The sequence below is a fragment of the Paenibacillus sp. JMULE4 genome (genome assembly GCF_013337105.1).
GTDB lineage: Bacteria > Bacillota > Bacilli > Paenibacillales > NBRC-103111 > Paenibacillus_G > Paenibacillus_G naphthalenovorans.
Window position 1 is genome coordinate 227,159 of record NZ_SGWF01000013.1, and the last position, 42,036, is coordinate 269,194.

The 42,036-nt window shown below is 51.7% G+C and carries 36 protein-coding genes and 1 pseudogene (1 of these 37 running past the window's edge); 9 read left to right on the forward strand and 28 right to left on the reverse strand.

All coding sequences use genetic code 11. From position 1 onward, the window contains the following. The 13 genes and pseudogenes from EXW96_RS12685 to EXW96_RS12745 all read right to left on the reverse strand — a co-directional run. Positions 1 to 100, reverse strand: partial view of an efflux RND transporter periplasmic adaptor subunit gene (locus EXW96_RS12685; protein WP_174350677.1) — the 5' end (the start) only. 1,154 nt of this gene lie to the left of the window's left edge; 100 of the gene's 1,254 nt are visible here — the first part of the coding sequence; the start codon lies at positions 98 to 100; the stop codon falls past the left edge of the window. Positions 101 to 151: 51 nt separating this feature from the next. Beyond that, a complete protein-coding gene (locus EXW96_RS12690) occupies positions 152 to 3,259 on the reverse strand; it encodes an efflux RND transporter permease subunit (RefSeq protein WP_062407745.1) in 3,108 nt (1,035 codons plus the stop codon). 84 nt (positions 3,260 to 3,343) lie between these two features. Further along, on the reverse strand, positions 3,344 to 3,853 hold the full coding sequence (locus EXW96_RS12695) for a GbsR/MarR family transcriptional regulator (RefSeq protein WP_074729684.1): 510 nt from the start codon (positions 3,851 to 3,853) through the stop codon (positions 3,344 to 3,346). A 223-nt stretch (positions 3,854 to 4,076) separates the two neighbouring features. Further along, entirely contained in the window at positions 4,077 to 6,245 is a 2,169-nt protein-coding gene (locus EXW96_RS12700) for a hypothetical protein (protein ID WP_174350678.1), read from the reverse strand. Positions 6,246 to 6,292: 47 nt separating this feature from the next. After that, a complete protein-coding gene (locus EXW96_RS12705; protein WP_174350679.1) occupies positions 6,293 to 7,765 on the reverse strand; it encodes an ABC transporter substrate-binding protein in 1,473 nt (490 codons plus the stop codon). Positions 7,766 to 7,803: 38 nt separating this feature from the next. Then, positions 7,804 to 8,694, reverse strand: a complete 891-nt coding sequence (locus EXW96_RS12710; RefSeq protein WP_074729681.1) for an ABC transporter ATP-binding protein — start codon at positions 8,692 to 8,694, stop codon at positions 7,804 to 7,806. Between the two features lie 4 nt (positions 8,695 to 8,698). Further along, positions 8,699 to 11,634 (reverse strand): annotated as a pseudogene (locus EXW96_RS12715) (ABC transporter permease). Then, positions 11,634 to 12,734: an efflux RND transporter periplasmic adaptor subunit gene (locus tag EXW96_RS12720; RefSeq protein WP_375256450.1), complete on the reverse strand. Its 1,101-nt coding sequence runs from the start codon at positions 12,732 to 12,734 to the stop codon at positions 11,634 to 11,636. Before EXW96_RS12720 ends, EXW96_RS12715 begins: the two are co-directional and overlap by 1 nt. Then, positions 12,694 to 13,548, reverse strand: a complete 855-nt coding sequence (locus tag EXW96_RS12725) for an ABC transporter ATP-binding protein (protein WP_254611366.1) — start codon at positions 13,546 to 13,548, stop codon at positions 12,694 to 12,696. Before EXW96_RS12725 ends, EXW96_RS12720 begins: the two co-directional genes overlap by 41 nt. A gap of 279 nt (positions 13,549 to 13,827) precedes the next feature. Continuing rightward, positions 13,828 to 14,508: a DnaD domain-containing protein gene (locus EXW96_RS12730; RefSeq protein ID WP_062407733.1), complete on the reverse strand. Its 681-nt coding sequence runs from the start codon at positions 14,506 to 14,508 to the stop codon at positions 13,828 to 13,830. 21 nt (positions 14,509 to 14,529) lie between these two features. Further along, a complete protein-coding gene (gene asnS / locus EXW96_RS12735; protein WP_137670521.1) occupies positions 14,530 to 15,828 on the reverse strand; it encodes an asparagine--tRNA ligase in 1,299 nt (432 codons plus the stop codon). 73 nt (positions 15,829 to 15,901) lie between these two features. After that, entirely contained in the window at positions 15,902 to 17,116 is a 1,215-nt protein-coding gene (locus tag EXW96_RS12740) for an acetate/propionate family kinase (RefSeq protein WP_174350680.1), read from the reverse strand. Further along, positions 17,113 to 17,985 (reverse strand): 3-hydroxyacyl-CoA dehydrogenase family protein, encoded by an 873-nt coding sequence (locus EXW96_RS12745; RefSeq protein ID WP_174350681.1) that lies wholly within the window; start codon positions 17,983 to 17,985, stop codon positions 17,113 to 17,115. Before EXW96_RS12745 ends, EXW96_RS12740 begins: the two co-directional genes overlap by 4 nt. 134 nt (positions 17,986 to 18,119) lie before the next feature. On the opposite strand from EXW96_RS12745, the gene EXW96_RS12750 reads away from it, so the two are divergent. Beyond that, on the forward strand, positions 18,120 to 18,338 hold the full coding sequence (locus EXW96_RS12750) for a hypothetical protein (protein WP_174350682.1): 219 nt from the start codon (positions 18,120 to 18,122) through the stop codon (positions 18,336 to 18,338). 39 nt (positions 18,339 to 18,377) lie between these two features. Here the strand turns inward: EXW96_RS12750 and leuD are convergent, their stop codons facing one another. Together leuD and leuC are read right to left on the reverse strand one after the other, a co-directional pair. After that, on the reverse strand, positions 18,378 to 18,971 hold the full coding sequence (gene leuD, locus EXW96_RS12755; protein WP_062407728.1) for a 3-isopropylmalate dehydratase small subunit: 594 nt from the start codon (positions 18,969 to 18,971) through the stop codon (positions 18,378 to 18,380). 32 nt (positions 18,972 to 19,003) lie between these two features. Then, positions 19,004 to 20,422: a 3-isopropylmalate dehydratase large subunit gene (leuC, locus tag EXW96_RS12760; RefSeq protein ID WP_062407726.1), complete on the reverse strand. Its 1,419-nt coding sequence runs from the start codon at positions 20,420 to 20,422 to the stop codon at positions 19,004 to 19,006. Between the two features lie 132 nt (positions 20,423 to 20,554). On the opposite strand from leuC, the gene EXW96_RS12765 reads away from it, so the two are divergent. Continuing rightward, positions 20,555 to 21,487 carry a LysR family transcriptional regulator gene (locus tag EXW96_RS12765; RefSeq protein ID WP_062407725.1) on the forward strand — a complete coding sequence of 311 codons (933 nt, stop codon included), beginning with the start codon at positions 20,555 to 20,557 and terminating at the stop codon, positions 21,485 to 21,487. A gap of 100 nt (positions 21,488 to 21,587) precedes the next feature. Here the strand turns inward: EXW96_RS12765 and EXW96_RS12770 are convergent, their stop codons facing one another. The 9 genes from EXW96_RS12770 to EXW96_RS12810 all read right to left on the reverse strand — a co-directional run bounded on the left by EXW96_RS12770 (position 21,588) and on the right by EXW96_RS12810 (position 31,204). After that, positions 21,588 to 22,970 (reverse strand): MFS transporter, encoded by a 1,383-nt coding sequence (locus tag EXW96_RS12770; protein WP_174350683.1) that lies wholly within the window; start codon positions 22,968 to 22,970, stop codon positions 21,588 to 21,590. A gap of 85 nt (positions 22,971 to 23,055) precedes the next feature. Continuing rightward, complete coding sequence (locus tag EXW96_RS12775) at positions 23,056 to 23,427, reverse strand: Rieske (2Fe-2S) protein (RefSeq protein WP_054818095.1); 372 nt, start codon at positions 23,425 to 23,427, stop codon at positions 23,056 to 23,058. Continuing rightward, positions 23,427 to 24,557, reverse strand: coding sequence for an amidohydrolase family protein (locus tag EXW96_RS12780; RefSeq protein WP_062407721.1), 1,131 nt, complete (start codon positions 24,555 to 24,557; stop codon positions 23,427 to 23,429). Before EXW96_RS12780 ends, EXW96_RS12775 begins: the two co-directional genes overlap by 1 nt. Before the next feature lie 73 nt (positions 24,558 to 24,630). Further along, the gene (locus EXW96_RS12785) at positions 24,631 to 24,981 is read right to left on the reverse strand and encodes a Rieske (2Fe-2S) protein (protein ID WP_054818094.1); all 351 of its coding nucleotides are present in this window, start codon (positions 24,979 to 24,981) and stop codon (positions 24,631 to 24,633) included. Beyond that, positions 24,978 to 26,099, reverse strand: coding sequence for an amidohydrolase family protein (locus EXW96_RS12790; RefSeq protein WP_062407719.1), 1,122 nt, complete (start codon positions 26,097 to 26,099; stop codon positions 24,978 to 24,980). Before EXW96_RS12790 ends, EXW96_RS12785 begins: the two co-directional genes overlap by 4 nt. 61 nt (positions 26,100 to 26,160) lie before the next feature. Next, a complete protein-coding gene (locus tag EXW96_RS12795) occupies positions 26,161 to 27,603 on the reverse strand; it encodes an aldehyde dehydrogenase family protein (protein ID WP_062407717.1) in 1,443 nt (480 codons plus the stop codon). 25 nt (positions 27,604 to 27,628) lie between these two features. After that, entirely contained in the window at positions 27,629 to 28,801 is a 1,173-nt protein-coding gene (locus EXW96_RS12800; protein WP_074729679.1) for an iron-containing alcohol dehydrogenase, read from the reverse strand. Between the two features lie 66 nt (positions 28,802 to 28,867). After that, complete coding sequence (locus EXW96_RS12805; RefSeq protein WP_171005930.1) at positions 28,868 to 30,172, reverse strand: MFS transporter; 1,305 nt, start codon at positions 30,170 to 30,172, stop codon at positions 28,868 to 28,870. 249 nt (positions 30,173 to 30,421) lie between these two features. Then, positions 30,422 to 31,204, reverse strand: a complete 783-nt coding sequence (locus tag EXW96_RS12810) for an IclR family transcriptional regulator (RefSeq protein ID WP_054818089.1) — start codon at positions 31,202 to 31,204, stop codon at positions 30,422 to 30,424. 508 nt (positions 31,205 to 31,712) lie between these two features. On the opposite strand from EXW96_RS12810, the gene EXW96_RS12815 reads away from it, so the two are divergent. The 7 genes from EXW96_RS12815 to mtnB all read left to right on the forward strand — a co-directional run bounded on the left by EXW96_RS12815 (position 31,713) and on the right by mtnB (position 39,204). Next, positions 31,713 to 32,918, forward strand: a complete 1,206-nt coding sequence (locus tag EXW96_RS12815; RefSeq protein ID WP_074729678.1) for a pyridoxal phosphate-dependent aminotransferase — start codon at positions 31,713 to 31,715, stop codon at positions 32,916 to 32,918. 339 nt (positions 32,919 to 33,257) lie between these two features. After that, positions 33,258 to 34,370 (forward strand): glutamate 5-kinase, encoded by a 1,113-nt coding sequence (proB, locus tag EXW96_RS12820; RefSeq protein WP_074729677.1) that lies wholly within the window; start codon positions 33,258 to 33,260, stop codon positions 34,368 to 34,370. Between the two features lie 55 nt (positions 34,371 to 34,425). After that, positions 34,426 to 35,691, forward strand: a complete 1,266-nt coding sequence (locus tag EXW96_RS12825) for a glutamate-5-semialdehyde dehydrogenase (RefSeq protein ID WP_171005936.1) — start codon at positions 34,426 to 34,428, stop codon at positions 35,689 to 35,691. A gap of 50 nt (positions 35,692 to 35,741) precedes the next feature. Continuing rightward, complete coding sequence (gene proC / locus EXW96_RS12830; protein WP_174350684.1) at positions 35,742 to 36,611, forward strand: pyrroline-5-carboxylate reductase; 870 nt, start codon at positions 35,742 to 35,744, stop codon at positions 36,609 to 36,611. 15 nt (positions 36,612 to 36,626) lie between these two features. After that, entirely contained in the window at positions 36,627 to 37,904 is a 1,278-nt protein-coding gene (locus EXW96_RS12835) for a 2,3-diketo-5-methylthiopentyl-1-phosphate enolase (RefSeq protein ID WP_174350685.1), read from the forward strand. After that, positions 37,901 to 38,563, forward strand: a complete 663-nt coding sequence (locus EXW96_RS12840) for a 2-hydroxy-3-keto-5-methylthiopentenyl-1-phosphate phosphatase (RefSeq protein WP_174350686.1) — start codon at positions 37,901 to 37,903, stop codon at positions 38,561 to 38,563. The genes EXW96_RS12835 and EXW96_RS12840 overlap by 4 nt, the downstream gene beginning before the upstream one ends. Next, positions 38,560 to 39,204 carry a methylthioribulose 1-phosphate dehydratase gene (gene mtnB, locus EXW96_RS12845; RefSeq protein WP_062407704.1) on the forward strand — a complete coding sequence of 215 codons (645 nt, stop codon included), beginning with the start codon at positions 38,560 to 38,562 and terminating at the stop codon, positions 39,202 to 39,204. The genes EXW96_RS12840 and mtnB overlap by 4 nt, the downstream gene beginning before the upstream one ends. Before the next feature lie 368 nt (positions 39,205 to 39,572). Here mtnB and EXW96_RS12850 read toward each other — a convergent pair whose 3' ends face one another. The 4 genes from EXW96_RS12850 to EXW96_RS12865 form a co-directional block, all read right to left on the reverse strand. Continuing rightward, the gene (locus tag EXW96_RS12850; RefSeq protein WP_054820364.1) at positions 39,573 to 40,079 is read right to left on the reverse strand and encodes a hypothetical protein; all 507 of its coding nucleotides are present in this window, start codon (positions 40,077 to 40,079) and stop codon (positions 39,573 to 39,575) included. A gap of 46 nt (positions 40,080 to 40,125) precedes the next feature. Further along, the gene (locus tag EXW96_RS12855; protein ID WP_254611176.1) at positions 40,126 to 40,995 is read right to left on the reverse strand and encodes a transposase; all 870 of its coding nucleotides are present in this window, start codon (positions 40,993 to 40,995) and stop codon (positions 40,126 to 40,128) included. 275 nt (positions 40,996 to 41,270) lie between these two features. Continuing rightward, entirely contained in the window at positions 41,271 to 41,780 is a 510-nt protein-coding gene (locus EXW96_RS12860; RefSeq protein ID WP_174350687.1) for a hypothetical protein, read from the reverse strand. 31 nt (positions 41,781 to 41,811) lie between these two features. Beyond that, positions 41,812 to 42,036 (reverse strand): fumarylacetoacetate hydrolase family protein (locus EXW96_RS12865; RefSeq protein ID WP_174350688.1); only part of this gene is annotated, 225 nt, incomplete at its 5' end.

Genomic DNA, 42,036 nt, shown 5'->3' on the forward strand with positions numbered 1-42,036 from the left:
GGGGCTGAGAAGAACAACCCGTAAGGAGAGCCGCGCTGATGACAACAGCCCCCGCTATTTTGGTGCTATGTTTGACTGTATGATTCCATGTCCGATTCATTTGTGCCGATTCTCCTTTTCCTTTATCTATCGATACCGATCGCAGGTTGAATTAAGGTGCGACGGATTCTGTCTTCATAGCGACAGCCTGTTTCTTGTTCCGCCTGAACAATCTGCTTACTCGCTGCTTGGCTCCATCCACCAACTCATACATGACAGGCACCACAACCAGAGTCAGGATGGTAGAAGTCGTCAGACCTCCAATCACGACAACGGACAACCCTTTGGAAATAAGCCCTCCCTCAGCTGCTCCAAAGGCCATAGGCAGCATGGCGGTTATCGTAGCTCCGGCAGTCATAATAATCGGGCGAAAACGGCTTACTCCTCCTTCTATCAATGAATCGCGAATGGAATGCCCCGCCTCTACATTTTGCTGAACGCGGTCGACCAATACGATGGCATTCGTAACCACCACCCCGATCAGCATAAGAAATCCGATCAAAGATGTGATATTGATCGTTTCTCCGGTTAGCAAAAGCGCTATAAATCCGCCAATAGCGGCAAGCGGAAGCGAGAACAGGATAACGAATGGCGCGCTTGCGTTCCCAAAGGCGATAACCATGATCAGATAAACGATGCCGATGGCCGCGGCCATGGCAACAACCATATCACTAATCGTTTTTTGGATGTCGTCGCTAACCCCCTGAACTTCGGTCCGTACGCCGTTGGGAAGCTCAATGGTTCGCAGCGCCGCACTCACTTTATTGCTGACGCCGCCTTTGTCCTTGCTTTCGATCGAAGCCGTGATTCTTACATATTGTTCCTGATTTTCACGGGTAATGTTGGCCGGTGAATCGATTTGACGGACTTGAGCCACTTCATTCAAATAGACCGTAGAACCTCTCGGCGTCTTAATCTGGAGTTGGCCAATTTTATCCACCGAGTCTTTGAAATCGTCATCGAGCATGATCTTCGTATTAAATACGGTGTTGTCGAATCTGAGGTCACCGATACTGTCTTTGGACAGCCAGCTTCGGATATTCTCCAGAATTTGCCCGGAAGACAAGTCGTACAAACGCGCTTTGTTTTGATCGACCCTGATCTCCAGCTCCGTTTTTTTATCGCTTAAGCTGTCCTCGATCTCCGTCAGCTCCGGAAATTCGCGCATTTTTTCTTTGACTAATTCGGCTCCGATCATCAGTTGATCCAGATCGTCGCCTTTCAGCATGTAAATAAAATCCGATCCTGTTTGTGCGCCGCCCGATTCCGTCAAATTACCGGTAACCTCGGAGCCTTGCGGCATCATCTCTGCAATCTTGACCTTCATTTCTTCCAAAAGCTGTTTCGTATCGGAAGCTTCGGATGCTTTGGCCATAATCGAGGTTTTATAAGCGATCCGTTCCTCCCCGTAGTCAAAACCGACCATGGTGTTCACATAGGTAAAGGCCGGCTCATTGTTCGGATCCTTGGCGGCCAGAAGCATATTCTCCACTTCCTTAGCCTTTAAATCCATCGTTTCAAAGGACGTCCCGCGCGGCATCTCCATGGAAAACTGCACTTCTTTTGCCGTACTGCTTTCCGGTATAAACTCATATCCCATGAATGGAACCGTTCCGCCAATGGTCAGGATAAACAAAAGAAAGGAAGCAAAAACGGTTTTCTTTGGATTATCAAGGGTCCAGGAAAGAACCTTTTTATATCGGGTCATAAACTTTCCGTTGTTCGGTTCCTCATGGTGTTTAAGCTTCTGGTGGTTCAGTACCAGCAGTTTGGCCAGCATGGGAATGACGGTCAAAGCGACAACCAGCGAAGACAGAAGCGCCACCGCTATCGTAATGGCAAACGGTCTGAACACTTCACCTACGATCCCGCCTACAAAAGCAACCGGAACAAAAACGCCGGCTGTCGCTAAAGTCGACGAGGTGATGGCGGAAGCCACCTGGGATGTCGCATGCTTGATGACCGATTCGTTGCGTTCATGCGTCTTTACCAGTTCACTGTAAATATTCTCGATAACGACGATGCTGTCGTCCACTACCCGGCCTATGGCTATAGTCAGCCCACCCAGGGTCATGATGTTCAAGGTAATATCCAAAGGCACCATAACGAGCAGCGTAATTAAAATGGATAATGGGATAGAGACCAAAACAATGATCGTCATACGAATATTTTTTAAAAACAGCAGGATCATGAGCGAGGCAAACAGAGCACCCAGAACCGCTTTCTCCAACATGCCGTTGATCGACTTTTTGACTTCGTTGGCCTGGTTCATGATCGGGGTGAATTTCACATTAGGAAATTCCTTCTCCCAATTGGCGATCAGACCTTCGACTTTGCTGACAAATTCAACGGTATTCGCGTCTTTCGCTTTATAGAGCGTCAAGCCGATCGAAGGCTCGCCGTTCAATCTGGACAAGAATGTCGACTCGGAAATGGCTTCGACTTTAGCAATGTCCTTCAGCAGTACCGTATTGCCGTCCGTCGTATTGATTTTCATATTTTCAAGAGCATAGATGGAGTTCAAATCGCTTCGGACGCGCACCATTTGCGTATTGCCGTTAATATCAACGGAACCGGCGGGGCTTGTCGTAAGGGCGGCACGGATGCTTTGCGATACCTGAGCCGGGGTCAAGCCGTAGTTAATGAGCGCATTCATATTCAATTTCATATTCAGGGTAGCTTCCTGATTCCCCACGGCGTCCAGCCGGTCGATCCCGTCAAGTGTGCTCAAGGTAGGATCGATGATATCGTTGTAAATCCGATCGAGATCAGACTGATTTACCCCGTTCTGACCGCTCATCGCCAGAAAGTAGACCGGGATCGAGCTAAAGCCGAATTTGGCCACCTTGGGTTCGGAAGCGCCTTGAGGAAGGCTGACATTGGAAAGCATGCCTTCGATATCCCGCTTGGCTTCATCAGGATCCCGCCCGTTTTCCAGCTCGACTTGAATGGTCGAAAAATTGTCAGCGGAGGTCGAAGTAATTTTTTTGAGTCCTTCCAAACCGACGATCGCCTTCTCCAAAGGCTTGGTCACATCCTCCATCACGTCTCTGGGAGGTGCGACATACGTCGTGCTGACAAAAACCATGGGCAGCGAGATATCCGGCATTGTTTCCTGATTAATGGTTACAGCGGCATATCCGCCCCCGACGAACAACATCGCGCAAATGATGATGACGGCTGCGACGTTCTTCATGGAAAAACTCGATAAATGATTCATCTCTCTACTCCTCCATTACGATTGCTGACTACTTAGACGAGTTTTTTTCTGTATCCCCTTCAATAATACACCTGTTATTTCACATTATAGCTGCTCCCTTATCCGAATCCATTCTTCCTCAATGCCTTCGAGCCGCGACATGACCAGCCGATACATCGCCGCGCTCTCAATAAAACGGCGTTTGGTTACTTGAAAAGAAGCTTGCTCTTCCTCCGTCACATTATCGATTTGGGATAAAATCGTAAGCGACTCATCCACCTGCTTTGTGATGGACTCCACTTTATGCCGCATCGTGCGCAGCGTGATCGTACTAAAATCTTCAGCGATGTAATAGTAATCCTTGCGGTCGTTGCCGGTAGGTATTTTCTGGCACATACAGTGCTTCTCCAAAGCGCGGACCTGGACGCTGACAGCTGCCTTCGTCACTCCGAGCTCATCGGCCATTTCCTGCAGACTCAAAGGCTCAGGAGCGAAAAGCAGCAGCGCGAAAATTCTCCCGACCAAGGGACTGAAACCGTCCGTCTCAAAGGAAAGAGACAGATGATTGCTTGCGGCCTGCTTTAGTTCAGCAAAGCTTTGCGGCTTAGAATTCATGATAATCTCCTCGGTTATCTATGTAATTATCGTTAAGAATGTTGTTAACGATATAAATATAATAAACATAAGGTATCCTGCAAAACCTGTCAATGCTTCCAAAGCAAAATTAACCAAACGTTCATAATCACCCTGTGTCTTCATATAAAACCGTCCCCGCATTGCAATGATCGGCTGTGTCAGGGACGGCTTAAAGCTTTTTAATACAGATATATAGGAAGATCTATTTTATCGTTTCAAACCATAGGACCTGCTTCGAGGCGAGCAGCTTCTTCTGACCCTTAAAGGAATCGTAGATATTGAGTTTGTAACCCTTCAGAAATTGAACCTGATATATGATTTCGCTGTCCTGCTTCGTTATCTCTACATTCAAATGCTTACCGAGCTGCAGCCTGTCTGCCGCTCCGCTCGAGGAATCTCCTTCAGCCGCTTCTTCAAAAGCAAACTCCTTGGTGAAATTGAGTTTATCCTCGTCGTCTTTGATCTCAATGATTAACTTTCGGCCTTCCATGTTCGAGACGAGCAGCAAATCCTTGGACATCTCATAATCGAACTTCAGCTTCAGCCCCGTCTGATCGATTTGCGGCTTGATATTGCTGAGCGACAGCTTATAAGGAGCCAGATCGATGTCTTTGAAATGATCCTGAACCGTCTGGTTTTCCTGAGGGAGCCAGAAGGCCGCCGCATTCACGTAGGCATCCGGCTTTTTGCCGATTTCCGTAAGCTGATCCTCTGTGACCGCATCACCGATCATCACATGCGTTCCGGTGATCGGGAATGTTTTGGGAACGTTGCTGGACAGCATCAAAAGCGCCGTGCCTCCCGGATTGACCTTGCTCTTGATCTCCGTCACGGCTGCGGGATATACGGTTCCGTCCACCGTTTTGATATGGGCGACCAGCTGGGCGATATCCGTGAAACGCTTCTCCAGATTTTTCACTTCAAGCATCACCGCAAAGGTATTCGCCGTATCTCCGATGTACGTTTTGATTTCCCGAACCTTATAGCTTGCGCTTCTTCCCACGCTTGTCACATGATGAGCTTCGCCTATGTTGTTATACGTTACGTTCATCAGCTCCGCACGATGTACGAATTCCAGCAAATCGTCCGTCTGCGCCGCTCCTCCGTTTTGGGCATCATCGGCAGCGGTCTTTTCCTGAAGTACCAGCTTCACCTCACCGAATTCGTAGGTATACGGAATTTTGCCGATAAACTGGAACTGCGCCGATGCGCCCGGAGCCAAACCTATCACTTTATCCGTCCTGATCAGCTTCGCCTCCACCTTCACCGCGCCGTCGAGCATAAAGTATCCCGCCATGTCCGGGATCGGCAGCGATTCCGGACCGTTGTTGGAGAGCGTGAATCCGGCGGTCAAAATGTCCTGATCCTCCCAAGGCAAACGCTGCACGGTATTCAGCCGGGCCGTATAGGTTCCCTTTTTGTTCGAAAAGTGATATTCTTTGCCCGTGTCTACACTGTCCGCCTCCGATACCGGAGGCAGCGCAAAATACGCAATCGGCAGGTTCAGCTTCACATCGGCCGCATGCTGAATGATCACCAGCTGCCAGTTCTCCGGCTTCACGGAAACAGGTACGGAGCCGGACAGTTCAATCTCCTTGTCCACCTGCGGATTAATCGTGAGATCCTTGATTCCTTTGGCCTCCAAAGGATACATATATCCTTCGCTTGTGCGAAGCAAATACTGATACCCGGGAACCACCGCGCTTCGGGCGCCAATGTTTTCCATATTCATCACAATCGTGGGCGTATAGTTTTTTTCGTTTTTGCTCAGCAGCACTTTCTTGATGGATGTCTTGACCGGATTGCCGGCAATCTGGATCGTATGAGCCCCGCCTGCTGCCGTTACGATGCTGTAGTTTGCCGGAACGGCCACTTCGCCGATTTTGCGTTCGAAGTTGGTCTGTGAGAAATCCCATTTGATGAATTCAAAAATAAGGTCTTTTAGCCCGGTCGTTTCATTGACGCTGGCATAGAAGCTGATGTCCTGGCTGGACTTTGGTGTGATCCGGTTTTTGTCTTTATCCTGCGGCAGTACACGAACCGAGATTTGATTGCCGGTCTTCGTCTTCAGCCGGACCCAATAATCGATAAACAACAGGTCGCTGGACCCTCCGTTGTTGACCGTAACGGTAAACGTTACCGTATTGCCGCCTTGCTCGGGCAGCATAGTCACATTCTTCAACTCAAAAAAATTGCCGCCCCCGATGTCAACCTTGCCCAGCACCGGTGCGCTTCCAATGGAGATCACGGCGTCGCTGCCGGGAGGAGGCGTACCGCCGTCCGCCGCAAAGGCGGGAACGGCGGAGCTGAGCATAAGTGCGGCTGCCAGAAGAAGTATGCATGATTTCGTTCGCTTGGATTTCCGGTTCATCTTCTGCTAACCTCCTTGTTCCATTTCCTTTCGTTAGTCAAGCGGGGTTAACCCAACGTTCTTGGTTCTGGCATACCCGGTTCGCCGTTCGGATTCTCTTTGAGTTTTTGAATCATGGCGTCCCCTTCGGTCTGCCACTGCTTCAATGCTTCACGGACCTGAAGCTTGCCTTCCATCACTTGTTGAAGCTTCTGATAGCCTATGCTCTGCACCTCATACAATCTCGGATTTTTGAGATAAAGCTTTGTGTCTTCGAACGGTACCGGCATTAATGAAGTGAATGCTTGTTGATTGTAGTCCAACCCGTCCTTTGTCTTGATATATTTTTGCCGGGATACGATATTATGCGAGCTGCCGGCCTTCAACCGTGCCCATTCCTCACCGTTAATAAACTTCAGGAACTTCCATGCTTCCTCGGGATCCTGCGCTTTGGCGTTGATCGACATAATTCCATCCATCCCGATAAATCCGCCTGTATCCGGCGCTTCCGGATGAACGGGCAGCGTGACGACATCCCATTCGAACGGAGAAAAGCCTTGAATCCGATCCGCATTCTTCATCACATCGATGATGCGGTCAAGCTCGCCATAGTTAATGATCGCCATCGCTACGCGTCCCGAAAGGAAATCGTCATGCTGGAACGGATTATAGTTTTCATTCGGACCTATGCTCCCGTTCATTTTGGACATATCCAGCGGACCGGGAACAAGCTTTTCCGTGTGGATTTGCAGCATCGTTTTCCATGCGTTCTCCCATTGGTCCGAATCGACCGTCATTTTCTCACCATTGTCGTCAAACATTCTCAGCCGTAAAGGCGCCGTGTAAAGCTGCGTCGCATACGACATGTCCCCGCCCATATTGTAAGTCGAAAATGAGAATCCGTACTTCCGGTTCTCCCCTTCTCCCTTGGCCAACCGGCGGGCCAAATCAAACGTTTGCTCCCAGGTCATTTTATCCGTCGGATACTGCACTCCCGCTTCGTCGAACAACCTTTTGTTATAGATGACGGCAGAAGAATTGAATGTCGGCGCCAACGCATAGATTTTACCTTCACCGACCTTTTTGATGCCCTCGATCACCGCCGGGACGATATCGCTGATATCGAATTTGTCCTTTGTAATCAAAGGATCAAGCTGCGTCAGCAAGTTATTGCTGATCAAGTCAGGCAGCTGCTCATACTGGGTCATGACGATATCCGGCGGATTGTCGCCCTGCATCAATTCCTTCAGCTTCTCCAGCGGATCCTGGGGCTTTTCGTTGGGATCCGGTCGGCCATACATGTAGCGGTCGTCCATGGCCGAGATGATTTCAATCTTCACATTCGGATTGGCAAATTCATAAAGCTCGGTAAACCGCTGGCGAAAATATTCATCGTTCGCGCTATAGCCCATCGTCGTGGCGATGCGCAGTGTGCGCTCCGTGTTGTCCGATGTGTTCGGACTCGTACAAGCTGCAAGTACAGGTGTCATCATACCGACGCTGACCGACAGCGCCGCCGTTCTTTTGATCCATTTGTTCATTTTTGAAAACCCTCCGATTTTATGGTTTTAAATGTACTTTAATGCAGCTTTACAGCGGTCTCATCCAATGATTTGGGCGTTTTGATGATAATCTTCTCCCCGTCAAATTCCATGGACGCCTTGCTTTCGATTCCCAGCGCCTGCAAATACGCTCTCGGTATTTGCAGCCGTCCGGCCCGGTCCAGCACCACGTATTCCTCGTGAACATCGTGAATCGTCCCGCCGCCTGCGGCAGCTTGATCCAGGTTCGGATTCCGCTTGATGAACTCGGTGCTCGTCATTCCGTCACGGATCGCAACCACGCGGTCCACCTTGCCGGCCAGCGCCATATCATGCGTTACGAGCACAATGGTAACGCCCATCTCCGTATTGAAGCGGCGGAAGATGTCCATGATCATATCCGACGTCTTCGTATCGACGGAGCCCGTCGGCTCGTCGGCAAGGAGCAGGGACGGCCGGTTAGCCAGCGCTATGGCGATCGCCACGCGCTGCTGCTCGCCTCCGGAGAGCTGCTGCAGCTTGTTGTTCAGCCTATCCTTGAGACCGACCCATTCCAGAAGCTGTGCAGCGTAATGCCGGTCATATTTCCCGCTCAGCATCATCGGCATCTCCACATTCTCAAGCGCCGTCAAATACGGCACCAGATTACGGGCATTGTTCTGCCAGATGAATCCAACGGTATTGCGCTTATATTGGACCAGCTCTTCATCCGTAATTTTGAGCAGGTTCCATTCTCCCACGCGAACTTGCCCGGCTGAAGGACGGTCAAGGCCGCCCAAGATGTTCAGAAGCGTAGATTTGCCGCTCCCGCTGTTGCCGATAATCGCCATCATTTCGCCTTGGTCTACCGAAATATTAAGCCCCTGCAGCGCAACGACTTCAATTTCGTCGCTCTTATATATTTTGACGAGACCTTCGCAATGAATCACTACATCATTTCTCCTCTCCCAGCTTCACGGCCTGATGGACACGCAAGCGCCTGATATGAAGGAACAGCAGGCCCGCACCGGTCAGCATCATGACGGCTACGACGACATAGAGCTGATCGGTATCTCTGGCATCGAATACCACACGAAACGGAGGCACCTGCATTTTGACATTCTCTGCCGTCTGGAGGAAAGGCAGGAACAGGTAGCTCGTCAATTTACCGATGCTTAAGCCCAGAACAATCGCCAAGCCTGCGGTAAACGTCTGCTCAAGCAGCAGCATGCCTGTCAATTGACGTTTCGATAATCCCATCGCCCGCAATACGCCGAACTGGACCACCCGGCTGGACAAATTGAAAAACCAGTACAAGATGTAGCCAATCAGTGAAACGAGCACCGAGACGAGGAAGCCAAGGCTCAAAATACCGAATACCCCTCCGCGTGCCGGATGCCTTTTTTGAGAGATCAGCTCGTTGCGGACGTCCTTGACGCTGGCGATGTCGACTTTCTTTTCCCTGAGCGTTTCGATCAACGGCGTGACCTTGGCTCCGTCTTTCATCTTCAGCCAAACCTCATAAGGCGTTACCGGAGCCTGATCATAAATGTACTCCAGATTGGCGATCATAAACGGCGTCTGCTCCGGATATTGACTCGGCCAGTAAGGGACGGCGGCAACGACGACGAATTCCACCGGTTGGCCGGATATCGTAATATTCATTAAATCGCCCGGCTTGATCTGATGCTTCTCGGCAAACGTTGTCGGAATAATGACCGCTTGCTCGTATTGTCCGAGCAGATTCAAGTAATGGTTGGGATGCACAGAAAACAAATCTTTACGGAACCAGGCCACCTCCGCAAAATCGACGTTATCGATTCCCATCAGCATGCCCTGGCCGAGCGATTTGCCGGAAACGACAACGTTGCTTTTTGCCAGCAGGACACGTGCCGCATGCTCCACGCCTTCCAGCTGGCGGAACACCTCAAACGGCGGTTCGATATAGCGCATTGTCGGCGGAGGTCCTCCCGTGCCGCCTCCGGGACCGCCCGGTTGTCCGGGACTGCCCGGGCCTTGACCCGGATTCGAACCCCCGGGGCTTTGCGGGTTACCTCCCGCGCTGCCTCCGGGATTGCCTTGGCCTTGACCTTGACCGTTTCCCGGATTCGGGGCTTGAGGTGGCGTTTCGGCGACAGCCTGCCAATCCGCTTTCATCACCACATCTGTCCCGTAGGCATACAAAATCCGGTCCGTCGAGTTCAGATCGATCGTCCTCGCCGCCGAAGCGTTGTACACTCCAAGACCCAGTGTCAGGATCAGCAGAAGCATCAGGGGATAATAGGCCGTTGACGAACGGGACAGCTGCGTCAGCGTTAAGTACATCGGAACGGGCAGAACCCGCTTGCCGAGCCAATTGCAGAAACGGAGCAGCCACGGAAAGATACGCAGAAAAAACAGCCCAAGCCCGATAATCGATAATGCCGGAATGAAAAACAGCAGCGGATGCACCTGCAGCTGATCCGTCGTCATCCCTGTCTGTGCGAACAATTCCTGGCGCTGGCCGAACAAGTAATACCCATATCCGACCAGACACAGCAGCAGCACATCAAGGAACCATTTTTGCCAGAACGGCTTTTTGTCAGAGCGCGCCAATTGTTGTTTATGGCTGACAATCGAGGCTCTGGCATAAATGACGGCCGGAATCACGCTGGCCATCAAAGCAATGACCACGGCGGCTAACCCGTAGAGCAGCGCTTCTTCAGATAGGCCGACCGGAACGGCCTCCCGGTCCACAAAGGTAAGAAAACCGCTGGATGAACCTATGCTTTTGGCCATAAACCACCCGAGCATGGGACCGATGATGATAGCTGCTCCTCCGAGCAGCAGCCCCTCCAGCAGATAGATCCATATAATTTGTCTCGTGCTCCCGCCCCGGCTTCGAATGACCGCAATGACGGTTCGCTGCCGGTCAAGAGACTGTCTGGCATTCATTACGATGTAATAGAATACCATCGCAATCATGGGAGCGGCTAAAGTGAACAGCAGGATCTGCAGCTGCAGGCTTTGTACTTTAAATTCCTGCAGCAGAGGGATAAACGATACGTCCACCCGGGTATCCTTCAGCTTCTGGTACAGCGTAATGTCGAGCCGCTCCAGCTTGCGCTGCAGCGAAGAGAGCTGGCTCGTTTTGATTTCCTGCAAATCAAAAGCGTAATACCAGTTCGCCAGGTTGAGCGGAATTTTTTCTTCGTCAAGAGCTCGTCGTTAAACCCGGTTTCGCTCATAAAAAAGGTCGTGATGAGCCCTTCTATTCCTTGAAACCAATACGGATCAGCATCATTCTTCGGCTTGAATATGCCCACGATCTTTACTTTCAGCGGGGCGATGCCGAGTCCCCCGGAAATCGGATAATGAAATACATCGCCGACGCGCATGTCCCCCCGGAACATGGCTTCCTCATGGATAACGACTTCGATAACGCCGTCTTGCGGCTGTTCCGAGAACCAATTCCCCTGCGTCAGCTCGACCTCTTCCTTGAGTCCGCTCTGTGCCATCAGGGTCATCTGCCTTCTCTTGCTCGGATCCACTTTTGACGGATCGTCAGGGGTAAGCTGCGAACCGCGTATGGACAAACTGCGAACGTACGCGTCCGCCGGGAAACCGATTTCCTGCGGCAGCTCTTCTTTGATATAAGCATCGACATCGGCAAATGCAGACAGATCCGCCCGGTCATTGCCGGAGGCTTGATAGCGGATCAAGACCGAACCGGCGGACATTCCTTGGCTTTTCTCTTCCAGCGTTGCAGCGACGACCCGCTTGAGCGAACCGTCCGAATACATGGGAATGCTCGTGGTAAACGCAACAGCCATAATGAGGCCGGCTAAGGTGCTGAGCGTAAGCCAGCGCGTATTCCACATTTTGCGGAATAAAAAACGAAGCATTGCCATCAGCGTCCCACTGCTTTCTGCCCGGGCGTAAGACCTTTCACAATCTCCACATCGGTCGACGTCTGCTGGCCGATTTCCACATCGACTTCCCTTTTACTGCCCTGGTCATCCACAACCTGTACGTAGTTTCGGCCGGCATACGAGCGAAGGGCGGCAAGCGGAATGACAACCGCATTCTCCTTGCGCTGCGTAATGACCGATACGCTGAGCGGTGTGCCCCGATTCAGGTTTTCCGGGAACGGATCCAATTGGATGATCATATAGTTTTCGATCGAATCAGGCTGCCTGCCCTGACCGTCGCCGGGAAAGCCGCCGCCCCCGCTGCCGTCATCGGCTTTCGGATTCGGAAGCTGCAGTACTTTTCCTTTGTGCTGACCGGCCGAGTTAATATCTACAATGGCCTCCATGCCGACCGCCACTTTCTTCAAGTCTTCCCCGCTGAGCGTGGCCGCTACCGTCAGCTGGGACAAGTCGGCGATGGTTGCTACCGCATCATAAGCTTTAGCCGTATCCCCTTTCTTCAGATAAACCGATACGATCGTGCCGGAGAACGGGGCCGTAAGCTTTGCGCCCGCAATGGTTTTCTCCAGTTCAATCAGCTCTTCGCGCTTCAGCTCAAAATCGATCTTCGCCTGCTCCAACTGTTCGGCGCTCATCTCGTCGGCCTTGCGCAGCGTCTCAATCATGGTCAGCTCGTCTTTGCGCGTCTGAAGCCGTTTCTGCTTCAGCTGGCTTTCAAGCTCCGTGACATCCAGTTCGGCGATCAATTGGCCTTGTGTCACCTGGTCTCCGGCCTTTACGGCAACATTTTTGATGCGGCGGCTGTTCTCATCGGTAAAATACAAGTCTTCTTCCACCGTGGCCATCAGCTTCCCGGAGCCGCGCACCTTCGTTTCCAGCGTATCCGTCTTCACCACATACTCCGGTTTTTTGGAAAGCTGGGGCGGCTTGACGATGGGTACGATTTCTTCCTCCTCTTCTTTTGGCAAAAGCGAGCAGCCCGAAGAAACGGCCAACGATGCCGCCATGCATACGAGCAGGAAAGGCTTTCCCCCTTTTTTAACTATTGATAAACTTCCCATCCACCATTTCGAATACACGGTCGGCAACCTCCATTATTGTCGGATCATGCGTTGTCATGCAGATCGTCATGCGTTCCGTTCGGATGATGTCCCGAAAAACGGTCATGACCTGAGCTCCCATTTGCGAATCCAGCTCTGCAGTCGGCTCGTCAGCCAGCAGCAGACTGGGTTTATGAGCTATCGCTTTGGCAATGGCTACGCGCTGCTGCTCTCCCCCGGAGAGCTCGAACGGCCGGTGATGCATCCGTTTGCCCAGACCTACAAGCTCCAAACAGTGAGCCACGCGCGCCTTCCATTCGGATCTTGGCCGACCGGCCATCCGCAGCGACAGCTCCACATTCTCCCAAGCCGATAACAGAGGCATTAATGCAAACGACTGGAAAATGAATCCAATTTCAGTTTTTCTTATGTACGTCCGCCGATCGTCGCTGCATTGATGAATCCAATGCTCCTTGAACCGGATCTCCCCGCGGTTAGGCAGATCCAGCCCCCCGATCAAATTCAGAAGCGTAGTTTTGCCCGAGCCGGATCTTCCCTTCAGCATGACAAGCTGTGTGGGAAACAGCTCCATGTCAATTCCCTTCAACACATGCAGTTCATGTCCTCCCACTGAAAAAGAACGTTCCACACCGGTTACGGTGAGGAGCGGTTTGCTCGTATCGATAACCGGTTCATGCTCCGAAGGATCGTCCATCAGGGCCTGTGCCGAAGAGGCGCTCTCCGCTTCCGCCTGCGCTTGCCCCCCGCGTAAGTCCTGCGGTGCCGGTGGAACTTCAGGAAGCGGCTTCCTGTGCATCCCGTCTTGATGTCGTCTGCGCAGCCATCGAATCATATGGGCCCTCCTTCCGGTTATGGATTTGTCTATAATCTGCCAGAAAGTGTAACTACCATCCATTTAGACGTAGATGTTCAAAGAAAGGTTACAAAATGATCATTATTTTTTAAAATTTTTTTCCATAATACGACCTCTTCCTCCGATTCCTCTTTGGAAATAGGTGATCTTCATCCCTCCGCTGCAATACAAAAAAATCCCTCAAAGAGGAGGACACTCTTGGTCCTTCCCTTTGAGGGATTTCATGAACAGCCCGGGACAACCCCTGCTGTCTCTTGGTTAACGTGCACGGAATTTCTGGGAATGCTCCTTCGCCTGTTCTACGGTTTTGATCCGGTTTCGCTGCCATTCCAGAAGAATCCGGTCGATATAACGAAAATGCACCTTTCCTGCGAATACCGCTTCCTTCAGCCCGGCAAGAATAAGCTCCTCGGGATATCCGTCCTTATCCATCCAACCCGAGATCGACTCCAGCTCCATCGGGGTAAGCGGACGCCCGAACTCTTTTTCGAAGATGGTAAAGATATCCTTTTTGCCGGATGCGTCTGCACCCGCTTGCCTGCGCAAGGCCGCGCGTTCCTCCAGCAGCTCTTCCAGGCGGCACTCCGCCAGCCGCTCCATCAGCGGCTGCCAATTATATTTCTCGCTGTGAACCGCAGATAACGGATCCGTCTCCTCGTCAATCCTCAGCAGCCCTTCCTTCAGCAGCTTTTGCAGGACGGCAATGACCTTCTCCTGCGGGATCGACATGCGCGACTGGATCTCCTCGAACGTCGGAAAATCCTTGTTTTCCTTTTGCTTGAAAGCCATAACGTGAAGAATCAGCATGACATCCTGCTCCTGCAGCCGAAGCTGCGTGTAATACCGGAGCAGCCAATAAGGAACATTCACGTTCCCCTCCTGCCAGCCCGCGAGCAGCACGGACGGCAGCTCCTTCGTATCTTGTTCGCTCCTTCTCATGCAAGCCCTTCCTTTCGGATATTACGGGTATAAACGGTACAGCAGCCGCGGGAACGGAATCGTCTCGCGAACGTGGTCGAGACCGCATATCCAGGCCACTGTGCGCTCCAGCCCCAGACCGAAGCCGGAATGCGGCACCGATCCGTACTTGCGCAGGTCGAGATACCACTGATACGCTTCCTTCGACAGCTCGTGCTGCTGAAACCTTTGCTCCAGCAGCTCCGGATCGTCGATCCGCTGGCTGCCGCCGATAATTTCCCCATATCCTTCCGGCGCGATCAAATCTGCGCACAGCACCACTTCAGGCCGTGCAGGATCCGGCTTCATGTAGAACGCCTTAATGTCCGTCGGATAATGAGTAATAAACACCGGCTTATGATATTGTTGGGCTATCGCCGTTTCGTGGGGAGCGCCGAAGTCTTCCCCCCATTGGATTTCATGGCCGTTCTCCTGCAGAAATTTAACCGCCTCGTCGTATGTAATGCGCGGAAAAGGAGCCTCGATGCCCTCCAGCCTGGATACGTCCCTCCCCAGCACCTCAAGCTCCCTGCGGCAGTGCTCCAGCACCGACTTCACAATGTAGGCGACAAATTGCTCCTGTATTTCAAGGTTTTCCTCATGCGTGAAGAAGGCCATCTCCGGCTCGATCATCCAGAACTCGATCAAATGACGGCGCGTCTTGGACTTCTCCGCCCTAAACGTTGGCCCGAACGAATAAACCCTGCCGAGCGCCATGGCCGCAGCCTCCATGTAGAGCTGGCCGCTCTGGGTCAGGAATGCATCCTCATCGAAATATTTGGTATGGAACAAGCTCGTCGTCCCTTCCGCCGAAGAAGGCGTCAGGATCGGCGGGTCGACCAGATGAAAGCCCCGCTCATCGAAAAACTGCTGCACCGCCCGGATGATTTGCGCCCGAATCACCAGAATCGCGCGCTGCCGCGGAGAACGGATCCACAGGTGGCGGTGATCCATCAGAAAATCGACCCCGTGCTCCTTGGGTGTAATCGGATAATCGCTTGTGAGCTGAATGATCTCCACTCCCGTAACCGTCAGCTCGTAGCCGCCCTTGCTGCGGGCATCTTCACGCACTACGCCCGTGATGTACAAGGAGCTCTCCTGCGTAAGCTTGCCCGTATCCTCCCATACCTGCTCATCCACTTCGTTTTTTACAACCACGCCTTGAATAAAACCGGAACCGTCGCGCAGCTGCAAAAAACGGATTTTCCCACTGGATCGGCTATTGTGCAGCCAGCATCCGATCGTAACGGTTTCGTTCACATGCTGATCCACGTCCCGGATCATACATAAATTGCGGCTCATGAAACCATCCTCCCCCGTGTTTCGTTATGTAGCATTTATCAATGAACAGACGTTCGGTATTCGCCTTATCTCATTATTCTACATCATTGCGGTGTAAAATCAAACGGTATGTATCCCTGGCGATGACGAGTTCTTCATTGGTGGGAATGACCAGCGCCTTTACCTTGGACTCCGGCGCCGTGATTTCCCGTTCCCCGGACTCCTTGCGTTCGTTCGCTTGCTCATCCAGCTCGATCCCGAGGAAACTCAAATTCCGGCAAACCGCAGCCCGGAGCATCGCAGAATTCTCTCCCACACCAGCAGTAAACACAACGGCATCCAACCCATTCATTGCGGCGGCATAAGCGCCGATATATTTGCGCAGCCGGTATTCGTACATTTCGAACGCCAGCGACGCATTGCGGTCTCCCGTTTTTATCGCCTGCTCGATCTCCCTCATGTCGCTTCCGATGCCCGAGATCGCCATGAGCCCGCTGTGCCGGTTCAACATCGAACTCACTTCCGCCAGCGTCAGATCTTCTTTGCTCATCGTAACCGGCACGATCGCCGGATCGATGTCACCGCTGCGGGTACCCATCATCAGCCCCTCCAGCGGCGTCATCCCCATGCTCGTATCCATCGAGCGGCCGCCCAAGATGGCTGCGCAGCTGGCGCCGTTGCCGATATGACAGGTAACGAGCTTCAATTCCTTCAGCGGACGGCCCAGAAAAGCCGCGGCCCGTTCGCTCACATAGGCGTGGGACATGCCGTGAAAGCCGTAACGGCGGATTTTGTGTTTTTTATAGAGCACCATCGGAATCGGGTACAAATAAGAGGTCGGCGGCATCGTCTGATGAAACGCCGTATCGAAGACAACGGCCTGCGGGATATCGGGCATATTCGCTTCCACGGCCTGGATCCCCAGTATATGCGCCGGGTTATGCAGCGGAGCCAAGTCGAACAGGCGTTTGATTTCGCGTTTGACTTCCTCGTCCACCAAAACGGAGCCGGAAAACGACTCCCCCCCATGCACAACCCTGTGCCCGACCGCTTGAATTTGATCCACGGACTGGAGGATGCCATGAACCGGATGAACAAGAATATCCATCACTTTGCGAAAGGCTGTCGTATGCTCCAATATTTCCCGCACTTCCCGGATTTCCTGTTTTCCTGCAGGTTCAAAGTGTAAAATCGCCGATTCCATCCCTATGCGTTCCACTTTGCCCTTAGCGAGCACGGTTTCATCCTTCATTTGATATAATTGAAACTTCAGCGACGAGCTGCCTGCATTAACGACTAGAATGATCATAGCCGGTCACCGTCCTTATCGTAGCGGAAAAAACCTTGTCCCGTTTTCGTTCCGAGCTGCCCGGCCCGCACCATTTGCTTCAGCAGTACAGACGGCCGGTATTTCACATCCCCGAATTCCCGAAACATGCGTTCCATAGAGGCAAGCACCGAATCCAGACCGAACCGGTCGGCCATCTCCAGCGGACCGTAATGGAAATCATATCCGATCCGCATAGCCGTATCAATATCCTCTGCAGAGGCCACCCGCTCGGAAAGCACATGCATCGCCTCGTTGATCAGCACGCAGAATAGCCTCGTCGTCACAAAGCCCGGAGATTCATATACTTGAATCCCGCGTTTTTGAATCGTCTCTTCCACAAACTGCTTCGTGCGGACGAAGGTGTCATCACTCGTTTTCAGCGCTCTTATAATTTCCACCAGCTGGATTTTCGATGCCGGATATAGAAAATGAAGGCCGATCACCCGCTCGGGTGCTTTGGTTTCCGCCGCCAGCTCCGTCAGACTTAACGTAGACGTGTTGCTGGCCAGAATGATGTTTGGAGGACACACATCGTCAAGCTGCCGGAAAAGCTGCTTCTTGAGCTCCAAATCCTCATTGATCGACTCGATGACCAAATCGCACTCCATCATTCGGTGCACATACGTTTCTTTTTGTATCTTCGATAATATCATCTTCTTTTCCGCGGCGGTGATCGCCCATTTTTCCAGCTGCTTATCCAAACTCATTTCGATTTGCTCTATCGCTTGCAGCAGCTTTTCCGGCGTGCGGTCGATCAGCACCACATCAAGCCCTTTGCCGGCGAGCATTTCGGCAATGCCCTGCCCCATCGTGCCCGCGCCGACGATCCCGATTTTGTTGAAAATCATGGCCCTCACCCCTTTATGTATACTACAAATGCTATTATATACATTGGAAGATGGAAATAAAAAACATGCTCTTGCTATTGTTGATTCTTGACCAATAGAAAACCGCCTACGGATAAGGCGGCTCATCAACTATCGTGCCCAATCAACACGATCGCGTATTTGTCATCGCATTTTTCTTTGATAAAACTCTTGACCAAAGAAAAATGGCATTACCTATCAATAAGATTGTAAATTCCCACCCTGTTTTACCTTTAGTAAAAAATCTTCATTCGTTTCCTGATCTCCCTAATGTTATTTTCTTCAATAAGAAATCATTCGGCAAACAACAAAATGGACAGCAAAAAAGCTGCTGAGCATATTCTCTCAACAGCTTTTTCATTTGCAAAAATGGCTTATAAGGCTTGGTGAGCCGCTTCATAGGCTGCAATCTTGTCTTCATGCTGCAGCGTCAGGCCGATATCATCGAGCCCCTGCAGCAGGAATTGGCGGCGATGCTCATCCAGATCGAAGCTGATGGAGAGACCTTGGCCGTCCTTAATCGTTTTGTTCTCCAGATCAACGCTCAATTTGTAGCCTTCGTTCGCTGCCGTACGCTGGAACAGTTCCTCGACCTGCTCTTCGCTCAGCTTGATCGGCAGAATGCCGTTCTTAAAGCAGTTATTGTAGAAAATGTCGGCAAACGACGGTGCGATGATGACTTTAAAACCATAGTCCTGAATCGCCCATGGCGCATGCTCACGGGAAGAGCCGCAGCCGAAGTTGGCGCGGGAAAGCAGTATCGAAGCGCCCTGATAGCGGGGCAGGTTCAGACTGAATTCCGGAATGACGGCGCCCTGCTCGTCAAAGCGCCACTCATAGAATAAAAATTGACCGAAGCCGGAGCGCTCGATGCGCTTCAGAAATTGCTTGGGAATAATAGCGTCGGTATCCACATTCACGCGGTCCACCGGACCGACCAGGCCTGTATGCTGTTTAAAAGCTTCCATGTCGTTAACTCCTCACATGAGAATGATTGATTTTAAGCTTCTTGCTTCACTTTAAATTTCCAATCGCGCACATCCGTGAAATGTCCTTTGATTGCAGCCGCTGCCGCCATTGCCGGAGATACGAGGTGCGTACGTCCGCCGCGGCCTTGACGGCCTTCGAAGTTCCGGTTGGAGGTCGATGCGCAGCGCTGACCCGGTTGAAGCACGTCAGGGTTCATCGCCAGACACATGCTGCAGCCCGCATCACGCCACTCAAAACCGGCTTCGGTAAAGATTTTGTCGAGTCCTTCTTTTTCCGCCTGTGCTTTCACGCGGCCTGAACCCGGCACTACGATGGCGGTAACGTTCGGAGCCACCTTGTAGCCCTGAGCCACTTCCGCAGCCGCACGCAGGTCCTCGATCCGGCCGTTCGTACAGGAGCCGATAAACACATAATCGATAGCGATCTCCGTCATCGGTGTTCCCGGTGTGAGCGCCATGTATTCCAGCGCTTTCTCGGCGGCTTTACGCTCATTTTCCGTTGGAAAATCAGCAGGGTTCGGCACGCTGGCCGTAATATCCGTACCCATGCCCGGGCTTGTACCCCAGGTGACTTGAGGAATCAGGCTGTCCGCGTCGAATTCCACTACGCGATCGTAAACAGCTCCCTCGTCCGTAACCAGCTGCTTCCACCGGGCAACCGCTTGATCGAACGCTTCGCCTTTCGGTACATAGTCGCGGCCGCGCAGGTATTCGAACGTCGTTTCGTCCGGAGCGATCAAACCGGCTCTTGCTCCGGCTTCGATGGACATGTTGCAGACCGTCATACGTTCTTCCATGGACAAGCCGCGGATCGCTTCGCCCGTGTACTCAATGACATAGCCGGTAGCGAAGTCCGTGCCGTATTTGGCGATAACGCCGAGAATCAAGTCCTTCGCCGTGACGCCCGGTCTCAGCTTGCCGTTGATGCGCACTTCCAGCGTCTTGGGTTTTGCCTGCTGCAAGCATTGCGTTGCGAGCACGTGCTCCACTTCGCTGGTTCCGATTCCGAATGCCAGCGCGCCGAACGCACCGTGCGTGGACGTATGGCTGTCGCCGCACACGATCGTTTTGCCCGGATGCGTCAGTCCCACTTCAGGACCCATAACGTGTACAACGCCTTGATCGATGTGGTTCAGGTCAAACAGCTTCACGCCGAAATCAGCACAGTTCTTGGCAAGCGTGTCGATCTGCTGCTTGGAGATCGGATCGGTAATGTTGAAACGGTCTTTCGTCGGGACGTTGTGATCCATTGTCGCGAACGTCAGATCCGGACGGCGCACTTTGCGGCCGGCCATGCGAAGACCTTCGAACGCTTGCGGGGAAGTCACTTCGTGAACCAAATGAAGATCGATGTAAATAATGCTTGGTTTGCCCGGTTCCGAATGAATGACATGGTTATCCCAAATTTTTTCGATAATTGTTTTTGCCATCGGTTCCACCTCAATATAATATGATGCATCCTATGCGTAATATCGTACCATTTCCATCTTCATTGATCCAAGATATAATATCTATAAGATTGATAGTTTTTGATTATAAGCAATCGTAAAGGAGCGGTGATGATGGAGCTTCGACAACTGCAATACGCACTGCAAATCGCCATAGACAAAAACTTTTCCAGGGCCGCCGAAAAGCTGCATATCGCCCAGCCCTCGCTCAGCCAACAGCTGTCCAAACTGGAGAAAGAAATCGGCGTCCTTTTGTTTCAGAGAACCACGAACTCCGTGGAAGCCACTTATGCCGGAACCCTGTTTGTCGAGAAGGCGCAAAAAATACTCGACATGGTCGAGCAGCTCAAAAAAGAGATGGAGGACATCTCCCAAATGCGCAAAGGCAGGCTGGTCGTCGGCAGCCTGCCCATTACGGGCGCCCATGTGCTGCCCTTGGTGCTGCCGGCGTTCCAGGCACGCTATCCGGAGATCGATATCGTCCTTGTGGAGGAGACGACGACCAATCTGGAGCAGCTGACCGCAAGCGGGCAGGCCGATATCAGCCTCCTGTCGCTGCCGCTTATCGATGAAACGCTCGACTATGAAGCCGTGATCGAAGAGGAAATTGTGCTGACCGTTCCGAAGACGCATCCGTTAGCCCAATACAGCGCCGATGGACAGGCCAAAGCGGTTGATATCGCCGAACTGAGGAACGAACCTTTCATTACGCTGAAAAAAGGACAGGGCTTCCGCCAAATTACGCTCGATTTGTGTCAGCAGGCCGGATTTACTCCCAACATCGTGTTCGAGAGCAGCAACATCGAAACCGTTCAATCCCTTGCAGCCGCAGGGATGGGCATTGCTTTCGTGCCGCTTATGGTGTCCCGGGGACGACATAGCGAGTTCGCGCCGGCTTACCTGCCGCTGACGATCCGGCCCACGCGGACGCTGGTGATCGCTTACCGCAAAGGCAGATATTTATCGAAAGCCGTCACTGCTTTCATGGAGACGTTCCGCGATGTCATGAACAAGGAGAATGCAAACAACCGGTCAGATCAGACCTGACCGGTTGAACCTTTTTCCTATGCAGCCCCGTATGATCCTTGCAGTTCGGCGCGGTGATGATGAGTTTCGACAGGTTAACCTGTCGCCTGCAGCAAGTCCGCTAACTCTTCTGCACTTCACCCTGCGCGATCAGAATAAACTCTTGTTCTGTACTTTCAATTTCGTTGCTCTCAAAAGCAAGATCTTTCGTTTCTCGCGTGTTGAATATCGCAAAAAGAGACAGCAATCCGATCACCATCATGTAGACCGCAACGGGCACCCAGGAATTGTTAAAACCGTTCATCAGCGCCGTAGCAATCAGCGGAGCGGTGCCTCCAGCCAATGCAGCCCCTAATTGATAGCCGACGGTTACGCCCGTGTACCGAACGTTCGTACTGAAAATTTCGGAAAAAAGCGTCCCCAGCACAGCCGTAACCGGAGCCCACAAGATGCCTAATCCGATGATGGTCGCAATCGTTAACCACAGCGTCGAGCCCAGCGAAAGAATATAGAAATATGGGAACGCATACAAAACAATGGCAACGATTCCCCAGATGAACAAGGGTTTTCGTCCCACTTTATCGGAAAAAGCCCCCATAAAAGGAATCGCGATGGTTGTAATTAACGTTCCGATGGTCACTGCATTCAGCACCGGTGTAGCTGTGAATCCCAGATGCCCCGTGGCGTAGGAAATAATGAACGTCGAGAAAATATAAAACGGAGCCGTTTCTCCGGCTTTGAGACCCACGGCAATGAGCACGGATTTCCAATGGTAACGGAACGTGTCAACAATCGGAACCTTGGCTATGTTTCCGCTTTCTTTGGCTTCCTTAAACGCGGGTGTTTCATCGATCCCCTTCCGGATCCACAACCCGAGCAGAACGAGCACGGCGCTTAAAATAAACGGCACACGCCAGCCCCAAGCCAAAAATTGATTGTCAGGCAGTGCAGTCATCAGCGTAATCGATATTGTACCAAGAAGCAGGCCGATGGTAACTCCCATTTGCGGCACGCTTCCAAAGAAACCCCTCTTGCCTTTAGGCGCATACTCGACTGCGAGCAGCAAGGCGCCACCCCATTCTCCTCCGATGCCAAGCCCCTGTATAAGCCTTAAGGTAATAAGCAAAATCGGAGCCCATACGCCAATCGTTTCATACGAAGGAAGCAAACCGATTAAAACCGTGGCGCCTCCCATCAATCCTAATGTGAGAACAAGCGTTTTTTTCCGTCCGATTTTATCCCCTATATGGCTGAAGATGACGCCGCCCAGCGGGCGAATAAAGAACGGAAGGGCAAACGAGGTGTAAGCGAGCATCAAACCCACGACAGGATCGATCGTAGGGAAAAATATTTTATTGAATACAAGTGCTGCAAGCGTTCCATAGAGAAAATAATCGTACCACTCGATCGAGCTTCCGATCAAACTCGCCACAAGTGCCTTGGTCGATGTTTTTTTGATTCTTGCTTTTGCTGCATGAATATTTCCCCCATTTAGACTACCCATGATCCCGATCGATCACGGGCAGTCTATGATTTAAATTCACTTCGCGCATTTAGTCAAAGTCAAGCCGGCTTTATGGTCATCGCTGTTACAGATGGATGTATACCTCATTGTCTTCAATGGATACATCGTAGCGCTCGACGGTTACTTCATAGCTCTTCGTTCTCATCTTAGGATCCACGATCATGCAGCCCGTTTTAATGTCGAATTCCCATTGGTGCCATGGGCATCTTACAATCTCGCCGTCACGTTCGTATTCAAAGTGGCCAGGACCCGTAGAGGTAATATATGCTGCCGTAAGGCCGGCGCAAAGAGCCGCTCCCTGATGCGGGCAAGTGTTGCGGATGGCATAAAATTGCCCCGCGATGTTATAAACACCGATGCTTCGGCCATTCGCTTCAACGATCTTTTTCTTTCCTTCAGGAATTTCCGATGCCTTGCCAACCAGAAAAACAGACATCACTTTGCACCTTCCTTTCGAGCTCCTCTTGCCGGCAGACCATATAGATCAGCTGCATTCTGATAAAAAATTTTCTCCCATAATGAATCTTCCAACTTGGGAAACGCTCTCACAGGCGAGTCAAAATCCCAGTGCGGGTAATCCGTGCAGAACATTAAGACCTCGTCGGCATAAACGGCGTTCATCATTTGGGTAAACGTCTCCGGATTCGGCGTCGGCTCAAGCGGCTGCGAGGACACTCGCACATTGCTGCGGAAATATTCGCTCGGTTTTTTCTTCACCCATGGCGTTTGGAAGCGCAGCGCTTTCCAATCCTCGTCCAGCTTCCATAAATACGGCGCAAGCCAAAACACGCCTGCCTCCTGAAGAACGACCTTTAAGGTCGGGAATTTTTCGAAAACGCCTTCATAGATAAAGCTCGCCAGGTGCGCCGCCATCACCATCGGTCTGCTGGCCCGATACTCGGGGTAATAGCTGACGTAACCGGCGCCGGTATTCGGCCCGTTAATGCCGACCCCTTCCATCAGGACATGAATCGTAAAAGGAAGATTATGCTCGACGCAGGCTTCGTAAATCGGATGGTAGTACCTGTGCCCGTACGGTTTTTCAGCCCCGCTGGACACAATGACTTGAACCATATCCGGATGAGAACCGACACGGCGAATTTCTTTTGCGGACTGCAGCGGATCCTGCTTAGGAATAAATACGGACCCTTTCAGCCTGCTGTCCTTTGCAAGCCAATGCTCCAATGTGTATTCATTAATCGCGGTGCTGATCGCAGCGGCGTAATCGAGATCGGGCGAAGCCTGACACGAGTAATCGCTGCCGGTTAATATCCCATACTCGATTTGATACGGATCCAACAGCTGTTCTCTCATGAAATTCAGGTCGCTTCCGGGAAAGCCTCCGCCAGGAGGAACAGAGTCGGCCATCTGGCCCACTTTAATCCCCCCGTTCAGATATAAAGAACCCGGGAGCCGCCACCCCCACAAATCGATTTGATCCCGGTAAGCCCGGGGCAAATACTGCTTGATCACATCAAGTGGGGTATAATTATGAATGTCGACATCAATAATGCTGCGCTTCATTTTGATTTTAGGCTCTGCAGGTTTCACTTCATTTACTGCCATAATGATCTCACTCCTTAGGTTAATCTGGCCGGCCCAAATTTATTGGTCCGGCCCAGGTTATTTGTCCGGAAATTTAAACGTGCACCACAATTCTGTCCTCTTCAACGGAAACATCGTATACCTTTACCCTGTACCTGTCCGGATCGACGAGCGACGCTCCTGTCTTTACATTGAATTCCCATCCATGCCAAGGACAAACCAGAATTTCTCCTTCCATACCGTAAATGTATTCATGCGGTTTGGAAGTCAACGTGGTTCCCGAAAAATGGCCTTTGCACAGCTCCGCCTGTTCATGCGGGCACACATTGCGAATGGCATGATAACGCTCGCCATCGTAATAAATCCCGATGCTTCGCCCTTCAATGCTGATGATCTTGCATGTTCCGACTGCGATCTCTCCGACTTCCGCTGCAACGTGCTTCATCCTGTCAGGCCACCTTCTTCCTCTACGGAATAGCTGTCCGTCAGCCCATACAGTTCGGCAGCGTTCTCAAAGGCTATACGGCGGCGCAGCTCCTCCGGCAGTTTTTGGAGGACGAAGGTTGGAGTGTCATTGTCCCAATGAGGGTAATCGGTTGCAAACATGACGGTTTTCTCCGCCCGCATCATGCTGAGCATTTGGATGAGCTCCTGATTGCTCGGCTCCTCGATAGGCTGTGTTGTAAAGCGGCAATGTTCAATGATATATTCGCTTGGTTTCTTTTTCAGCCACGGAACTTCGCTGCGCATGGCCCTGAAATTTTTGTCCATTCTCCACATCAGATGCGGCACCCATGCCAAGCCTCCCTCAATGAAGGCGATTTTCAGGGTTGGGAAGGTTTCAAATACACCCTCGCAAACAATACTGTTGATCTGCGACATATGATGGATCGCCAAAATATTATGGCGTTCAAAATTCGTTGTCGGATAACCCGCTGCCGAAATGGGAGGATTGATCCCGTCTCCTTCGCCGCCGCCGTGGAACGCAACGACCAGATTGTTGCGCACAGCCGCTTCATATATTGGATAATAACGGCGCTGCCCGTAAGGTTCTCTTGACGAGACGGCCATAATCACTTGAACGACTTTCGGATGCGAACCGAGACGGTCGATTTCCTTTGCCGCCAGGAGCGGATCCTGGGTAGCTACAAGGATCGAGGCCAGCCAACGATCGTCCGTCGGAATCCATGTGTCGAGCGTATAGTCATTGAATGCCGAGGCCACAGCCGCCGCGTAATCCGGGTTATTGTGAGCGGAGATCGTAAGCAGGCTGCCCGTAAGAATCGCTTTGCTGATATTGTAGCGGTCAAGCGCATCGGATATGGCATATTCCGGGTCTGAACCGGCAGGCAATCCGTTGCCCGGCGACGCATCCCTGCGGGACAATGGAATGGGTTTAAAAATTGTTATGGGCAGCGAAGCCTCGGGAGCGCTCAACCGGGGCCACCATACCCTGGGAAGATAAGGCTTTAAGTCGTCATAACTTTTTAAGGTTTGGTGAAAATCGCAATCAATAATCCCATGCTTTAACGACTTTTTTGATTTTGCATTGGCGGTAATCATGCGGTTCATCCTTCCTTATTCATTAAGTTTTAATAAACAATGAAATGATTTCGGGGACGTATTACAACCGGTCCTTATAAACGGTCTTCACCTGCGTATAGAATTCAATCGCCGTCTTGCCCTGTTCCCGCGAACCTGTGCTTGAATTCTTGCAGCCGCCGAACGGAACCTGCGGCTCCGCGCCCGCCGTTTCCGAATTGACATGCACAATCCCCGCTTCGATGTCTTCGACAAATCGCTCCGCCAGCGTCAGGTTGTTGGTGCAGATCGCCGCACTCAAGCCAAATTCCGTATCGTTGGCGAGCTCGATCGCTTCATCGTAATTTTTCGCCTTAAACAGCGCGATCACTGGACCGAATATTTCTTCGCGCGCAATTCGCGCATCTCTCGATACATTTTCGAATACGGTCGGCAGCACATAAAATCCGTTTGCAAGCGACGGGTCCGTTGGCCGTTCGCCTCCGCAGAGCAATGTCGCTTCCGCCTTCCCCGCTTCGATCAGCTCCAATACGCCGTCAAGCTGCGATTGGGATACGGCAGGGCCGATGAAGGTGTCCGCATCCAACGGATTGCCCACTTTCAACTGCTTCGTACGTTCGACCAGCCGGTCGCGGAAGACTTCATATATGCCTTCCTCCACAATAACGCGGCTTGTTGCCGTACATTTTTGTCCGGTGGATCTAAATGCCCCGCTAATCGCGATGTCCACCGCTTTCTCCAAGTCGGCATCGGCCAGCACCACAAGCGGATTTTTGCCCCCCATCTCTAATTGGACCTTCTTGCCCGAAGCTACGGCTTGATTCTGAATCTGATGGCCGACCTGGTTGGAGCCTGTAAACGAAATCGCTTTGATATGCGGATTCTCAACCAAAGCCGTACCAATGACGGATCCTCTGCCAAATACGCAATTGACGACGCCTGCGGGCAGTCCCGCTTCATCAAGTGCACTGATGATATGGTAAACGCATTTCGGAGTAATGTCCGCCGGTTTAATCACCACGGTATTCCCGTAAATGAGGGCCGGCGCCATCTTCCACATCGGAATCGCAATCGGAAAATTCCAAGGGGTTATCAATCCGACAGGGCCTACCGGAACACGTGTCGTATACAAGAAGGTTTCCGCATTGACGGAAGGGATCACTTCACCGATCGGCTGCCGGGCTTCCGCCGCATAATATTCCAGAATACTGATCGCACGCCGTGTCTCGCCAATGCCCTCTGCCAATGTTTTTCCTTCTTCCAGCGAGAGGTCACGGCCTACTTCCTCGACTTTTTCGTTCAAAATGGCTGCTGCTTTGATCAAATAGGATGCCCGCTGTTGAAATGAAAGCTTCTTCCATGAAGAAAATGCCTTCTTTGCCGCGGCCGCCGCCTCCTGCACATCTTCCGCCGAACTTGACGGGAATTCTCCCAAAACCTCCTGATTATGCGGACTCAAGTTCAATTTGTAATCTCCTGAAACCGGTTCTTTCCATTGCCCGTTAATGTAGTTTAAATAACGCATAGTTTCTCCTCCTCTAAATTATCTCTCACTCGATAAATCCCAGCGGGCTGTCCCCGGAAAACGATTTTTTATAGATTTGCTCTACATCGCTTATGCTTACCCTTCTTGGATTGATAGCGACATTTCCGCTTTTGAAGGTGTCCTCGATCATGCCGGGGATCAGTTCTTCATTCACTCCAAGTGCTTTAAACGATTTGGGAATGCCAAGCTGATGGTTTAATTTGATAACCTCCTTTACTCCCTCCACGGCGGCCGCCATTTCATTTTCCTGCGGCGAGATCCCCAAGGCGTTGGCCGCCAGCGCATACGCATGCGGATTACCGACCAAATTAAAGGACATCACATAGGGCAATAAAACGGCATTGGCTACACCATGCGGAATCCCCGCAAAACCGCTGACAGGGTGCGACATGGCGTGAACCAGGCCTAAACGCGATACGGTAAAGGCGATGCCTGCCAATGTGCTGGCATACAGCATCCGGCCAAGATCGGTAATGTTTCCGTTGGCCGCCGCAGGCCTCAAGGATTTGCCGATCAGACGGATCGCCTCCAAAGCGCAGGAATCCCCATACCAATTTTGAATGTTATTCGTTAAAGCTTCGATGGCATGAGTCAATGCATCCATACCGGTAGAAGCAACCAGATGAGGAGGAAGACTAAGCAGCAAATTCGGATCTAATATAGCCACTTTCGGGATGATGTAGGATGATATAATGGGCTTCTTGAAATGATTCTCATCTGTGACTACCGTTACATTCGTTACTTCCGACCCCGTCCCGCATGTTGTCGGTACAGTAATCAACGGCGGAAGCTGATTTTTAATCTGGTCTATTCCCGTATAGCTCATGATGGGTTCCGAATTGGTAACCAGGACTCCGGCCGCTTTGGCGGTATCAATGGAGCTTCCGCCACCCACAGCCAAAATGCCGTCGCATTGTTCAGAAAAATAAAATTCCTTTGCCTGCTCCACACACGCTATATTGGGATCGGGCAGTACCCTGTCATATATCGCAAACTGTATATGGCTGTCGGCCAAGCTTTGAGTCATGTTCTCCAGCAAACCGGACTGAATGACTCCTTTATCCGTAACAATCATGACTCGTTTGCACTTTAGTGAATCGAATTCACTACCTATACGCGTACTGCTGCCTATTCCAAATTCAATTCTGACCGGTAAAAAAACGGAAGACAAGATCATCCACTCCTTTTTGATTTCAATCCGATTATTTTTTTATATATTTAGGTAAATCGAATCCGGTGGTGCTTATAAGTCCAAATTTTTCCCTTCGCGTATGGCAAAAAGCGAAATAAGAGAAATGATGCAGGCGGCGACAATGTATAAAGCTACCGGTACCCAGGAATCATTGAAAGCATTAAGCAGTGCAAGCGCAACCATCGGCGTTGTACCTCCGAACACTGCGGCACCCAACTGATTCCCGACAGAAATGCCCGTATAACGTATATTCGTGCTGAAAATCTCGGAGAACATCGTTCCCATCACAGCCTCCAGCGGGGCCCATATAATGCCGATCGCGATAATCGTCGCTACGGTCAACCATATGGCAGACTGCAGCGATAGCAAATAAAAATACGGGAAGGCAAACAGCAGCATCGCGATGGTTCCGCCAATGTAAAGCGGCTTTCTGCCGACTTTATCCGAAAGTTTCCCCATCAAAGGGATCATGAATATGGTTACCAGATTGGCAATGGCTACGGCATTAAGAACAGTAGACGTTTGATACCCCAGATACCCCGTAGCGTAAGCGATTACAAAAGTAGCAAAAATATAATAGGGCGAGGTTTCAACAAATTTGGCGCCGGCAGTAATGAACACGGATTTCCAGTGATACCGGAACGTATCCACCAGCGGCATCTTGGCGATATCGCCGCTCTCTTTTGCTTCCTGGAAAACCGGCGTCTCTTCGATGCCTTTACGAATCCAAAGACCTACAATAATCAATACAGCGCTAAGGATAAAAGGCAGCCTCCAGCCCCATGAGAGAAATTGTTCCTCCGGCAGATTGCTTAACAGCGAGATGGCAACAGTTCCCAGAAGCATTCCGACGGGTACGCCCAGCTGCGGGATACTCCCGAAGAACCCTCGGTTCTTTTTGGATGAATATTCTACGGCCAACAGTACGGAACCGCCCCACTCCCCGCCGATCCCAAGGCCCTGGCACAATCTCAAAAAGACGAGCAGGATAGGAGCCCAAATCCCGATAGCATTATAATCCGGCAATAAACCGATCAGTACGGTTGCTCCGCCCATCAGCATTAAAGTTAACATCAGCGTCTTTTTTCTACCGATTTTATCGCCGATATGACTAAATACAATACCTCCTAAGGGACGAATGAAAAACGAGAGCCCGAACGACATATAGGCCAGCAGTAAGCCTACTATGGGATCATCGCTGGGAAAATACAGTTTATTAAATACCAATGCAGCCATGGAACCGTAAAGAAAAAAATCAAACCACTCGATGGAGCTTCCAACCATACTTGCCAACAATGCTCTGTTTGCTTTTTTCTTATTTATCTCCGGTGGAGCTGCAATTTGAACTTGAGCCATTGTATCCCCCGCTTTAGCAAGTGATTTTTTCTATCAAAGTTCTATCCGCCTTTATAATATAACGCTTTCAATAACTCGAAAAACAGGCATGCTGCACCGCTGAACACACGTTAAAAAAACATGCTGCCATTCAATTTTTTCCGTTGGTGTGATAAACTTAATGATGGAGGTGCATCTTTTCAAATGGGAGTTTGGTCGCTTGCCATTTATTATGAAAAGATCCCTCTTTTTTTGTCCAAAGCGCCGTCGTCAGCTTGTCACTTCCATTGGAGCGTATCCCAATTTGGCTGATACCTTGGAAGTCGTTTCAAGCAAATGCTTTACCAATTCTTTTTCTTTGGACATGATTCGAATGGTTGGCGCACAGATGCTGATCGCCGCCGCTATCGAGCCATTTCTGGAAAACACCGGGGCGGATAGGCACGAAATCCCGTTTTCGAAAGTTTCATACGAAAGATAGTAGCCCAGCTTCCGGATTTGCGCCAGCTCCAGCCGGAAAATATTGGGGTCCACCGTGGTGTGCGAAGTATACGGCTCCAGTTTGGTCGTCGATAAATAATGCTCCACCTTTGCTTCATCGCTGAAAGCCAGCAAGACTTTTCCGAGTGCCGTGGAATACGGCGGCGACGTTAATGACAAGTGAAACTGCAACCGTAAGGATGAATCATTCGAAACGACCCGATCCAGCAGCACGACAACATTGGCATCCAGTACACCTAAGTGAACGAGTTCATTCGTAACTTTAGCCAATTCTACCAATGAAGGATGGGTCACCTTGCGAATATCCAACCGCTTTTCGAAGGCATATCCCAATTCAAGGCAGGCCAAGCCCAGCTGGTAATTTCCTGTACTGGAATCCTGGGTAATAAATTGCTTCTCCTTTAAGCCATCCAATATTTTTAACAAGTAGCTTTTTCGGATTTTTAAAAGCTCCGACATTTCAACCAAAGAAAGCTCGCTTTTATCTTTAAAAGCCAGCAGGATGTCTAAAGCATGAGCTACGTTGCCGTAGGAGCTTTTTGCAGTCTCCATTTGATTTCACCTCCTCTTTTTGGTAAATTCCGTTCACTAAACTGATTTTATTATCAAAAGGAAAAAAAATCAATACTTTTTAATCGATACCATAGTATGTTTTTCCGCGAACCATGATTCCGTCCGCCATGAATTCAGCACATATATATCCGGCACAGGCTCCGCAGCAAAGTCAGTCCGTTGTTTTGACCTTACTTTAATTAGTGAATGATATTTACTAAAAAAGACGATTCCCCTCTCTTCTCCGATCATGTTTCCTGCTGTTCGCCGCATTCCTGCCAACGTTTCGTGTATCCTGAACGGGAAGATCGCAGAAACATGCCGTCAGCCGACCGGTTATATCATTTTTTATTTCATTTTTCGTCCTTTTCCTTCATGGTTTTGCAAACCTTCTGTACCTGCAGGTTTTTTCATGTTACATTAGTTTTATCCGCCTTTCATCTATATGAAGCGCAGGATCATTTTGCGTTTGCGAACCATTTTTGAACCCATTGGAGTGACCTTTCGAATGAATAATGCAGCCCAAAGCGCCGTCAGCGCTTTTCCGATTCAACCTGCGCAGCGTCTTGTTGACCTGCCCACACAGTTTTTCGCCAAGCTCGTGCGCAAAGCGAACGAACAAACCGCTGCGGGCCATGACGTTATTAATTTGGGACAGGGTAATCCTGACCGTCCAACCCCTCCTCATATTGTGAAAGCATTGCAGGAAGCTGCGGAAAATCCGCTGTACCACCGCTATCCCCCCTTTAACGGCTATTTGTTTTTAAAAGAAGCCGTAGCCAAGCGGTACAGGGAGGATTACGGCGTCGAGCTCGACCCGGAAAAGGAAGTGGCGATTTTGTTCGGCGGCAAAACCGGGCTTGTCGAGATCGCGCAGTGCCTGCTGAACCCCGGAGACGTATGTCTTGTTCCCGATCCCGGATATCCCGATTACTGGTCCGGCGTCGCGCTGTCCGGAGCCCGTATGGCCTTCATGCCGCTGCGTGAAGCGAACGCTTTTCTTCCGGACTACAGTGCGCTGTCTTCCGATGAGATCAACAAAGCGAAACTGATGTTTATCAACTACCCGAATAATCCGACGGGCGTAACCGCTCCCGCTTCCTTTTATAAGGAAACCGTCGATTTCGCCGCCAGGAACGGCATTGTAGTGGCCAGCGACTTTGCATACGGCGCCATCGGCTTCGACGGACAGCAGCCGATCAGCTTCCTGCAGACTCCGGGGGCCAAAGAAGTAGGCATCGAATTCTACACGCTCTCCAAAACGTACAACATGGCCGGCTGGCGCGTCGGCTTCTGTCTGGGCAATGCCGAGGTCGTCCGGATGATCAATTTGATTCAGGACCATTATTACTGCAGTCTGTTCGGCGGCATCCAGGAAGCGGCGTCCGTGGCGCTGACCGGCCCTCAGGATTGCGTAAAGGAGCTTGTCTCGGTCTACCAGAGCCGCAGAGACGCCCTGTTCGAAGCGCTCGACAGCATCGGCTGGAAAGCGAACCGTTCGCAAGGATCTTTCTTTACGTGGCTGCCCGTTCCCAAAGGGTATTCTTCCGAATCGCTGGCCGACATGCTGCTGGACAAAGCGAAGATCGTCGTCGCACCGGGCGTCGGCTTTGGAAAACACGGGGAAGGCTATGTCCGTCTTGGCCTGCTCAGCACGGAGGCCAGACTCAAGGAAGCGATAGCACGCATCCAAGCGCTCGGTTTGTTCGGATAATCCGGCCGGCGGCCGGGCGGCCGCGCTTCCCGCCTTTACAAACCTTACCACGCATGTTATTCTTAAATGAAAAGCAAACGTTATGACGGGACTAGTAGGAAGCCCCCTGCACGTCCAGAGAGTAAATTCCGATGGCTGCGAGAATTTACCGTGGAGCCTTCCGAACCCGCCCCTGAACGGCCAACGAAGAGTTGGACGGCACTCCCTGCCGTTACCGGGGACGGAGACGGATGATTTTTTCATCAAGTAAGGTGGTACCGCGGAAGTAGAGGCTTTCGTCCTTAGCAGGACGGGGCCTTTTTGTATTGATAAGACAAAGTAAGGAAAAGAGTGATCCAGATGCAGCAAACGATTGTAGTCAAAATCGGCAGCAGCTCGCTCACCTCCGATGAAGGCGGTTTGAACCAAGCCAAAATCCGGTTTTTTGCCGCGGAGCTTGCTCAGCTCCGCAGACAAGGGTATGCTGTGCTGCTTGTTACTTCAGGCGCAGTGGCGGCAGGCTTTCGGGAAATGGGCTATACCGTACGTCCCAAGCTGCTGCACGAGAAGCAGGCTTCCGCTTCCGTCGGCCAAGCGCTGCTTATGCAGGCCTACCAAGCGGCTTTCGGGCAGCATGAGATCCGTGTCGGACAAATCCTGCTGACCCGCTCCGATTTTGTAAGCCGTAAACGAATCCACAACGCTCAGATGACGATAGAGGAATTGTTGCGGCACGGCATCCTGCCAATTATCAACGAGAATGATACCGTCTCCGTCGACGAGCTCAAATTCGGCGACAACGATACCCTGTCCGCGCTGGTAGCCAATCTCGTCCGTGCCCGCAGGCTGGTGATCATCACCGATACCGACGGACTGTATACGGCAGACCCGCGCAAGAACGCCGGGGCCAAACGGATCGACCGCGTATCTGAGATTGACGAGGAAGTGTACAGCATCGCCGGCGACTCCGGCTCCATGGTCGGAACCGGCGGCATGCGCTCCAAGGTCGAGGCGGCCCGGATTGCGATGCGCGGCGGCGTACCCGTATTCGTCGGGCGCGTCGCAGACCCGGGCGATATGCTGCTTGCCGTTGAAGGAACGGGTAAGGGCACTTACTTTGATACGAGCGCGCACAATCTCCCGATGAAAAAGCAGTGGCTCGGTTTTCACTCTCAGCCGCACGGCAAGGTTATCGTGGACGAAGGCGCGGAGATTGCCCTGGTAACGCGCGGCAAAAGCCTGCTCCCGGCAGGCGTCAAGGAAGTTATAGGCGACTTTCATCCCGGCGACGTCATTGAAGTGGCCGGACCTACGCTCCGGACGATCGGCCGCGGTGTCGTGAACTATGCCGCATGGCAGCTTCAAGCCGTCCGGGGTCTCAGCACCGAAGAAGTCCAAAAAAGAATTGACGTTTCCCGGATCGAAGTCATTCACCGGGACGAATGGATTACGCTCTCTACAGCGGTCAAATGAACGGTGCCGTTCATTCATCAATCGTATCCTAAAGGAGATGGTCATCGTGACGAACATGGATCAAACTTTAGCTCCCAGCGAAGTGGTCGAGAAGGCCAGGCTTGCAAAGCAAGCCGCGCCGAAGCTGAATCTGTTGACAACGGAGCAAAAAAATAACGCCTTGCTGCGCATGGCGGATGCCCTGGTGCAGGAAGCCGATTCGATCATTGCCGCCAATGCGGAAGATTTGCATCGCGGAAGGGAGAGCGGTATCACCACGTCCCTTCTCGACAGGCTGGCGCTGAACGTCCAGCGCATCGAAGCCATGGCCGAAGGCTTGCGGCAGGTCGTAGCGCTGCCCGACCCGATTGGCGATACGCTGGAGGAGTTCGAACGTCCGAACGGCTTGAAGATCCGCAAGGTGCGGGTGCCGATCGGCGTCATCGGGATGATCTATGAAGCCCGTCCTAACGTTACGGTCGACGCCGCGGGCTTGTGCCTGAAAACCGGTAACGCGGTTGTGCTGCGCGGCGGCTCATCCGCCCTTTACTCTAACAAACGTATAGTGGAGGTTCTTCACGCCGCGCTGGCCCAAACGGATGTCCCTACGGATGCGCTGCAGCTGATCATGGATCCAAGCCGTTCTTCCGTCGACGAAATGCTGAAGCTCAACGGTCTGCTCGATGTGCTGATTCCACGGGGCGGGGCCTCGCTGATTCAAAATGTAGTGAAAAACGCCACTGTACCGGTCATCGAAACCGGAGCCGGCATCTGTCACACCTTCATTGACGAAAGCGCGCAGCCGGATATGGCTCTTCAGATCGCCATCAATGCCAAGGTTCAGCGTCCTTCGGTTTGCAACGCGATGGAGACGCTGCTGGTGCACCGCAAATTCGCCGAGCGTCATCTTGGAATCATTGGAGAACAGTTTACACAGCATCGGGTGGAACTGCGCGGCGACGAGGCCGCACGGAAGCTTGTGCCGTCCATCGCGGCCGCTTCCGATAAAGACTGGGATACCGAATATAATGATTACATCCTCAATGTGAGGGTTGTCGACAGCCTTGACGAAGCGCTGGAGCATATCCGCCGCCACGGCACGATGCACTCGGAGTGTATCGTCACCGAGAATGCCGCCAACGCGGAACGCTTCCTCACGGAAGTGGATGCGGCCGCCGTCTATCATAATGCCTCCACCCGGTTCACCGATGGCTTTGAATTCGGCTTCGGCGCAGAGATCGGCATCAGCACGCAGAAGCTGCATGCCCGTGGTCCAATGGGCTTGCCGGCCTTGACCTCAAGCAAATTCCGCATTGTCGGAAACGGACAAATCCGTGGATAAGAGCATGCCTTTGGCCTCTCTTTTTTCCACGCAGTAAAGGAGTAACCCAGATGACCTCATCCTTGTCTCATATGAAATTCACGTTTATCGGAGCCGGCTCGATGGCCGAAGCGATCATTCGCGGACTGATCACCAAAGGCGGCGTGCACGGGGAAAATATTTTTGTCATCAACCGCTCTAACCGCGCCCGGCTCGAAGAGCTCCGCGAGCGTTACGGCATCCGCAGTTCCGTCAACGAATTGGAAAAAGACGACGCCATCCGAACGGGGCATATCGTCGTTCTGGCCTTTAAACCGAAAGATGCCCTTGAGGGTCTGTCCAAGATCAAGCATCTGGTAAGGCCCGAGCAGCTGCTTGTATCCGTCATCGCCGGCCTGGCGATCGATACCATGCAAACACTGCTCGACGCAGCGGATTACTCTATCGTCAGAACCATGCCGAATACGTCGAGCACCATCGGCCTCGGGGTGACCGGAATGAGTTTTTCCCCGAATGTCACGCCGGCAGGCCGTCAGCTTGCCGTCCAAATGTTTGAATCGGCCGGCATCGTATCCACTGTGGAAGAGCCGCTGCTTGACACAATTACCGGTGTTTCCGGGAGCGGACCGGCTTACATTTATTATATGATGGAAGCCATGATCCAGGGCGGCGTTCAGGGAGGGCTTGAACCTGAAGAAGCGCGGCGGCTTGTCGTTCAAACGGTCCTTGGCGCTGCCAGTATGGTACAGGCCACCGGGGAAGATCCTGCCGATTTGCGCCGGAAGGTCACTTCGCCTAACGGGACGACTCAGGCCGCGCTGGAGACGCTTGATCGTCACGGATTCCCGGAAGCGGTCGCGAAGGCCGTGCTCCGCGCCGCCGAACGCGCCGGTGAGCTGGGTGCGGCGATCAGCGCCTCCGTCACTTCCCAAACCAAGTAAAGTAGGTGTCATGCAATGAATGTGGAAACCCATGGCGCATATTGCGTAGCTACCTATCGCTGCTACGACGAAAAAGCCGATTTTCATAAGAAAGCGGCTGGCATCGCCGTCGGATTAACCGTCGGAAGCTGGACAGACCTGCCGCAAGCGCGCAAGGCCGAAATGGAAAAGCATTTGGGCCGCGTAGTTCGCGTGGAGGTTCATGAGCCTGCGGCCGGAGAGTCCGCATCCGAAAGATACGCCGATATTCAAATCGCTTATCCCGATATCAATTTCAGCCGCGACATCCCTGCCCTGCTCGTCACGGTATTCGGCAAGCTGTCGATGGACGGCCGCATCAAGCTGATCGATCTCTCGTTCTCCGAAGCTTTCTTATCCGCCTTTCCCGGGCCGAGATACGGTATTCAGGGCGTCCGCGACCTGCTCGGTATTCACGACCGGCCGCTGTTAATGAGCATTTTCAAATCGGTCATCGGCCACGATCTTCCGGCCCTGCGCGAGCAGTTCCTGCAGCAGGCCTTAGGCGGCGTCGATTTGATTAAGGACGACGAAATCCTGTTCGAGAACCCGCTAACCCCGATCGAGCGGCGTGTGGCGGCCTGCATGCAGGCCGCGGCGGAAGCACAGAAAGCAACCGGGCAAAAGCTGCTGTATGCCGTCAATCTGACAGGCCCGACCTTCGGTTTGATTGAGCAGGCCCGTAAAGCCATCGATGCCGGGGCGAATGCGCTGCTCTTCAACGTACTGGCTTACGGCTTCGATGCCTTGGCCGAGTTAAGCCGGCATCCGGATATCCGCGTGCCGATTATGGCCCACCCGGCTATGGCAGGAGCGTTCTACCCGTCTCCATATCACGGGATCGCAGCCAGCGTTCTGCTCGGCAAGCTGATGCGGCTGGCAGGAGCGGATCTCGTCTTGTTCCCCTCCCCTTACGGCTCGGTCGTGATGCCGCGGGAAGAGAATATGGCGATCAAAGAAGCGCTGCTGACCACAGACGCATCGGCATATGCCTTGTCCGCAAACGGACAAGCCCCGCTGGCGCAGAGCTTTCCTGTTCCGTCTGCGGGCATTCACCCCGGACTCGTGCCTCTGATCCTCAAGGATTTCGGCGATCAAGTCGTCGTCAATGCCGGAGGCGGAGTCCATGGGCATCCGATGGGCGCCGCGGCGGGAGGCCGCGCCTTCCGTCAAGCCATCGCCGGCTGCCTGGCTGGCAGACCGCTTCGCGAATATGCGGCTGACGGGCACGCGGAGCTGCAAGCGGCGATCGACGCCTGGGGGATCAAGGAATGAGCAAAAATCGGATTATTTTTTGCGATTTCGACGGAACCATCACGGTGAACGACAACATTGTAGCGATCATGAAGCATTTTCAGCCTCCGGGCTGGGACGCGCTCGTGGATCAGGTGATTCACAAAAAGATATCGATTCGCGAAGGCGTCGGGCGCATGTTCGCCCTGCTCCCCACTTCGATGCATCAGGAAGTTGTAGATTATGCCATAGGCAACGTAACGATCCGCGCCGGATTTCGGGAGCTGCTTGAATACTGCAGCCGCGAGGACGTGCATTTTCTGGTGACCAGCGGCGGAATCGACTTTTTTGTCTACCCCGTTCTGTCGCAGTTCCCGATCCCGCAGGAGAACATTTACTGCAACGGCAGCGACTTCAGCGGATCGCATATTCGGATCGAATGGCCGCATGCCTGCGACGAGCATTGCTCAAACGACTGCGGCATGTGCAAGACGACCATCATCCGTCAATATCCTGCCGAGTCATACGAGCGCATTTTGATCGGAGACAGCGTCACCGATTTTGAAGGGGCCAAGCTCGCGGACATCGTCTTTGCCCGCGCGCATTTGGTGCAGCTCTGCAAGGAGCTGAACTTGAATTATTACCCCTTTGAAAATTTTTTCGATGTCATTAAGCAGCTTGAGGAGATGAGAACACGTTGAGTTTCGACGCCATTCGTTTAGAAGAAAAGCAGCAGGCGTTTGCCGAGCTTCGCGAAGTCAAAACGATTTTTGCCGAGCGGGGATGGTTTCCGGGCACAAGCGGCAATTTGTCCATTCGCACGGGTGAGTTCTCCCCGGATCAGTTCGCTTTTGCAATCACCTCCAGCGGAAAAGACAAGTCCGTCCATACCCCCTCCGATTACTTGCTGGTGGACCAGAACGGCAAGCCGATGGAAGCGACCGGGTTGAAGCCGTCTGCGGAGACGCTGATCCACTGTGAAATTTACCGTGCGACCGGGTGCGGCGCCATTTTTCATGTACATACGGTATTCAATAACCTGGTGTCCGAGCTGTACGGAGAGCACGGCAGCGTACCTGTAGACGGCGTAGAACTGATCAAGGCGTTCAACATTTGGGAAGAGGAAGCGCAAATCGAAATTCCGATTCTGCCCAACTACGCCGACATTCCGAGCATTGCCAAGCTTGTAAAAGGAGCGATTGTCCCCCGTATTCCCGGTATCCTGCTGCGTAAGCACGGAATTTATGCCTGGGGAGCGAACGCCTTCGAAGCGAAGCGGCATCTCGAAGCATTCGAATTCCTGTTCGAATATGCTTACCGCCTTGCTCTGCTCAAAAAATAACGGATACCGCAAAAAACTCCAATTAATCAACACTGAAATGCACCCCTTAGAATAGACATTGGAACCCCCCCTTCGGGTTATTCCGATTCTTTCTAGGGGTGTATTTTTATGACGATCAAAGGTCATAAGTTTAAGCTTGATCCGGAATCCAAAATCTCTACAGCGCTAATAAACGCGGGTAAAAAAATGTGCGTTAATTCCAAGTATTTGCATATTTGGATCATGAACGAACCATACTAGGAAAAACAAGAATGAGAACAGTGGTATTTCGCTCTTGGCGGTTTTATCCACTGACCACCAGACTGAATTTTCGACGAGAGGGGATTGTTATGGGTAAAAAAACTACGGCGGCATGAATAACATACATGTTATTTGAGCCATTGGTTTTCTAAATTTTTAAGATAATTTTGTGGATCGCGTTTAAACCGTTTGCGCATAACACTATCGCTCAACCGGTTATTCCATTTTTCTTTCTGTTTCTTGTAGCTTGTGTAGTCGACCATCCTTAAACGGGCGATTAGGTTTTCCTGTTTAAGTCCATCATCAACGAGCACAACCATCTCACCATTCCGTAAGATGTATTCGTTCCAGTTGCGTAGCCCGGTCATCCGACGGTGTCGTGTCTTCGTAGCTCGGAAGAAGCGTTCCAGATCGTTGTTCGTTCTTGGCACATGATAATGATCGTAGCAAGTGAAGAGTCCCTTCCAGAATCCCTTGCTGTAACTAAGGAGATTGTTAACCATTTCCAGATCATTCTCTTCGGTATAGGAAAGCCGAACCCAATCCAACAGCTTTGTCATTTCCCATTCAACTGTCTTGCTTGTCTTATCCATGCTGGGTTCAAGGATTTCTGCAATGTGACGGATTGGCTTCATCCAGCGAGCGACTTTCTCGTATTGTTGCTGAAGGGAATCGACTTTACTAAATATTCTGAAAACGTTTTGAAGTAGGGTGGCCCCCTTTTTTATCCAAGCATTTTTGAAGGGACGCTTGAATGGCTTGGGCCTGTTCATAGATACGCATACCGGGTAAATCTAATGGAGGATTTCCGTCTTCCAAGAGCAATGCACGTACGGCAGCAACGTAACCCTTCGCGATGCTTGCTTCTTGTGAATCCGACTGTTCGATTTTCCGCTCGACTTCACGAATGCCGCGCATGCTTTTCTTGAGCTCGGTCTTTAACTTTCGATCGACATCAACAACCGGTTTCGCGATGTCTTTTAAATAATGGTACTGGCAATATTGATAAGGCACATCGGGCAAAAGCGTCTCCATCGCTAGACGAATGGATTGCTGTCCATCACTAACAATACCGACGATCGGATAGCCTTGCTCGATGATCGGTTGGATGAGCGTTTGTAACTCGGCAGATGAACCACTTTTCATGTTTTTTGCTATTAAGACAGTACCGCTGAATACTTCACGAATTACATAAAGTGTCTCATTGCCTTTCTCTGGCTGGACGCCATCCATAGACAAGATAATACCGCCGTTTTGTTCTGTGACTTCAGCCAGCACTTTCTTCGTATGTTCAGTAAGACTAGCAGCAAGCAATGTTTGATACCGTTCATACAGATTTTGTGCGCTCCGTTCGGATGTCTGAACACCTCTCGCGTTCAATTCATCCGCAATCTCCTTGCGGGTCATATGCCGTTTGAAGCGAAGTTCACCAACTAGGCAAACAACGTCGAAGCCGTAAGGAGAATGCTTCATGCTTATTGCTTCTGCTTCCGCCGATTTGTAGTATACACCTGGCTTCGGGCAATCTGGATTTTCGCAATGGTAGGCCATGCTCCAAACGTGAACGACTTCTTTCAATGTGGCGATTTTCTTATTCCATGCTGTATGTGAACGACGTAATTTCTGTTGGCAGTGAGGACAATTCTTATGTTCAGGTCTAAAGTATATTCTCCGTTGTGGACGCAGACGGTTTTTGGAAAGCAATGCGGGTCAACTCCTTTGGAAATTTTGACCGTAATTACTTCGACAAACCGTTAGGAAGATCCTGTTAGTTATTCATGCCGCCGTAGTTTTTTTAAAAGACGATAAGCGCTTGCACACATCCTTTATCTCCACATGTTCGTACATCGGCCGCACTCCACACAGGCATACAAGTCAAGCAGCTGCCCCTTGGTAAAGTGTTCAATCTTGCCCGCCCCGAATTCCTCTGCGGTTTCATCGGAAAAATCCAGCTTACACGGCCTGCCGGGAGGGCCCGTGCCCGTTAATACGATATCGAAGGGCGCGAACAGCAAATGGGCGTGCTTCGACTGCGGCACATAGAGCAGAAAAGCAAGCAGAATCAGGAGATGCAGCCACCAGCAAACGTAAAACAGCCAATAGGCCGCTTGCCAGCCTGTCCCCGCCGACAAAAGCGACAGCAGCGAGGCAATCGGACTGAACCCCGATGGCGGCTTTCCCAGCCATACCTTGTCGAACGCCAGTGTAAACAAAATGCTTGCCATTAAAAGAAAATAAACCAATACAAAACCGTAGTCTTTGTCCCCCTGCTTCAACCGGGGCAGCTTTTCGCCAAACCGTCTGTACGCCGCATACCCAACCGATAGTATGATCATCTATCGCCTGCATCCTGCACCGCATAACGCATCAGGCCTCCCGGATTACGGGATTTCTCAACGTTTCAAAGCCGTCGATCCGGCATTCCGCCACATCCCCTTCCCGGATCGCGACCGAGCCGGGAGTGCCGGTCATGATGACATCGCCCGGCAGCAGCGTCATCATCTTGGAGAAATAAGATACGATAAACCATGGAGAATAGATCATATTCGCAATGGTATTGCGGTGCAAGACCTGTCCATTAAGCCCGGTTTC

What these genes read in the sequence shown, in the direction of transcription:
- EXW96_RS12730 (WP_062407733.1), bottom strand. Translation starts at nt 14,508, where the DNA reads ATGAGAAGGAGCGAACAAGATACGAAGGAGCTGCCGTCCGTGCTGCTC.
- proC (WP_174350684.1), top strand. Translation starts at nt 35,742, where the DNA reads ATGACCTCATCCTTGTCTCATATGAAATTCACGTTTATCGGAGCCGGC.
- EXW96_RS12690 (WP_062407745.1), bottom strand. Translation starts at nt 3,259, where the DNA reads ATGAATCATTTATCGAGTTTTTCCATGAAGAACGTCGCAGCCGTCATC.
- EXW96_RS12790 (WP_062407719.1), bottom strand. Translation starts at nt 26,099, where the DNA reads ATGATTACCGCCAATGCAAAATCAAAAAAGTCGTTAAAGCATGGGATT.
- EXW96_RS12855 (WP_254611176.1), bottom strand. Translation starts at nt 40,995, where the DNA reads ATGGCCTACCATTGCGAAAATCCAGATTGCCCGAAGCCAGGTGTATAC.
- EXW96_RS12795 (WP_062407717.1), bottom strand. Translation starts at nt 27,603, where the DNA reads ATGCGTTATTTAAACTACATTAACGGGCAATGGAAAGAACCGGTTTCA.
- EXW96_RS12745 (WP_174350681.1), bottom strand. Translation starts at nt 17,985, where the DNA reads ATGATTTTCAACAAAATCGGGATCGTCGGCGCGGGCACGATGGGGCAG.
- EXW96_RS12775 (WP_054818095.1), bottom strand. Translation starts at nt 23,427, where the DNA reads ATGTCTGTTTTTCTGGTTGGCAAGGCATCGGAAATTCCTGAAGGAAAG.
- EXW96_RS12725 (WP_254611366.1), bottom strand. Translation starts at nt 13,548, where the DNA reads ATGATTCGATGGCTGCGCAGACGACATCAAGACGGGATGCACAGGAAG.
- EXW96_RS12780 (WP_062407721.1), bottom strand. Translation starts at nt 24,557, where the DNA reads ATGGCAGTAAATGAAGTGAAACCTGCAGAGCCTAAAATCAAAATGAAG.
- EXW96_RS12860 (WP_174350687.1), bottom strand. Translation starts at nt 41,780, where the DNA reads ATGATCATACTATCGGTTGGGTATGCGGCGTACAGACGGTTTGGCGAA.
- EXW96_RS12815 (WP_074729678.1), top strand. Translation starts at nt 31,713, where the DNA reads ATGAATAATGCAGCCCAAAGCGCCGTCAGCGCTTTTCCGATTCAACCT.
- leuC (WP_062407726.1), bottom strand. Translation starts at nt 20,422, where the DNA reads ATGGCAAAAACAATTATCGAAAAAATTTGGGATAACCATGTCATTCAT.
- EXW96_RS12770 (WP_174350683.1), bottom strand. Translation starts at nt 22,970, where the DNA reads ATGGGTAGTCTAAATGGGGGAAATATTCATGCAGCAAAAGCAAGAATC.
- EXW96_RS12835 (WP_174350685.1), top strand. Translation starts at nt 36,627, where the DNA reads ATGAATGTGGAAACCCATGGCGCATATTGCGTAGCTACCTATCGCTGC.
- EXW96_RS12825 (WP_171005936.1), top strand. Translation starts at nt 34,426, where the DNA reads ATGGATCAAACTTTAGCTCCCAGCGAAGTGGTCGAGAAGGCCAGGCTT.
- EXW96_RS12800 (WP_074729679.1), bottom strand. Translation starts at nt 28,801, where the DNA reads ATGATCTTGTCTTCCGTTTTTTTACCGGTCAGAATTGAATTTGGAATA.
- asnS (WP_137670521.1), bottom strand. Translation starts at nt 15,828, where the DNA reads ATGAGCCGCAATTTATGTATGATCCGGGACGTGGATCAGCATGTGAAC.
- EXW96_RS12765 (WP_062407725.1), top strand. Translation starts at nt 20,555, where the DNA reads ATGGAGCTTCGACAACTGCAATACGCACTGCAAATCGCCATAGACAAA.
- EXW96_RS12850 (WP_054820364.1), bottom strand. Translation starts at nt 40,079, where the DNA reads ATGAAGCCAATCCGTCACATTGCAGAAATCCTTGAACCCAGCATGGAT.
- EXW96_RS12785 (WP_054818094.1), bottom strand. Translation starts at nt 24,981, where the DNA reads ATGAAGCACGTTGCAGCGGAAGTCGGAGAGATCGCAGTCGGAACATGC.
- proB (WP_074729677.1), top strand. Translation starts at nt 33,258, where the DNA reads ATGCAGCAAACGATTGTAGTCAAAATCGGCAGCAGCTCGCTCACCTCC.
- EXW96_RS12810 (WP_054818089.1), bottom strand. Translation starts at nt 31,204, where the DNA reads ATGGAGACTGCAAAAAGCTCCTACGGCAACGTAGCTCATGCTTTAGAC.
- EXW96_RS12705 (WP_174350679.1), bottom strand. Translation starts at nt 7,765, where the DNA reads ATGAACAAATGGATCAAAAGAACGGCGGCGCTGTCGGTCAGCGTCGGT.
- EXW96_RS12695 (WP_074729684.1), bottom strand. Translation starts at nt 3,853, where the DNA reads ATGAATTCTAAGCCGCAAAGCTTTGCTGAACTAAAGCAGGCCGCAAGC.
- leuD (WP_062407728.1), bottom strand. Translation starts at nt 18,971, where the DNA reads ATGGAAGCTTTTAAACAGCATACAGGCCTGGTCGGTCCGGTGGACCGC.
- EXW96_RS12740 (WP_174350680.1), bottom strand. Translation starts at nt 17,116, where the DNA reads ATGATCATTCTAGTCGTTAATGCAGGCAGCTCGTCGCTGAAGTTTCAA.
- EXW96_RS12700 (WP_174350678.1), bottom strand. Translation starts at nt 6,245, where the DNA reads ATGAACCGGAAATCCAAGCGAACGAAATCATGCATACTTCTTCTGGCA.
- EXW96_RS12805 (WP_171005930.1), bottom strand. Translation starts at nt 30,172, where the DNA reads ATGGCTCAAGTTCAAATTGCAGCTCCACCGGAGATAAATAAGAAAAAA.
- EXW96_RS12840 (WP_174350686.1), top strand. Translation starts at nt 37,901, where the DNA reads ATGAGCAAAAATCGGATTATTTTTTGCGATTTCGACGGAACCATCACG.